General features: G+C 65.3%; 41 protein-coding genes and 1 tRNA gene. 29 read left to right on the top strand and 13 right to left on the bottom strand.

Annotation, left to right across the window (positions count from 1 at the left end; genetic code table 11):
- From NS334_RS18655 to NS334_RS10460, 5 genes are all read left to right on the top strand, one after another.
- Positions 1-369 (top strand): hypothetical protein (locus tag NS334_RS18655; protein ID WP_206542649.1); only part of this gene is annotated, 369 nt, incomplete at its 5' end.
- Between the two features lie 233 nt (positions 370-602).
- The gene (locus NS334_RS10475) at positions 603-1,463 is read left to right on the top strand and encodes an MBL fold metallo-hydrolase (protein WP_058755912.1); all 861 of its coding nucleotides are present in this window, start codon (positions 603-605) and stop codon (positions 1,461-1,463) included.
- Positions 1,448-2,155 carry a DUF4230 domain-containing protein gene (locus NS334_RS10470; RefSeq protein WP_058755911.1) on the top strand — a complete coding sequence of 236 codons (708 nt, stop codon included), beginning with the start codon at positions 1,448-1,450 and terminating at the stop codon, positions 2,153-2,155. Before NS334_RS10475 ends, NS334_RS10470 begins: the two co-directional genes overlap by 16 nt.
- Before the next feature lie 37 nt (positions 2,156-2,192).
- Positions 2,193-3,197 (top strand): quinolinate synthase NadA, encoded by a 1,005-nt coding sequence (gene nadA / locus NS334_RS10465; RefSeq protein ID WP_058755910.1) that lies wholly within the window; start codon positions 2,193-2,195, stop codon positions 3,195-3,197.
- 69 nt (positions 3,198-3,266) lie between these two features.
- Positions 3,267-5,354: a prolyl oligopeptidase family serine peptidase gene (locus NS334_RS10460; RefSeq protein ID WP_058755909.1), complete on the top strand. Its 2,088-nt coding sequence runs from the start codon at positions 3,267-3,269 to the stop codon at positions 5,352-5,354.
- Here the strand turns inward: NS334_RS10460 and NS334_RS10455 are convergent, their stop codons facing one another.
- From NS334_RS10455 to NS334_RS10425, 7 genes are all read right to left on the bottom strand, one after another.
- Positions 5,355-6,335, bottom strand: a complete 981-nt coding sequence (locus NS334_RS10455; RefSeq protein ID WP_058755908.1) for a cation diffusion facilitator family transporter — start codon at positions 6,333-6,335, stop codon at positions 5,355-5,357.
- 98 nt (positions 6,336-6,433) lie between these two features.
- Positions 6,434-7,105: a spermidine synthase gene (locus NS334_RS10450; RefSeq protein WP_058755907.1), complete on the bottom strand. Its 672-nt coding sequence runs from the start codon at positions 7,103-7,105 to the stop codon at positions 6,434-6,436.
- Entirely contained in the window at positions 7,102-7,464 is a 363-nt protein-coding gene (locus NS334_RS10445) for a DUF6481 family protein (RefSeq protein WP_058755906.1), read from the bottom strand. The genes NS334_RS10450 and NS334_RS10445 overlap by 4 nt, the downstream gene beginning before the upstream one ends.
- A gap of 151 nt (positions 7,465-7,615) precedes the next feature.
- The gene (locus NS334_RS10440) at positions 7,616-8,710 is read right to left on the bottom strand and encodes a glycerophosphodiester phosphodiesterase (RefSeq protein ID WP_058755905.1); all 1,095 of its coding nucleotides are present in this window, start codon (positions 8,708-8,710) and stop codon (positions 7,616-7,618) included.
- 5 nt (positions 8,711-8,715) lie between these two features.
- Entirely contained in the window at positions 8,716-11,148 is a 2,433-nt protein-coding gene (locus NS334_RS10435; protein ID WP_058755904.1) for a TonB-dependent receptor, read from the bottom strand.
- A gap of 29 nt (positions 11,149-11,177) precedes the next feature.
- Entirely contained in the window at positions 11,178-13,493 is a 2,316-nt protein-coding gene (locus tag NS334_RS10430) for a TonB-dependent receptor domain-containing protein (protein ID WP_153002698.1), read from the bottom strand.
- A gap of 176 nt (positions 13,494-13,669) precedes the next feature.
- Positions 13,670-15,274, bottom strand: a complete 1,605-nt coding sequence (locus tag NS334_RS10425) for an alkaline phosphatase D family protein (RefSeq protein ID WP_058755903.1) — start codon at positions 15,272-15,274, stop codon at positions 13,670-13,672.
- A 120-nt stretch (positions 15,275-15,394) separates the two neighbouring features.
- Between NS334_RS10425 and NS334_RS10420 the strand changes: the two genes are divergently transcribed.
- Together NS334_RS10420 and NS334_RS10415 are read left to right on the top strand one after the other, a co-directional pair.
- Positions 15,395-16,249, top strand: a complete 855-nt coding sequence (locus tag NS334_RS10420; RefSeq protein WP_153002697.1) for a type 1 glutamine amidotransferase — start codon at positions 15,395-15,397, stop codon at positions 16,247-16,249.
- Between the two features lie 141 nt (positions 16,250-16,390).
- Positions 16,391-17,182, top strand: a complete 792-nt coding sequence (locus NS334_RS10415; RefSeq protein WP_241491904.1) for a PEPxxWA-CTERM sorting domain-containing protein — start codon at positions 16,391-16,393, stop codon at positions 17,180-17,182.
- 17 nt (positions 17,183-17,199) lie between these two features.
- Here NS334_RS10415 and NS334_RS17710 read toward each other — a convergent pair whose 3' ends face one another.
- Positions 17,200-17,346 (bottom strand): DUF2256 domain-containing protein, encoded by a 147-nt coding sequence (locus tag NS334_RS17710; protein ID WP_083500400.1) that lies wholly within the window; start codon positions 17,344-17,346, stop codon positions 17,200-17,202.
- An 86-nt stretch (positions 17,347-17,432) separates the two neighbouring features.
- On the opposite strand from NS334_RS17710, the gene NS334_RS10410 reads away from it, so the two are divergent.
- Together NS334_RS10410 and NS334_RS10405 are read left to right on the top strand one after the other, a co-directional pair.
- Positions 17,433-18,449 (top strand): SMP-30/gluconolactonase/LRE family protein, encoded by a 1,017-nt coding sequence (locus NS334_RS10410; RefSeq protein WP_083500399.1) that lies wholly within the window; start codon positions 17,433-17,435, stop codon positions 18,447-18,449.
- 91 nt (positions 18,450-18,540) lie between these two features.
- Positions 18,541-18,765 carry a hypothetical protein gene (locus NS334_RS10405; protein WP_058755900.1) on the top strand — a complete coding sequence of 75 codons (225 nt, stop codon included), beginning with the start codon at positions 18,541-18,543 and terminating at the stop codon, positions 18,763-18,765.
- 105 nt (positions 18,766-18,870) lie between these two features.
- Here NS334_RS10405 and mnmA read toward each other — a convergent pair whose 3' ends face one another.
- On the bottom strand, positions 18,871-19,968 hold the full coding sequence (gene mnmA, locus NS334_RS10400) for a tRNA 2-thiouridine(34) synthase MnmA (RefSeq protein WP_058755914.1): 1,098 nt from the start codon (positions 19,966-19,968) through the stop codon (positions 18,871-18,873).
- Positions 19,969-20,075: 107 nt separating this feature from the next.
- On the opposite strand from mnmA, the gene NS334_RS18650 reads away from it, so the two are divergent.
- The 3 genes from NS334_RS18650 (at position 20,076) to NS334_RS10390 (ending at position 21,060) form a co-directional block, all read left to right on the top strand.
- A complete protein-coding gene (locus NS334_RS18650) occupies positions 20,076-20,249 on the top strand; it encodes a hypothetical protein (protein ID WP_193753059.1) in 174 nt (57 codons plus the stop codon).
- Between the two features lie 102 nt (positions 20,250-20,351).
- Positions 20,352-20,657: a DUF1153 domain-containing protein gene (locus NS334_RS10395; RefSeq protein WP_058755899.1), complete on the top strand. Its 306-nt coding sequence runs from the start codon at positions 20,352-20,354 to the stop codon at positions 20,655-20,657.
- Between the two features lie 145 nt (positions 20,658-20,802).
- Positions 20,803-21,060 (top strand): GlsB/YeaQ/YmgE family stress response membrane protein, encoded by a 258-nt coding sequence (locus tag NS334_RS10390; protein WP_058755898.1) that lies wholly within the window; start codon positions 20,803-20,805, stop codon positions 21,058-21,060.
- 62 nt (positions 21,061-21,122) lie between these two features.
- Here the strand turns inward: NS334_RS10390 and NS334_RS10385 are convergent, their stop codons facing one another.
- Positions 21,123-21,845, bottom strand: coding sequence for an SIMPL domain-containing protein (locus tag NS334_RS10385; RefSeq protein WP_058755897.1), 723 nt, complete (start codon positions 21,843-21,845; stop codon positions 21,123-21,125).
- 166 nt (positions 21,846-22,011) lie between these two features.
- Here NS334_RS10385 and NS334_RS10380 point away from each other — a divergent pair, with 166 nt between their 5' ends.
- The 7 genes from NS334_RS10380 (at position 22,012) to NS334_RS10350 (ending at position 31,427) form a co-directional block, all read left to right on the top strand.
- Positions 22,012-23,193: an efflux RND transporter periplasmic adaptor subunit gene (locus NS334_RS10380; RefSeq protein WP_058755896.1), complete on the top strand. Its 1,182-nt coding sequence runs from the start codon at positions 22,012-22,014 to the stop codon at positions 23,191-23,193.
- A 17-nt stretch (positions 23,194-23,210) separates the two neighbouring features.
- Positions 23,211-26,420: an efflux RND transporter permease subunit gene (locus NS334_RS10375; RefSeq protein WP_058755895.1), complete on the top strand. Its 3,210-nt coding sequence runs from the start codon at positions 23,211-23,213 to the stop codon at positions 26,418-26,420.
- Between the two features lie 46 nt (positions 26,421-26,466).
- Complete coding sequence (locus tag NS334_RS10370) at positions 26,467-27,717, top strand: DUF445 domain-containing protein (protein WP_241491903.1); 1,251 nt, start codon at positions 26,467-26,469, stop codon at positions 27,715-27,717.
- Between the two features lie 88 nt (positions 27,718-27,805).
- Entirely contained in the window at positions 27,806-28,915 is a 1,110-nt protein-coding gene (locus NS334_RS10365; RefSeq protein WP_058755913.1) for an ABC transporter permease, read from the top strand.
- On the top strand, positions 28,915-29,856 hold the full coding sequence (locus NS334_RS10360; protein ID WP_058755893.1) for an ABC transporter ATP-binding protein: 942 nt from the start codon (positions 28,915-28,917) through the stop codon (positions 29,854-29,856). Before NS334_RS10365 ends, NS334_RS10360 begins: the two co-directional genes overlap by 1 nt.
- A gap of 3 nt (positions 29,857-29,859) precedes the next feature.
- Complete coding sequence (locus tag NS334_RS10355; protein WP_058755892.1) at positions 29,860-30,825, top strand: MlaD family protein; 966 nt, start codon at positions 29,860-29,862, stop codon at positions 30,823-30,825.
- Positions 30,822-31,427 (top strand): ABC-type transport auxiliary lipoprotein family protein, encoded by a 606-nt coding sequence (locus NS334_RS10350; RefSeq protein WP_058755891.1) that lies wholly within the window; start codon positions 30,822-30,824, stop codon positions 31,425-31,427. Before NS334_RS10355 ends, NS334_RS10350 begins: the two co-directional genes overlap by 4 nt.
- Positions 31,428-31,434: 7 nt before the next feature.
- Here NS334_RS10350 and NS334_RS10345 read toward each other — a convergent pair whose 3' ends face one another.
- Positions 31,435-32,283 carry a peptidylprolyl isomerase gene (locus NS334_RS10345; RefSeq protein WP_058755890.1) on the bottom strand — a complete coding sequence of 283 codons (849 nt, stop codon included), beginning with the start codon at positions 32,281-32,283 and terminating at the stop codon, positions 31,435-31,437.
- 92 nt (positions 32,284-32,375) lie between these two features.
- Here NS334_RS10345 and NS334_RS10340 point away from each other — a divergent pair.
- From NS334_RS10340 to NS334_RS10320, 10 genes are all read left to right on the top strand, one after another.
- Positions 32,376-32,466 (top strand) — tRNA-Ser (locus NS334_RS10340).
- A gap of 148 nt (positions 32,467-32,614) precedes the next feature.
- Positions 32,615-33,898, top strand: a complete 1,284-nt coding sequence (locus tag NS334_RS10335) for a tyrosine-type recombinase/integrase (RefSeq protein WP_058755889.1) — start codon at positions 32,615-32,617, stop codon at positions 33,896-33,898.
- Between the two features lie 215 nt (positions 33,899-34,113).
- The gene (locus tag NS334_RS10330) at positions 34,114-34,362 is read left to right on the top strand and encodes a helix-turn-helix transcriptional regulator (RefSeq protein WP_058755888.1); all 249 of its coding nucleotides are present in this window, start codon (positions 34,114-34,116) and stop codon (positions 34,360-34,362) included.
- Positions 34,363-34,365: 3 nt separating this feature from the next.
- Positions 34,366-34,722 carry a hypothetical protein gene (locus tag NS334_RS18270; protein ID WP_153002696.1) on the top strand — a complete coding sequence of 119 codons (357 nt, stop codon included), beginning with the start codon at positions 34,366-34,368 and terminating at the stop codon, positions 34,720-34,722.
- Positions 34,695-35,681, top strand: coding sequence for a hypothetical protein (locus NS334_RS18265; RefSeq protein ID WP_153002695.1), 987 nt, complete (start codon positions 34,695-34,697; stop codon positions 35,679-35,681). The genes NS334_RS18270 and NS334_RS18265 overlap by 28 nt, the downstream gene beginning before the upstream one ends.
- Positions 35,682-36,263: 582 nt before the next feature.
- Positions 36,264-36,995, top strand: coding sequence for a hypothetical protein (locus NS334_RS10325; RefSeq protein ID WP_058755887.1), 732 nt, complete (start codon positions 36,264-36,266; stop codon positions 36,993-36,995).
- A 55-nt stretch (positions 36,996-37,050) separates the two neighbouring features.
- On the top strand, positions 37,051-37,335 hold the full coding sequence (locus NS334_RS18260; RefSeq protein ID WP_193753058.1) for a hypothetical protein: 285 nt from the start codon (positions 37,051-37,053) through the stop codon (positions 37,333-37,335).
- 54 nt (positions 37,336-37,389) lie between these two features.
- Entirely contained in the window at positions 37,390-37,713 is a 324-nt protein-coding gene (locus NS334_RS18255; protein ID WP_153002693.1) for a hypothetical protein, read from the top strand.
- On the top strand, positions 37,710-38,147 hold the full coding sequence (locus NS334_RS18250) for a hypothetical protein (RefSeq protein ID WP_153002692.1): 438 nt from the start codon (positions 37,710-37,712) through the stop codon (positions 38,145-38,147). The genes NS334_RS18255 and NS334_RS18250 overlap by 4 nt, the downstream gene beginning before the upstream one ends.
- 13 nt (positions 38,148-38,160) lie before the next feature.
- The gene (locus NS334_RS10320; RefSeq protein WP_058755886.1) at positions 38,161-38,433 is read left to right on the top strand and encodes a hypothetical protein; all 273 of its coding nucleotides are present in this window, start codon (positions 38,161-38,163) and stop codon (positions 38,431-38,433) included.
- A gap of 106 nt (positions 38,434-38,539) precedes the next feature.
- On the opposite strand, the gene NS334_RS18245 is transcribed toward NS334_RS10320, so the two are convergent.
- A complete protein-coding gene (locus NS334_RS18245) occupies positions 38,540-39,046 on the bottom strand; it encodes a hypothetical protein (RefSeq protein ID WP_153002691.1) in 507 nt (168 codons plus the stop codon).
- A 228-nt stretch (positions 39,047-39,274) separates the two neighbouring features.
- Entirely contained in the window at positions 39,275-41,113 is a 1,839-nt protein-coding gene (locus NS334_RS18240) for a hypothetical protein (protein ID WP_193753057.1), read from the bottom strand.
- Between the last annotated feature and the right edge of the window lie 393 nt (positions 41,114-41,506).

Raw genomic sequence — 41,506 nt, 5'->3', positions numbered from 1 at the left:
GGCGGCGGCGGGGGCGCGGCGTTCGCCGCCAATCAGGCCGAGCTGAACCGCCAGGCCGCCGAACTGGGGCGCGAGGCCGCGCGCATGGCATCGGTCGATGCGGGACGGCTCCAGCGTCAGGCGGCGGCGATGCAGCGCGAGGCGGCCAGGATCGACGCCGCCGCGATGCGCCGCAACGCGATCGCGATGGAGCGCAACGCGCGGGCGATCCAGCGCCAGTCGCAGCACGCCGCGCTGATCGGGCTGAGCCGCGCCCGCTTCGGGATCGAGGCCGACCGCAACCTGACCGATGCGCAACGCCGTCAGGCGCTGGCGCAGGTCGATCGCGAACTGGAGAAGATGCGCGCCCGGATCGACGGGGAGGAGTGATCCGCGCTAGGTGTCGGCTTCGCATCATCCATCCGAAGGGGTGAGATGATCCGGGGCCGACCTTGTCCGTCATTGCGAGCAAAGCGAAGCAATCCAGGGCCGGATCAGGACGCTCTGGATTGCTTCGCTGCGCTCGCAATGACGATGCTCAGGGACCGACGCCCGACCGTTCGCGGGCCCGCGCCGCCCCCGGGACTTGCACCCGCCGGGCGGCGCGGCCATGTGAGGGGGAGATGGCAGCAGATGACCTCCCCATCGGCGTGGCCGTGACGCTGGAACCATTGGTCGCGCGCGTCCTTGCCCCCAACGCCTCCGCCTATACCTGTACCGGCACGCAGACGCATATCGTCGGCATCGCCGACGTGGCGGTCATCGACCCCGGTCCGGCCGACCCAGCGCATCACGCGGCGTTACTGCGCGCGATCGGCGGGCGTCCGGTGCGCGCAATCCTGATCACCCATCACCACCGCGACCATTCGCCCGGTGCACGGCGACTGGCGGAGGATACCGGCGCACCGATCGTCGGCTGCGCGCCGATCGTGGTGCACGAAGCGGGCGAGCAGGCGGACGCCGCCTTCGACGCCGATTACGCGCCCGATCGCGTGCTGACGGAGGGCGACCGCATCACCGGCGAGGGCTGGACGCTGGAGGCGATCGCGACCCCGGGTCACACCACCAATCACCTCGCCTTCGCGCTGGCGGAGACGAAGGCGCTGTTTTCCGGCGATCACGTCATGGGCTGGGCGACCAGCGTCGTGTCGCCGCCCGACGGCGACATGGGCGCCTATATGGCGAGCCTCGACAAGCTGCTGCAGCGTGACGACCGCGTCTATTACCCCGGCCACGGCGAGGCGGTGGAGCGGCCGCAGCGGCTGGTGCGCGGGATGCTCGGTCACCGCAAGCAGCGCGAGGGGCAGATCCTGCGGCTGCTGGCGGGCGGGCCGCGCACCGTCGCGGGGCTGGTCGAGCGAATGTACGTCGGGATCGACCCGCGCCTGCACGGCGCGGCGGGGCGGTCGTCGCTGGCGCATCTGATCGACCTCGAACGGCGTGGGCTGGTGCGGCAGGAGGGGGACGTATGGGCCAGCATCTGACCGGGCTGGGCAAGCTGCTGGTGTCGCTGGCCATCGCGACCGCGATCCTGACCGCGACCTATGTCGGCTATCGTTACTATACCGAACATTATGCCGTGACGACCGACGAGAACGGCGTCGCCATCGCGCGGGTCGTCGCGGGGCGGCTGTACGGCAGCAACGAACTGCGCGTCAGCCATCTGGCGGGCACCGTCCAGTCGACCGCGACCGCGACACGGATGTGGGGATGGCTGAAATACGTCCGCCTCATCAAGGCACCGTATGACGTCGACTATTTCGTCAATCTCGGCGCGCTGCGCCCGCGCGACTTCCGCTATGACGAACGACGGCGGTTGTTGCTGGTCGAGGTGCCCGACGTGATCGTCGGCACACCCAATATCGACGAGAGCCGTGTGACGCTGGACACCACCACCGGCTTCCTGCCGCCGCGCGGCGCGATGGCGGAACTGCAGAAGAAGGTGTCGGCCAAGGCGACGACCGTGGTCGCGGCGGAGGCGCGCAAGCCCGAGAATATCCGCAAGGCGCGCGAGAACGGCCGCGCCGCGCTGGAGCGGCTGTTCGAGGGAACGCTGGAGGCCGCCAATCTGCCGGTCCGCGTCGAGGTGCGCTATGCGGGCGAGGCACAGGGCGACCGGCGCGAGCAATGGGACCTGACCCGCTCGCTCGAAGAAGTGCTCGGCAACGCACGCTGACTTGATCCTGTCGCGCGCACGGGCCATCTGCGCGGACATGGAACAGCCGACGAACCTTGCGGGCCTCGACCTGCGTGCCGAGATCGACCGCCTCCGCAAGGAGCGCAACGCCGTCATCCTCGCGCATTATTACCAGAAGCCCGAGATTCAGGATCTTGCCGACTTCGTCGGCGACAGCCTGGACCTCAGCCGCAAGGCGCAGGCGACCGATGCGGACGTGATCGCCTTCTGCGGGGTCCGCTTCATGGCCGAGACCGCCAAGATCCTGTCGCCGCAAAAGACCGTGATCCTGCCTGACATGGACGCCGGGTGCAGCCTGGAGGATAGCTGCCCGCCCGAACAGTTCGCGGCGTTCCGCGCGCAGCACCCCGACGCGATCGCGCTGACGTACATCAACTGCTCTGCGGCGGTGAAGGCGCTGAGCGACGTCATCGTCACCTCGTCGTCGGCGGAGACGATCCTGGCGGGCATACCGGCGGACCAGAAGATCATCTTCGGCCCCGACCGCAATCTGGGCGGCTATCTGGCGCGCAAGACCGGGCGCGACCTGATCCTGTGGCCGGGTGTGTGCATCGTCCACGAGGCGTTCAGCGAGACCGAGCTGCTCAAGCTGCGCGCGCAGCACCCGGACGCCCCGATCGCGGCGCACCCGGAATGCCCGGCGGTGATCCTCGACCATGCCGATTACGTCGGGTCGACGCGCGGGATCCTCGATTATGCGATCGCCATGCCCGGCGACACGCTGATCGTCGCGACGGAGCCGCACATCATCCACCAGATGGAAAAGGCGCTGCCGGGCAAGACCTTCATCGGCGCGCCGGGGGCGGACGGCAACTGCAACTGCAACATCTGCCCGTACATGGCGCTGAACACGATGGAGAAACTGTACGTCGCGCTGCGTGACCTGACGCCGCGGATCGAGATGGACGAAGACCTGCGAGTCCGGGCCAAGAAGAGCCTCGACGCGATGCTGGCGATGGCGAGCGGGACGGTCGGGTTGGGCGATCTGGGGCCGCGCACGCCGTTCGTGGCGACGGTCTGAGCGCGTCCTGACGGATGGGGGAAGTCCGGCTCTTCCCCCGCTCCGTGGCGTCGGTTACCACTTCCGACCATGAACCGCCTGATCCCGCTCGCGCTCGCCCCCGTCGTTCTCGCCGCCGCCGCGCCCGCCACCGATCCCTATCTCTGGCTGGAGGACATCGAGGGTGCGCGTGCGCTGCAACAGGTGAAGGCTTGGAACGCCGAGACCGAGGCGGCGCTGACGAAGGATCCGCGTTACGAACAGGATCGCGCGCGCGCCAAGGCGATCCTTGATGACGACGCGCAGATCGCCGATCCGGATGCGGTGCTGGGCGACCGGGTGACGAACCTGTGGCGCGATGCGCGGAACCCGCGCGGATTGTGGCGGATCGCGGCGCTCGACGGCTATCGGGCCGGCAAGCCGCAGTGGCGGACCCTGATCGACGTCGACGCGCTGGGCAAGGCGGAGGGCAAGAGCTGGGTCTGGCATGGCGCCAGCTGTCTGGAGCCCGACTTTTCGCGCTGCCTGGTGCGGCTCAGCCCCGGCGGCACCGATGCGCAGGTGGTGCGCGAATTCGATCTGACGACCGGGCGCTTCGTCGATGACGGTTTCGTCCTGCCCGAGGCGAAGAGCGACGTCGCCTGGGTGGATCGTGACACATTGCTGGTGACGACCGATTGGGGGCCGGGATCGCTCACCAGTTCCGGTTATCCGCGCATCGCCAAATTGTGGAAGCGCGGCACGCCGTTGAGCGCGGCGACGCCGGTCCATGAATCGCCGGTGAGCGCCGTTGAGGTCAGCGCGGCGGCGTTCGTCGACGCCGACCGGCGCTGGCCGATGGTGAGCGTCGGCCATACCTTCTTCGAGCGCGAGTTGCTGGTGCAGGACGCGGCGGGCCGCTTCGTGCCGCTCGGACTGCCGAAGGGTGCCGATGTCGTGGCGGTCATCGGCGGGCGCGCGGTGGCGAAGCTGAACCGGGCGGCGGACGGCTTTCCGGCCGGCGCACTGGTGGCGTGGTCGCTGACCGAGATCGTCGCGGGGCGGCATCCGAAAGGCGAGCTGGTGATCGCGCCCGGCGACCGGCAGGCGATCGAGGAAGCCGGTGCCAGCGATCACGTGCTGTGGGTGAAGCTGCTCGACGACGTGTCCGGACGCCTGCTGGCGCTGCGGCGCGGAAGCGACGGGCGCTGGTCCTCTACCCCGGTCGCGCTGCCGGGCAACAGCACCGTGCATCTGGTCAACACCGCCGACGCGCGCGACGAGGCGTTCGTGACGGTCGAGGGGATGCTGACCCCGCCGACGCTCTATGCGATCCGCGAGGGGCAGGAGCCGCGTGCGGTGCAGGCGCTCCCCGCGCGCTTCGATGCGTCGAGATATCAGGTGGCGCAGCGCTTCGCGACCTCGCGCGATGGCACGCGCGTGCCGTATTTCCTTGTCACGAAGAAGGGCGTGACCGGCCGCACGCCGGCGCTGATCCACGCCTATGGCGGGTTCCGCGCGGCGCAGACCCCGACCTATCTGACCGGGCAGCCGTATCGCGCCGGGCCGCTGGCCTTGTTCTGGGTCGAGCAGGGTGGGGCCTATGTCCTCGCCAATCTGCGCGGGGGCGGTGAATATGGCCCGCGCTGGCATCAAGCGGGATTGCGCGAGAAGCGGCAGAACGTGTTCGACGATCTTCACGCGGTCGGCGACGATCTGGTCCGTACCGGGGTGAGCGCCAAAGGGAAAATCGGCATTTCGGGGCGCTCGAACGGCGGGTTGCTGGTCGGCGTCGCGATGCAGCAACGCCCGGATCTGTACGGCGCGGTGATCGCCGGATCGCCGCTGGAGGATATGCGGCGCTATTCGCACCTGTCAGCCGGCGCGTCGTGGATCGACGAATATGGCGACCCCGACAAGCCCGCCGACTGGGCGTTCATCCGCCGCTATTCGCCCTATCAGAACGTGAAGACGGGCGTCCGTTATCCGCCGGTGTTCTTCTATCTGTCCACGAAGGACGACCGCGTCCATCCGGGACATGCGCGCAAGCTGGCCGCGCTGCTGAAGCAGAACGGCAACCGCGTCTATTTTCACGAATATCTGGAAGGCGGACATTCGGTCGGCGCCGACCATGCCGAGGATGCGCGCCGCGCCGCGCTGCTCGACGCGTTCCTGCGGCGCGCGTTGATGGGGAAGTAATCAGACCCGGTGGTGATCGGCCGCGAGGCAGCCGCTGCGGGTCTCGATCTGTAGTGTGACGTGGCCGATTCCGAAGTCGTGGTGCAGCCTTTCCTGCACCGCGATCAGGAAATCGTCGCCCGGATGGCCTGTCGGTATCAACAAGTGCGCGGTCAGGCTGGGTTCGGTGGTGGACATCGGCCAGATGTGCAGGTCATGGACCGCCGCGACGCCGGGCAGAGCGGCCAGCGCGCCCTGCACGCGGTCGTAGTCGATCCCGCGCGGCACGGCCGCCAGCGACATCTCGACCGTCTCGCGCAGCAGCCCCCATGTCTGCCAGAAGATCACGACCGCGATCGCCAGGCTGACCAGCGGATCGATCCACGCCGCCCCGGTCCACCAGATCGCGACCCCGGCCGCGACCACGCCGGCGGAGACGATCGCGTCGGCGAGCATGTGGAGGTATGCGCCGCGCACGTTGACGTCGCCGTGCCGCCCGCGCGCGAACAGCCATGCGGTGACGGCATTGACGACGATCCCCGCGGCGGCGACCGCCGAGACGGTCAGCCCCGGCACGCGCGGCGCGTCGCCGAAGCGCTGCACCGCCTCCGCCGCGATCGCGCCGATCGCGACCAGCAGCAGCAGCGCATTGGCCAGAGCGGCGAGGATCGTCGATCCCTTCAGGCCATAGGTGAAGCGTTTCGACGGCGCGGCACGGGCGAGGGCGGCGCCGCCCCACGCGATCGCCAGCCCGAGCACGTCGGAGAGATTGTGCCCGGCGTCGGCGAGCAGCGCGACCGAATCGTAGAGGAAGCCTGCTGCCGCCTCCGCCACGACATAGGCGAGGTTCAGTGCGATGCCGATCGCGAAGATAGTGTCCCAGCGTTCGGGCGGGGCGGCATGGTGATGGCCGTGCCCGCCGTGATCGTGCCCGCCGTGATCGTGCCCGCCGTGATCGTGCCCGCCGTGATCGTGGTCGTGATGGTGGTGCGCGTGAGCCATAACGGCGCGCATACCATCGTGAAGCCGGTCGCGGCCAGTTCGGATCGCGGGATCGCCCGATGACGACGGAGCGTCGGGTGCGGGCAGGCCTGGAGAGGCTAGCGCCGGGTCGCGAACCAGATGACGTGGGTCGCGCCCTTGCCGTTGTCGCGGGCACGGACCTTGACCTCGTCGACCGCGAAGCCGCTCTGCGACAGTCGTCGCGCAAACGCCGGATCGGGCGCGGCGGACCAGACCGCCAGCACGCCGCCGGGGCGGAGCGCGGCGTGGGCGGCAACCAGTCCGCGCGAACTGTACAGGCCGTCGTTGCCGGGGCGCGTCAGGCCATCCGGGCCGTTATCGACGTCGAGCAGGATGGCGTCATACCGTCCCGTGCCGCTGCGGATCGCCGCGCCGACATCGCCCATCGTCAGCGTGACCCGGGGATCATCGAGGCAGCCGTCGGTCAGCGTCGCCATCGGGCCGCGCGCCCATTCGATGATGCCGGGTACGAGTTCCGCGACCGTCACGTGCGCGTCCGGACCCACTCGTCCGAGCACAGCGCGCAACGTGAAGCCCATGCCGTAACCGCCGATCAGCAGGTGCGGGGCAGAGCGACCGGCGACGCGATCGCAGCTCATCGTGCCGAGCGCGACTTCCGAGCCGCTCATCCGCGTGCTCATCAGCTCGTTGCGCTCGAGCACGATCATGAAATCCGCGCCGCGCCGGAACAGCCGCAGCGGCGGGCCGTCCGGCACCTCCGCGACGCCGAGCAGCTCGGGCCGGATCACTTCTTCTGGCGGGCCTTGCGCGCGGCGTAGCGGGCGTCGCGCGCCGCCTTCAGCTCGGCGGCGGTCGGCAGGACCGGCGGGCGCTTGGCAGCGGCAGCCGCTTCGGCGGCGGCATCCGCCTCGGCCTTCGCCTTGGCGCGGGCCTCTTCCTTGGCGGCCTTCTCGGCCTCGATCGCGGCCTTGCGCTCGGCGCGCTTTGCGGCCTCGGCGGCCTCCTTGGCCTCACGCGCGGCGAGGCGGGCGGCGACTTCCGCAGGATCGGGGGCGGCCTTGTTCTTCAACGCTTCCAGTGCGCGGGCCTTGGCGTCGCGGGCGGCGGCGGCGCGCTGGTTGAAGTCAGGGGCCTTGTAACCTGCCATGCTGAGAAATTCTCCTTGGTCGAACGATAGGATGAGGTCGAATAGCACAACGGCCCCGCATCGCTGCGGAGCCGTCTGAAACGCTGGTGGAGCGCTGGCTGCTACACCGTCAGCGGGCGGCGTTACACTTTCCGTGCCCGTCGCGCAACCGCTATCGCGGGCCGTCGACCGCCAGCCGCCCCAGTGCGGGGTCGTCGGTGAAGAACGAATCGATGCCCAGCGCGATATAGCGGCGCATCTCGGCGACCGACCCGGCATCGTGGCGGGCGTTCTCGCCGCCGGGCCCCCGGAAGTCGGCGGCCAGAAAGCGGTTTTCCGGGCGGAAGGTCCACGGGCAGACCTGCAACCCCGCCGCATGGGCGTCCGTCACCAGCGTGGTCGGCGTGGCGAGCCGGCCGTCCGCGCCGAGCGGGATCAGCAGTCGCGTGTTCGGCGCGACCACATCGGCATAGGAGGCCATGTCGCGCAGCCCGGGCGGGGCGATCATCCGCGCATAGGAAAGCGCGCCGCCCGCCGCGACGACATCGGCGGGACGCTGCACGGGATCGCCGATCAGTTGCACCAGCTTCACATTGCCGGTCCGGGGCAGGTGCCCACGCAGGTAGCGCAGGTTGGCGACCTCGAACGATTGCACCTGTACCGGGGCGCGGCGGGTATAGTCATGCGCCGCCAGCACGGCGAGGAAGCGATCCTCGACGGGAAGGCCGATGCCCGCGAAGTAGGTCGAATGCTTCAGTTCGGGGATCAGCCCGATGGTCCGCCCGCGCGCGGCGGACTCAGCGGCGGCGAAGTCGATGACCTCGTCGAGCGTGACGATCTGGAACTGGCCGTCGTAGCGCTGGCTCTCCGGCCGCAGCGCGCCGAGCCGCTCCTTCGCGCGCAGCGTCTTCAACTCGGCGAGCGTGAAATCCTCGGTGAACCAGCCGGTCTGTTTCTCGCCGTCGATCGTCTTCGTCGTGCGACGCGCGGCGAATTCGGGGTGATCGGCGACGTCGGTCGTCTCGGCGATGTTGTTCTCGTGCCGCGCAACCAGCACGCCGTCCTTGGTCGCGACCAGATCGGGTTCGATGAAGTCCGCGCCGTCCTGAATCGCCTTGGCGTACGACCCGAGCGTATGTTCGGGCCGGAGCGCCGACGCGCCGCGATGCGCAAAGACCAGCGGCCGGTGGCGGGCGCCGGCCGCCCCGACGCCGGAGGAGACCACCCCCAGCGCGATGGCGGAGCCGAGGGCGGCGCGGCGCGTCATCACCGTCAGAAGCCCGCGCTCAGCGTCACGAACGCCTGCCGCGGCGGGAGCGGGAAGAAGTTGTACGTGCCCGACGCCGCACCGATGCTGAGCGTCGAATACGCCTGCTTGTCGGTGAGGTTGGTGACGTTCAGGCTGACGTTCAGCTTCTTGGCGAAGCCGTTGCCCGATACCGGCATGTCGAACGCGATCCGCGCGGCGAGCGTCAGATAGCCCTTCACGCTGAGATCGTTGGTGAACGTGGCATAGCGCCGACCGATATAGTCGCCGATCAGTTGCACCTCCACCCCGTCGCCGTTGAGCGTCGCGACCGTCTTGTTCAGCCAGTCGGGCGATCCCGGCACCTTCTTGCCCGCGGTCGGCACCACCGTCTGCGCCGCGCCGACCGTGTAGTTATCGGCATAGCGCGAATTGTTGTACGACAGCGCGTTATAGAGCGAGAAGGTGTCGCCGAAGCGCAGCGTCGCGGCCATGTCGACGCCATCGGTCTTCACGCTGCCGACGTTGGCGATGATCGGTGCGCCGCTGATGATCGCGGTGATCGTCGTCGTCGGGCTGATCGCCAACAGGCGGTTCGAGAAGTCGACGTGATAATAGCTGATCTGCCCTTCGAACGCGGTCAGCGGCCCGAGATCGAGCGCACGTCGGGTGCGCACGCCGGCCTCATAGGTCCAGCTCGTCTCCGGCTTGGTATTGGCCTTGAAGAACTCGAACAATGTCTGGCTGCCGAGCGCGAACGGCGACAGGCCGGACGCGGCGCTGGTCTGGAACTGGCGGATGTTCTGCTGCGCGTTGACGAACAGCTGTTCGTGATCGGTCGCGTCCCACAGCGCGCCGACCTGCGGCAGGAACCATTTGTCGGTGCTGATCCGGCCGACCGGCAGCTCGCGCGAGCCGGTGAACGATCCGGGGATCGGCTGCACCGGCACCTGCTGCCGCGCGCGCTGGAACGTGCTCTTGAACCCGGCCTGCAGGGTCAGGGCGGGGGTGATCTTCCACGCGTCCTGGAGGTGCGCCTGGATCACCTCGACGCGGATCTCGCTGCCATATTGGGTGATCAGCGGCTTGGCGAGGTCGAGCGGGCGCTGATAGGGCGACGACGGATTGTTGACGTCGAGCGCATACCAGCGGCGATAGGAGGACGAGCTCTGATGCTCGTACCAGCCGCCCAGCTCGACCGTGTGATCGCCGAGCTCGGCGCGCAGCGTCGAGATGCCGCCGACGCGATCGATACGATATTCGGTGGTGCGCGAGGCCAGGCCCGAGCCGCCGAAGATCGTCGACAGCCGCGCCAGATTGACGGCCGAGGTCGGGCTGCTGCCCGCGACGCCGGGATAATAGAAGGAGAACAGACCCGGGAGGCCGGCGACCGTGATCGGCCCGGCGACGATGCCGACGCCGTCGTTATGGTGGAAATACGCCTGGTTGGAGAAGGTCACGTTGCTCGCGACGTTCCAGTCGTACTTCAGGTAGCCGAGATAGTCGGTGCGCAGTGCCGCACTGTAGTAATTGCTGTAGTTCGCGCCCGACGCGGCATAGCTGGGCGCGCCGTTATACGGCAGCTGATTGGCCAGATACGCCTGCATGCGCCGGAAATCGGGGTAGAGGAACGGGCGGATGTAGGGACGAAAGGTCTGCGTCGCGGAGACGCTGGTCGCGTCCTCGTTCGGCTCGGTCTTGTCCGAATAGGCGAAATAGGCGGTCAGCTTGCCGGTCGCATCGTCGTGGACGAGCTTGGTATTGGCCTGCCAGCCCTTCTGATAGCCCTCGAAATCCCAGGCGCGGGCGCGCTGCCGCACGCCGGAGACGTAGAAGCGCGTGTTCTGGCCGATGTCGCCGCTGTCGAGGCGCAGGAAGCTGCGCGTCGCCTGGTAGCTGCCAACGGTCTGTGCGGCGCGGACACCGAAATCGGCGGCCGGATCGCTGGAGAAGGTGTCGATCGTGCCGCCCAGGTTGCTGGTCGAGGCGGTGCCGAGATCGCCCGCCCCGGTCGCCAGCACGACGCGGCCGACATTCTCGGAGATCACCGCGCGCTGCGGGCTCAGGCCGTTGTAATTGCCGTATTGCTGATCCCCTAGCGGCACGCCGTCCATCGTGTAGCCGAGCTGTTGCGCGTTGAAGCCGTGGATGAACAGCGAGATGTTCTGCTCGTTGTTGCCCCACGGATCGGCGGTCAGATAGGTGACGCCGGGCAGCGTCTGAAGCGCCTTGAGCGGGTTGATGCCGGGCAGCAGCTTCTGCATCTCCGCGCCGGTGATCTGCGCAACCGACCGCGTGGCGGTGCCGGTGACGACGATGTCCTCGCCGGGCGCGGGATCAGCCTCCGCTTCGTCGGCGGCCGGCGCGGCGGCCGGGGCCTCCGGCGCGGCAGCGGCAAGGGCCGGGACCGACAGGGTGAGGGCGAGCGGGGCCACGCCCGCGAACAGGATACGACGCATGTTCTGATTCTTTCGAGCGAGAAGGGTTTTTACAGGCCGGTTCGCAGCGTCACGAAGAACTGGCGCGGCGCGCCGGCCAGCAACGTCTGGTTGTCGCCGCTGCCGGTGAAGCCGTTCGAGCCGATCGTCGCGACATATCGCTTGTCGAGCAGGTTGGTGGCGCTGCCCTCGATCCGCACGCCGTGCAGACCGCCGAGCTCGCCGATCGTGTAGCCGATCGTCGCGTCGACCAGCACCCGACCCGGCACCGACTGGTCGTTGGTGTAGGTGAAGTAGCGCCGGCTCATGTAATCCGCGCCGACACGGGCCAGGAAGCGGCCGTCGTCATAGACCACCTCGCCCTTGGCCATATGGCGCGGGCTGTCGACCACCGTCTTGCCGCGCGTGGCGGTCACCAGCGCGCCGTTGGCGGCGAGGACATCGTCCTTATAGGTCGAATGATTGTAGGAATAGGAGGCGAACAGCGAGAGGGGCGGCGTGATCTTGTAGAGGGCGGTCGCCTCCGCGCCGTAATTCTCCACCCCGCCGACGTTCTGGAGCGTCACCGGGTTGCCCTGAATGCCCGAACCGTTGGTATAGGCGAGCAGCCGGTTGGCGAAATCGACGTAATAGCCGGCCAGCGATCCCTGGAACCCGCCCGAGCGATAGCGAAGCCCGGCCTCGACGGTCTTCGACTTTTCCGGGCGCAGGCGATCACGGATCCCGTTGAAGCCGGCCTGGGTGGTCGCGAACGGGGAACCGCCGGTCGCCGAGGAGACGAAGGCGCGCATGTTCTCGGTATAGGTCACGAACGCCTCGGCGGCGCCCATGCCGTACACGGCGCCGACCTGCGGCAGAAACCAGTCGCGCGCGTCGATCGTGCCGCTGGCCAGCGTGCCGGCGAGCGGCGTCGCCTTGTTGGTGACCTGATAGCCCTTCCAGCCGCCGTTGAGCGTCAGTTGCCCCAGCGTCAGCCGATCGCTGACATAATACAGGGTCGTGTCGGTCTGGAAATCGACGTTGAACTGGGTGGCCAGCGGATTGCGCTGGAACGACAGCACCTTGCGCGAAGGCGTCGCCTGATCGCCGAGGCCGTAGAAGCGGCGCGCCTGACGGAAACCGTTCGCCTCGAACCAGCCGCCGAGCTCCAGATGGTTCGCGCCCGTCTCCACCGACACGCGCGCGATCGAGCCGAAGCGGTCGATGCCATATTCGGTCGTGCGGATCGACAGCGGTGCGCCGCCCGGCGTCCGGACATAGGGCGTGACCCACACGCCCTGACCTTCGTTGCCGTGATAATAGCCGGTCAGCGACAGCTTCACCGCATCGTTCACCGGCGCGTCCATCGTGATGCCGGTCAGATAGTCGCGGCGCAGCCCGGCGGCGTCGTAATAGGCGTCGTCGACCGAGGTGTACGGCGCCGGATAGGTGAGCCCGGCGGTCGGATACGGCAACGCGGCGGTCGCGGAGCCGGCGCGCGTCTGCTGATTCCAGTAGACCTGCCCCATGCGAAGCGCGGTCGCGTAATCGGGGTTCAGGTTGTCGGCATCATAGCCCAGCCGCCGGATCATCTCCAGGCTGAGATCCTGATAGTCGTTCTCGCGACGATCGGAAAAGTTGAAGAAGGCGGTGATCGCGCCGCGATCGCCGAAGTCCTGCATCAGCTTCGCATTCACCTGATGCTGGCGCTGGACTCCATTGCCCTTCCACTTGCCGGCCTGGAGATAGCCGTAGCTGAGATACCCCTTCAGCCCGTTGCCGCTCAAGTCGCCGCTGTCGATGCGCGCGAAGCCGCGCCACGTGTCGTTCGAGCCATAGGTGCCCGACGCCGCGATGCCGAAATCGTCGGACGGGCGGCGCGAGGTGAATTGCAGCGTACCGCCGAGGTTGGAGGTCGACGCCTCGCCCAGTGCGCCCGCGCCCTGCGCGACGGTGGAGGTGGCGACGTTCTCGGAGATGATCGCGCGGCTGATGTGCAGGCCGTTGGAATTGCCGTAGCTCATGTCGCCGAGCGGAATGCCGTCGAGCGTGAAGCCGAGCTGGTTCTGGTTGAACCCGCGCAGCGAAATACGCGCGGCCCATTCATAGGCGCCGAAGGCGTCGGCCGCCTGGAAGTTGACGCCGGGCAGCTTCTCCAGCGCCTTGAGCGGGGAGGTGCCGGGCGTCAGACGCTCGATATCGGCGGCGGTGATCGTCTGGACCTGACGGGCCTGGCCGAAACCGAGCACCACCACTTCGTTACCCTCGGTCGGCGCGTCTCCGGCGGCATCCGCGGGGGCGGGGGCCGGCGCATCGGGCGCGGCGAGCGCGGGGGCGGCATGAGCGGCGAGCATGGCGGTGCCGGCAAGCAGCAGCGGACGGAGCATGGCGATTCCCTTTGGTTGCGCGGCGGTTGATCGCCGTCGTTGCCGGGCCTTTGGGCGCGGCTCTTTTCGTGCGCGTGACCGATTGGTTGCAGGTTCGTGACGGGGGCGGGCAAAGCTCTCCGGTCGTTTGCGGCGCCGATGCGGTCGGCAACCGGTCCGGCATGACGGGCGGATTTTTACGCCATCACCCGCCGCCCGCGCAGGACGGAGGCACGGTGACCGATCGTGGCGCCGAGCCCGCGCCGCTTGATCGTGTCGACCATGATCCAGTCGTTGTCGACCCGATCCGCCGCGATCGTCAGCGCCATGTAGCCGCGCCGCGACGTGTCGCACCACTTCAGCTCGGGGTTGGCGCGGACCAGATCGGCGGCGATGCGGCGGGGATCATAGGCCGTCGCGCTTTCGAAGCCCGGCGAGGTGACGCTGTGCCCCGCGAACTCGACGGCGGCGGGCCGGCCGTCCTGCGCCAGGTCATACGCCCAGGCATTGTGGCTGTCGCCCGAGATCAGCACGGTATTGCCGCCGAGCCCCTGCGCCGCGCGCAGGAACCGCGCCCGCGCCGCCGGATAGCCGCCCCAATTGTCGACGTTGAACGGCAGTCCTGCCCTGGTCGCGGTGACGCCGTTCAGCACGTAGCTGCTCGCGCCCGCGGTTGCGCCCTTCATCCAGTCGGCGGCGTCCGCGGGCATGTCGGTCTGGCCCATGATCGTGCCGAAGCCGACGATCTGCCACGGCCGGCCGCTGCGCACCGAAGCCGCCATGGCGTGGTTGAGCCAGCTTTCCTGTTGCCACCCCATCATCGTCTTGCCCGGATCCTGCCAGGCGCCGTCGCGGAACGCGCGCAGCGCGGCGACCGGATCGGCCTCCTTGAACAGCGGCGCGAGATCGGGTTGTTCCGTGCGGCCGAGCAGCCGCGTCTCGGTGCGGAACACGGTCGCGAGCGCACCGATGTCATAGGTCTTCCACGGTTCGTCCGACACCGGCATCCATTCGCGATAGGCCTGTATCGATGCGTCGCGGCGGCTGTTCCAATCGCCCTCGGTCGCGGGATCGTGGTTCTGCGCGCCGCCTTCCCAGCTGTCGTTGGCGCTTTCGTGATCGTCCCATTGCGCGATCATCGGCAATCGCGCGTGGAGCGACTGCAGGTCGGGGTCGGCGCGATAGCTGGCGAACCGCTGGCGATAATCGGCCAGGTGCACCGTTTCCGCCATCGGCAGCGGTATGCGGCCGGGCACCGTGTCGGCGGTGGCCGGATAATGATCCGGCGCATATTCGTAGAAATAGTCGCCGAGGTGGATCGCGCAGTCGAGATCGTCGCGCGCCGCGGCATGGCCGTAGGCGTTGAAGAAGCCGAAGCCGAGATTCGAGCAGGAGAAGATCGCCGCGCGCCACGGGCGGACGCCGTCGGCGGGCAGGGTGCGGGTGCGGCCGATCATGGACCGCGAGCCGTCCGGCGCGACGAAGCGGAAATAATACCAGCGGTCCGGCGTCAGCCCGTCGGCGGTGATCTTCACCGTATAATCGCGCCACGGCCCGGTGATCTGCGCGCCCACCGCCCGCGCGCCAGCCATGTCGGGTCGCTCCGACAGTTCCGCCTGCACTTCGCCTGGCGTGCCGTCGAGCAGCACGCATCGCGTCCAGAGCAGCACCGAGTTCGCCGCCGGCTCCCCGCTGGCCACCCCGTGCGTGAAGCCGCGCGCGACCCCGCCGGTGGCGGCGAACAGCGGAACGGCGGTCAGCGCGCCGGCACCGGCGAGCAACGAGCGGCGATGAATGAGCACTGGTGACCCTCGTGATGTGTGGGGTCCGCATGGGCGCGCTTTGTGGAGGCTTGATGACAGTCGGGACGTATCGCCGGGTCGTGCGTTCACGCTTCTCCCGTCATGCCGAGGCCGTCGATATTGCGTACCTTTCTGATCGCCGAGAGCGAGACACCCGACGAGCGCGCCGCGCGCCGCGCCCATGCCGGCAAGAGTTCCGGCGAGACCTATGCCGCGACGTTGCGGCAGCTCCAGCCCGATGCGCGGATCGAGATCGCGCAGCCGGCGGATGCCGATACGCCGGCGATGACGCCCGAAGCGCTGACCGGATATGATGCGATATTCCTGACCGGCTCGCCGCTGCACGTCTATGACGACACGCCCGAGGTGCGGCGGCAGATCGCGTTCATGCGCGCGGTGTTCGCGTCGGGCACGCCCTCGTTCGGTTCCTGCGCGGGATTGCAGGTGGCGACGGCGGCGGCCGGCGGCACGGTGCGCGCGATGCCGAACCGCATGGAGGCGGGGATCGCGCGGCGGATCGTCGCCACCGACGAGGGGCGCGACCATCCGCTGCTGGCCGGGCGCGCGGCGACATGGGACGCGCCCGCGATTCATGGCGACGAGGTGGAGACCCTGCCCGAAGGCGCGACGCGACTGGCAGGCAATGACGTGACGCGGGTACAGGCGGTCGAGATACGCCATGACAAGGGCATCTTCTGGGGCGTGCAATATCATCCCGAACTGGCGCTGGACGAGATCGCGGTGGCGCTGCGGCGGCAGGCGGCGTCGCTGGTGGAGGCGGGGCTGGCGCGCGACGAACGCGACGTGACGGATCGCGCCGACCTGCTCGACACGTTGCACGATGCGCCGGATTCGCGCGCCGTGCGCTGGCTGCTGGGCGTCGACGGCGAACTGGCCGATGCGGCCGGACGACGGCGCGAGATCATGAACTTCATCGCCGCGCTGCCGATGCTCGATCGTCGCGGCTCGCGATGAAGGCGGCGCGCTCCGCTTCGTTATCATGTATCAGTAAAATAAGGAAAGTCGTCCCGAACCGGGAATGGCGCCACGCGTTGCGCTATTGATCGATTCACGCGGATGCGGGACGTGCTCCCCAACGGAAAAGGGGAAATTATCATGCTGACAATGAGGGCATTTGGTGCCGCCGCCGCGCTGTCGACCGCCGCGATCGCCACGCCGGCCACCGCGACCGACTTCGACTTCGTCTTCAGCGGCAACTCGGGCGTTGCCGGCAGCAGCGGCGCGATGGACTTCGCCGCGACCAGCAGCGGTCAGCGCGTCGATGTGCGCGCGTCGGCGTGGAGCATGAAGTACAGCATGTCCGCCGGCGGCTATGTGATCTCGGCCGCGAACATCGGCAACTACGCCGATGGGCTGGGCGTGACGGCACCGTCCGAGAACGGCGGCAGCGGAACGCACACGATCGACAATGCCGGCACCAACAAATACGACTTCCTGCTGCTGCAGTTCAGCGCCCCGGTGAAGCTGACGCAGATCGTCACCACCGCGTTCCGCATCACGACCGACCTGACCAGCTACTACAATTCCGGCGATTCGGACGCCACGGTGGGGTATGGCACGACCACGAACGCCTGGAACAACACGCTGAATTACGATGGCAAGAACTGGAGCGTGCTGAGCTCGGCGCTGACCCGCATCGCCGTGTATGATTCGGCGTCCGGCGGCACCGTCAGCGGCGGCGCGGCGTCGAACATGTGGATGGTATCGGCGATGCTCAACAATCCCGATGGCCGGATCGACAGCTTCAAGCTCGGCGGCCTTTCCGCCACCACGGTGGGCGGCGCGGTGCCGGAGCCGGCGACATGGCTGACGATGATCTTGGGCTTCGGCGTGGTCGGCGCCGCGTTGCGCCGGCGTCGTGGCGGTCGGACGATCGCCGCCGCCTGACCGATGACGCCGGTCGGTCAGGGTGTCCGCGCCCCCGCCGACCGGCAACGGTCCGAGCAATAGCGAACCTCTTCCCAGTCGCGCGCCCATTTGCGTCGCCACGCAAACGGGCGGTGGCAGGAGGCGCAGATCTTCTCGGGCAGGTTCGGCTTCTTGTGGGCCATCCCGCATCAACCCGTTTCGCGGTCGCACGATCCCCGGTGCCGGTGCTACCCTCGTGAGGAATCGCGATAAAAGAGGGAGCGGGTGGATGACGATCGTCGGACGACGGATGGTGCTGGCGGGCTTGGCGGGCAGTGCGCTGGGAATGGCCATGCCGGCGCACGCGGCGCCGGTAGCGCGGCTGCGGCGGCTGTCGCCCGCGTTCGATCGCATGGTCGCCCCGGACGCCACGATCGAGACGATCGCCACCGGCATCCAATGGGCGGAGGGGCCGGTCTGGGTACCGCGCGGCGGCTATCTGCTGTTCTCCGATCCCCCCGCCAACATCGTCCGTCGCTGGCGCCGCGGGGCGGAAATCGATATATTCCTGTCGCCGTCCGGAGCGACCGATCCCGACCGGGCGGTGTTGCGCGAACCCGGCGCCAACGGGCTGACGCTCGATCGGGCCGGACGGCTGCTGATCGCCAACAGCGGCAGCCGCTCGCTCGATCGCCTCGATCTGCGGACGAAGCGCCGCACGACGCTGGTCGATCGCTACGGGGGCAAGCGTTTCAACAGCCCCAACGACATGCATGTCGCGCGCGACGGGGCGATCTGGTTCACCGACCCGCCTTACGGCCTGAAGGGCGAGGACAGGTCGCCGGCGCGCGAACAGCCGGTCAACGGCGTCTATCGCTGGCGCGAGGGCGGCGAGGCGGTGCTGATCAACGGCAGTCTGACGCGCCCTAATGGCATCGCCTTGTCGCCGGACGAACGGCGGCTGTACGTCTCGGTATCCGACTCGGCCGATCCGCGCATCATGGTCTATGACCTCGGGCGGGACGGGATGCCGACCGCCGCTCGCATGCTGGTGTCGGCCCGCGCCGCGCACGAGGCGGGCGCGCCCGGTCTTCCCGACGGGATGAAGGTGGCGCGCGACGGTACGCTGGTCTGCTCGATGCCGGGCGGGATCATGTTCATGACACCGGAAGGCGAGCCGATCGGGCTGATCGAAACGGGCGCGTCGGCGGCGAACGCGGCCTTCGGAGAAGGCGGTCGCGCGCTGTTCGTCACCGCTTCCGACCGGGTGTTGCGCGTGCCGCTGCGCGCCGGCTGGCAGGGATGATGGTCAGCGGGCTTGATCTCCCATCAAATGGGTGTAGTTTGGCGGGTGAGAGGCGGCTTGCCGCCTCCCCAACCAAAAGGGATGTTCGTTCATGAAGAAGATCGTTGCTGGCCTGTCCGTGGCTGCCCTCGCGCTGGCGCTCGCCGCTTGCGGTTCGAAGACCGACGACGCCGCGGTGAACGCGCAGCTCGGTAACGAGGCGGTGCTGAACGACGAACTGCCGGCCGACGCGAACCTGGCGCTGGGCAACGGCGACGAGGCCGCGCTGCCGGCGAACGTGATCGACGGCAACACCGCGACCGCCAACGCGCTGTAATCACGATACGGGCGCGGCCGCTCACGGTCGCGCCCGACCGATACCGTCAGGAGTTGCTCCCTAGACGAAACTGACCCGGTGCCCTGCGGTGCCGGGTCGCTTGTATCAGGCGGCGACCAGCGCCGCCTCGGTCTCCGCGATCCAGCCGCCGCCCAGCACGCGGTCGCCGTCATAGAGCACCGCCGCCTGTCCCGGCGCGACGCCATATTCGGGCGCGTCGAACACCAGCCGCTCGCCGACCATCCGGGCGGGCACCGGCTTCGCCATCGAGCGGACCTTGGCGGTCAGCGCGCCATCCAGCGGCCCCAGCACGTTCATCCCCTCTAGCCGCGCCGCCGATACCGCCAGTGCGGCGCGCGGGCCGACCACCACCTGCCGGCTATCCGGATCGAGCCGGACGACATAGAGCGGCTCGGCGCTCCCGCCGATCTCCAGCCCGCGCCGCTGCCCGACGGTGTAATGAACCAGCCCGCGATGCTCGCCGAGCTTGCGGCCCGCCAGATCGACGATGTCGCCGCCGACCTCCGCCTCCGGGCGCAGCTTCTTGACCAGCGCGGCATAGTCGCCGTCGGGGACGAAGCAGATGTCCTGGCTGTCAGGCTTGTCGGCGACCAGCAGCGCCAGTTCGGCCGCCAACTCGCGGACACGCGGCTTCGGCATCCCGCCCAGCGGAAAACGCAGGAAATCCAGCTGCGCCCGGGTGGTGCCGAACAGGAAATAGCTCTGGTCGCGCGCCGGATCGGCGGCGCGGTGCAGCTCCGCGCCCTGCGCACCCTCGACGCGACGTACGTAATGGCCGGTGGCGAGGCAATCGGCACCGAGATCGCGGGCGAGCGCCAGCAGGTCGGTGAACTTCGGCCCCATGTTGCACTGGACGCACGGGATCGGGGTGCGACCGGCGAGATATTCGTCGGCGAAGCGATCGACGACGTTCGCGCGGAAGCTGCTTTCGTGGTCGAACACATAATGGGCGATGCCCAGCTTGTCGCAGACCGCGCGCGCGTCGCGGATATCGCGCCCCGCGCAACAGGCGCCCGCACGCTTCGTCGCCTCACCGTGATCATAGAGCTGGAGCGTGACCCCGATCACCTCCGCCCCGCTGCGCGCCGCCAGTGCCGCGACGACCGAACTGTCGACGCCGCCCGACATCGCCACGACGATGCGACGCGCGCCGGGCGCGAGCTGAAAATCACCGCTGTCCATGATCCGGCGCATGATACAGCGCCGGACGGGTGCGCGTAAACCGAAATGAATGAAGCGTTTCCCGTGGCTTTACGGGAACTTCAGACAGCGCCGGTAGAAGCTGGCCCATGTCATCGGAACCGCCCGCGCCCGAAATGCCGTTGCTCGCCAGCCTGCGCGCCCGTCAGGCGGCGTCGCGTACCGCGCAGGTCGCACGCTCGCTGGACGTGCCGGCGCGGCCCGACGACCGCTCGTTCAATGCGGTCGCCGCCGCGGCGCTGAGCGAATGGAAACAGCTGTGAAGAGGTCGTTTACCGCACCGTTTTAGGAGCCGTTCAATCCATCGCCGTTACGCAGCAGTCACGACAGGGAGCAGGGGCCACGGCCCCGAACCGAGGTTTGGAATGATCGAACAACAACAACAACAGAGTCGCCCCGCCAAGGTTATCGGTCCGCTGGGAGAGCCGCTGACGCTCGACTCGCTGCCGCCGCCGAACACGACCCGCTGGGTGGTGCGTCGCAAGGCGGAGGTGGTCGCGGCCGTCAACGGCGGGTTGCTGAGCGTCGACGACGTCTGCGCGCGCTATGGTCTGACGGTCGAGGAGTTCGCCGGCTGGCAGCGCGCGATCGACCGATCGGGGATGCCCGGCCTGCGCGTGACGCGCATCCAGCACTACAAGTCGCTGTACGAGCGGCAGCAGAAGTTCTGACGGCGTTCCGAAAGGGGGCAGGGGCGCCGGACTTCCTTAACCCATGTCGAACCAAACGGAATTACGGGGCCGGAACAATATGCCGGCCTTATGAGTAATTCCCGCCAGAGCTGCCACTCCGGGCGCATCTGAGGGGAGTTATGTCATGGGTATCATTCTCTGGCTTATTATCGGCGGTGTCATTGGCTGGCTCGCGAGCATGATCATGCGGACTGACGCGCAGCAGGGCATCTTCCTGAACATCGTCGTCGGCATCGTCGGCGCGTTCATCGGCGGCCTGATCTTCTCGGGCGGTTCGATCAACAACGCGCCGCTGACGATCTATTCGTTCCTGGTCTCGCTGCTGGGTGCGGTGGTGCTGCTGGCGATCGTCAATCTGGCGCGTCGCGGTCGCGTGCGCTAAGCGGCGCATCGCGTCAACCGCAACAGGCGGCCGCCCGAGCGATCGGGCGGCCGTCGTCGTTTCTACTTCAGCAGGAAGCGGACGTTGACGGTCGCGGTGACGTCGGTCTCGCCCGGCAGGACAGCGGTGTCGGCCTCCGCCTTGCCCATGCTGGCGCGCATCATCATCGGGCGGATCGGCTGGCCGCCGTCGTTGTTGCCCGCCTCGTCGATCGCGACGATCCGTCCGACGCTTAACCCCGCCGCCTTCGCATAGAGTTCCGCCCGGGCACGGGCGCGCCCGATCGCCTGCGTCCGGGCCTCGTCCAGCGCGCCTTCGGGATCGGACAGCGACAGGTTCGGTCCGTCGATCTGGTTCGCGCCCGCCCGGACGAGCGCGTCGAGCACGGCCCCGGCCCGCGCGATGTCGCGGAAGCGGATCGTGACCGAGTTGGTCGCCTGATAGCCCGTGATGGCCGGCGGCTGGTTGTCCTGATAGCGATATTGCGGTGACAGCGCGACGTTGCTGGTCGACAGGTCGCGCGCCGCGATCCCCGCCGCCTTCAGCGCGGCTGTCACCGCCGCCATGCGCCGTGCATTCTCCGACAGGGCATTGGCGGCGACGGGCGCCTGGGTGACGACGCCTGCGGAGATCGTCGCCAGATCGGGCGTGCGCGACACCCGGCCGGTCGCGCTGACGTCGAGTACGGTGCCCTCGGGCACCACGGTCGCCATCGGCAAGGCCACCTGCGCGGCGGCCGGCAGCGCGGCGATCGACAGGACACAGCCTGACAGCAAACGAAACATGCGGAACACTCCCTTGATCCTCGTCAACGCCGCTCTGGCGCTCCGCGCTAGAATGCACGATGAACGGGGCAGGCCGTTTGAGAAAACAGTAAAAAACGACAGGATCCGCGCCGCTTGCCATGGTGCCATATGCGTGTAATACACGCGTCCCGGTGAAAGGGGAATCATGACGTACCACGGTGGGGATTTGCAGGGCGAGCAACTCGTGATCGAGGATCGCTCCCCACGGCGACGCCGCCGCTGGATTCTGCTGGCGGGTATCCTGGCGCTGGTGGTGGCGGCCGCGGCCTGGTTCGCGACCCGCACCAAGACGCCCGAGGCACCGCAGGGCGCCGCCGCCGACCAGGCGCCGGCGGTGACGGTCATCGTGCCAGGCGCGCACAATGTCGCGCGCACCATCAGCGCGACCGGCACCCTGGCGGCGACCCGCGAGATGCCGGTCGGCGTCGCGGGCGAGGGCGGAATGGTGTCCCGCGTGCTGGTGGAGCCCGGTCAGTGGGTGCGCGCCGGGCAGGTGCTGGCGACGATCGACCGCTCGGTGCAGGCGCAGACCGCCGCCTCGCTCGCCGCGCAGATCGCCGTCGCGCGCTCCGACCTGACGCTGGCGCAGGCCGAGCTGGAGCGCGCGCAGAGCCTGGTCGATCGCGGCTTCATCTCCAAGGCGGACGTCCAGCGCCGCATCGCCACCCGCGACGCCGCCGCCGCGCGGCTGAAGGTATCGCAGGCGACGCTGTCGGAGCAGCGCGCGCGCAACGCGCGGCTCGACATCCGCGCCCCCGCCGCCGGCCTGATCCTGACGCGCGGGGTGGAGCCGGGTCAGATCGTCAGCTCCGGATCGGGTGTGATGTTCCGCATGGCCAAGGACGGCGAGATGGAGATGCGCGCGCAGCTTGCCGAGAACGACATGCAGGTGGTGCGCGTCGGCGCACCCGCGAAGGTCACGCCGGTCGGCGATACGCAGTCATTCGCCGGCACAGTGTGGCAGGTCGCCCCGATCATCGATCCGCAGACCCGTCAGGGGATCGCGCGGATCCGCCTGTCCTACAACCCCGCGCTGCGCCCCGGCGGCTTCGCCTCGGCGACGATCATCGCCGGCGGGACCAGCCAGCCCGAACTGCCGCAATCGGCGTTGCTGAGCGACGAGCGCGGCAATTACGTCTATATCATCGACGCGCAGAATCGCGCGCAGCGCCGTGCGGTGACGCTGGGGACGGTGGATGACGATCGCGTCGCGATCGCCAGCGGTCTGAGCGGCGAGGAGCGCGTGGTGCAATCGGCGGGCGCGTTCCTGAACCCGGGCCAGCTGGTGAAGCCGCAACGCGCCGCCGCGACGCCCGCGGCGCGCTGATACACGAAGGACGGCACATGGGCTTCCGCAACATCTCCGCCTGGTCGATCCGCAACCCGGTGCCGTCGATCGTCCTGTTCCTGATGCTGACGGTCGCGGGGATCGTCAGCTTCGCGCGGATGGACATCAACGAACAGCCGGACATCGACTTTCCGATCGTGTCGATCACGATCACCCAGCCCGGCGCCGCGCCCAGCGAGCTGGAGACGCAGGTCACGCAGCGCGTCGAGGCGGCGGTGCGGACGCTGGAGGGGATCGACGAGATCCAGTCGTTCGTGTCGGAGGGCAATTCGACGACGATCGTCCAGCTCGACATCGGCACCCCGATCGATCGCGCGGTGAACGAGGCACGCGACGCGATCACGCAGATCCGCGGCAACCTGCCCGAAGGGATCCTGGAGCCGCAGGTCAGCCGCGTGAAGATCAACGACAACGATCTCGGCAGCTATACCGCCGTCGCCACCGATATGACGCTGGAACAGCTCAGCTGGTACATCGACAATACGGTGACCAAGGAGCTGCTGTCGGTCCCCGGCATGGGATCGGTGACGCGCAACGGCGGGGTGAGCCGCGAGATCCGCGTCATCCTCGACCCGGCGAAACTCAACGCGCAGGGGCTGACCGCCAGCCAGATCAACGCGCAGCTGCGACAGGTGAACCTCAACGCGCCGGGGGGCCGCGCCGAGATCGCGGGCGCCGAACAGTCGGTGCGCGTGCTGGGCGACGCGCATACCGCCGCCGAGCTGGGGCAATTGCAGATCAACGTCGGCAACGGCCGCACGATCCGGCTGTCGGACGTCGCGACGGTGCGCGACCTGTATGCGGAACAGCGCTCGGCCGCGTCGGTCGACGGGCGACAGGCGCTGTCGTTCGACTTCTCGCGCGCGAAGGGCGCGTCCGACGTCACCGTCTTCCGCGAGGCGCAGGCCAAGCTGGAAGCGCTGGAGAAGCGCAATCCCAAGGTGAGATTCCGGCTGCGCTACGACGGGTCGAAATATCCGCTGGAGCAGTTCAAGACCGCGATCCATGCGATGATCGAGGGCGCGATCCTCGCGGTCATCGTCGTCTTCCTGTTCCTGCGCGACTGGCGCGCGACGATCATCTCGGCGCTCGCCATCCCGCTGTCGGCCATTCCAGCCTTCTGGTTCATGGACCTGATGGGCTTCACGCTCAACAACATGACGATGCTGGCGCTCAGCCTGGTCGCGGGCGTGCTGGTCGACGATGCGATCGTGGAGATCGAGAACATCGTCCGCCACATGCGGATGGGCAAGACCGCCTATCAGGCGTCGATCGACGCCGCCGACGAGATCGGCCTCGCGGTGCTGGCGACGACGATGGCGATCGTCGCGGTGTTCCTGCCGGTCGGCCTGATGCCGGGCATCGCGGGGCAGTTCTTCAAGAATTTCGGGCTGACGGTGGTCGCGGCGGTGCTGATGAGCCTTGCGGTCGCGCGCCTCATCACGCCGATGGTCGCGGCCTATTTCCTGAAGGCCGGCGGGCATGTCGAACATGGCGGCGGGCCGCTGCTGCGCGGTTATGAGCGGTTGCTGATCTGGACGCTCGACAGCCGCGCGGCGGTGAAGGCGCGTGCCAAGGGCGGCATTCACCGGCTGCTCGGCCATTGGCGCGATCACCGCTGGTGGATGATCGGCGCCGGCTTCGCGGCGTTCGCGGCGACGATCGCGCTGTTCGCGACCTCCGCGCTGACCTTCCAGCCGGCGCGCGACATGCCGAGTTCGACCGTGACGATCACGCTGCCGCCGGGCAGCACCTTGCAGACCACGCAGAAGGTGGTCGACCGCGTGTACGACCTGCTCAGCCGACAGCCGGAGGTACGCAGCGTCTATACCCGCACGCTGGTGGGATCGGGGCGCGTCACCGCGCAGCTGCGCGAGAAGCGCGAGAAGACCTCGACCGAATTCGAGCGCGCGCTGTCGCCCGAGCTGGCCAAGATCCCCGACGCGCGCGTCAATTTCCAGTCGCAGTTCGGCTGGGGCGACAACAACCGTGACGTCTCGATCACGCTGGGCGGCGACGATCCGGTCGTGCTGCGCCAGGCCGCCGACCGGCTGGTGAAGGAAATGGGGACGATCCCCGGCCTGCTCGCGCCGCGCATCGCCGGCGACCTGAACCGGCCGGAGATCATCATCAGGCCGCGGCTCGAACTCGCCGCCAGCCTGGGGGTGACGACCGCCGCGCTGTCGAACGCGATCCGCGTCGCGACGATCGGCGACATCGATCAGAACAGCGCGCGCTTTTCGCTGAACGACCGGCAGATCCCGATCCGCGTCGCGCTGGAACAAAGCTCGCGCTCGCGGCTGGCGACGATCCAGAACCTGCCGGTCCCGACGCTGACCGGCGGATCGGTGCCGCTGAGCGTGGTCGCCGACATCGGCTTCGGCTCCGGCCCGACGCGTATCCAGCGCATCAACCAGCAGCGGCAGCTGACGATCGGTGCCGATCTCAGCCCCGGCCAGACGATCAGCGTGATGCTGCCCAAGGTGAAGCAGCTGCCGGCGATGAAGAACCTGCCGCTGGGCGTGAGCGAACTGAGCGTCGGCCAGGCCAAGTGGCAGATGGAGATGCTGCAGAATTTCGTCGTCGCGGTGGTGGCGGGCGTGTTCCTGGTCTTCTCTGTGCTGGTGCTGCTTTACCGGCGGCTGTTGCCGCCGCTGGTCAATATGGCGTCGCTGACGCTGGCGCCGCTGGGCGGGCTGATCGCGCTCCGGCTGACGGGCAATCCGCTGTCGATGCCGGTGTTCATCGGGCTGCTGATGCTGCTGGGCATCGTCGCGAAGAACTCGATCCTGCTGATCGACTTTGCGCTGGAGGAGATGCAGGCGGGCGTGCGGCCCTATGATGCGATCGTCGATGCCGGGCACAAGCGCGCGCAGCCGATCGTGATGACCACGGTCGCGATGGTCGCCGGCATGGTGCCGACCGCGCTGTCGCTGTCGGGCGACGGGGCATCGCGCGCGCCGATGGGGATCGTGGTGATCGGCGGGCTGATTGTCTCGACGCTGCTGACGCTGCTGATCGTCCCGGCGGCCTTTTCACTGGCGATCGGGGTGGAGCGGCGGGTCGGGCCGTGGCTAGGCCGGCGGTTGTTGACCTATCGCCCCGGCGACGAGACCGGCGTGATCGACCACGACCCGCAGGATGCGATCGCCGCGCCGCACGGCCGCATCCCGTTCCGTGGCGAGGGCACGAACCCGGCCGAGTGACGCGAGGCGGCTTGAACTTCCCCGCCGATCGGGGATTGTTACGGCGATGATCCCGCGCGCCGCCCCTCCACCCGCCGCCCTCATCCGGATGCGGCGGGTCGCGACCGGCTTGCTGGTGCTGATGGCGGCGGCCTTCTTCGCGTCGCGCACGCTGGAGCCGCGCCATCCGGTCTTCGGTTTCGTGCGGGCTTTCGCGGAGGCCGCGATGGTCGGCGGACTGGCGGACTGGTTCGCGGTGACCGCGCTGTTCCGTCATCCGCTCGGCCTGCCGATCCCGCACACAGCCATCATTCCGCGCAACAAGAACCGGATCGGCGACCAGCTGGCCAGCTTCCTGCGCGACTATTTCCTGATCCCGGCCGTCGTCGCGCGGCGGATGCACCGCATCGATGTCGCGGGGGCGGCGGGCCGGTGGCTTGCCAATCCGCGTGGGGCAGGCGGAAGCCGGCTGACGCGCGGCGTCTCGCGGCTGGCGACCGAGGTGTTGCAGGCGCTCGATCAGGAGCGGCTGGGCGGGATGGTCCGCGCCATGATGGTGACGCGGGTGCGCGAGACCGAGGTGTCGCCGATGCTCGGCCGTGCGCTGGCTGCCGCGATCGCGGAGGAGCGGCATCGCCCGGTGATCGACGCATTGGTCCGGTGGATGCGCGGCGCGTTGTCCGCCAACGAACACCTCGTCCGCGCCATGGTGCACGATCGCGCCGGAGCGGTGCTGCGATGGACCGGGCTGGACGAAACGCTGGCCAACAAGATCATTGACGGGCTCGACAAGCTGGTTGCGGAGATGGCGGAGAACCGCGAGCACCCGGTACGCATCAAGGTCGAGGAGGCGTTGGTCAGCGTGTCGGAGCGGCTTCAGTACGACCACGACCTGCGCGCGCGCGTCGAGGCGCTCAAGATCGAACTGCTCGAAAATGCGGCGATGCAGGACTGGATCAATGGTTTGTGGGAGCAGGCCCGGTCCGCGATGCTGCGCGCCGCGCGCGATCCCGATGCGTTGATGGCCGGCAGACTGGGCGAAGCGCTGCATCAACTGGGCGCGACGCTTCAGAACGATCCGCGGCTGGGCCGGATCATCAACCGTTTCGTGCGCCGCGCGGCAGTGGGGGCGGCGGCCGATTATGGCGATGCAATCGTCCGGCTCGTGTCGGAAACGGTGCGCGGCTGGGACGAGCAGACCGTCACGATGCGGCTGGAACATGCGGTCGGCCGCGATCTCCAGTTCATCCGCATCAACGGCACGCTGGTCGGCGGACTGGTCGGCGTCGCGATTCATATCGTGGATGTGCTTTTGTGAGTGATCGATCACAAAAGTGATACGGCCTCGGAACGATTATGCGGTTCGACGCTTGTGACGACATGAGCTTTGCCGCATGAACCGATCGATGACAGCGGCAGCCGACTTCACCCTTGATCGCGCCGGCGGCGGTTCGGTCATGCGCTTTACCGGCGATTTGTCGCTGCCGAAGCTCGGCGATCTGCCCAAGCGGCTGGAGCGGCAGGGTGATGACGTGGCGGTGATCGATCTGTCCGGGGTGGACCGGATCGACACGATCGGCGCCTGGGTGATCCACCGCTTCGCGCGCGAACGTGATGCGCGGATCGAGGGATTGAGCGGGGACGGGCAGAACCTGCTCGAACAGGTGCAGGCCGCCGATCAGCCGGTGCAGATGCGGCCGCATTCCACGTCCGCCTTCCGTCGCGTGCTGGGCGAAGTGGGGGAGGCGACGGCGCATTCGGCACGCACCGCGCTCGGCCTGCTCGCCTTCATGGGTGAGACGATCATCGCCTTCTGGGGGGTGATGCGCCACCCGCGCCGGTTCCGCTTCAATGCGACGGTGCAGCGGTTCGAGGTCGTCGGCGTCTCCGCACTGGGCATCATCGGGCTGATGAGCTTCCTGATCGGCGTCGTCATCGCACAGCAGGGCGCGGTGCAGCTCCGGCAGTTCGGCGCGGAGGCGTTCACGATCAATCTAGTCGGGCGCATCACCTTGCGCGAGCTGGGCGTGCTGATGACCGCGATCATGGTGGCGGGACGCTCCGGGTCCGCGTTCGCCGCGCAGTTGGGCACGATGAAGCTGACCGAGGAAATCGACGCGATGCGCACGATCGGCGTGTCGCCGATGGAGGCGCTGGTCCTGCCGCGCACGATCGCGGCGGTGGTGCTGATGCCGCTGCTGGGCTTCTATGCGTCGATCCTGTCGATCATCGGCGGCGGGCTGCTGTGCTGGTTCGCGCTCGACATTCCGCCCGTCGCCTTCATCGCGCGCATCCGCGAAGTGGTGCCGATCACCGATCTGTATGTCGGATTGATCAAGGCGCCGGTTTTCGGTGCGATCATCGCGGTCGCGGGATGTTTCCAGGGGATGCAGGTGAAGGGCGACGCCGAGCAGGTCGGGTTGAAGACCACGTCGGCGGTGGTGCAGGCGATCTTCATGGTGATCGTCATCGACGCGTTCTTCGCGGTCTTCTTCGAACAGATCGGCTGGATCTGATGCCGCAGCACAATACGCCTCGTCGCGACAGCGCGCCGATCATCAAGGTGAGCGGGCTGCGCAATACGTTCGGCGATCAGGTGATCCACGACAAGCTGGACCTCGAGGTCCGGCGTGGCGAGATCCTGGGCGTGGTCGGCGGCTCGGGTACCGGCAAGTCGGTGCTGATGCGGTCGATCATCGGGCTGCAATCGCCGAGCGCGGGGCAGGTTGACGTGTTCGGCGAGCCGACACTGAACCGCAGCGAGCTGGAGACGGTCGAGATCCGCAAGCGCTGGGGCGTGCTGTTCCAGGGCGGGGCGTTGTTCTCCACCTTGACGGTGGCGGAGAACGTGCAGGTGCCGCTGCGCGAATTCTATCCCGAACTCGATCTGGCGTTGCTCGACGAGATCGCGTCGTACAAGGTCGTGATGACCGGTTTGCCGGCCGATGCCGGGCCCAAATACCCCGCCGAACTGTCCGGGGGCATGAAGAAGCGGGCCGGGCTGGCGCGCGCGCTGGCGCTCGACCCCGAACTGCTGTTCCTCGACGAGCCGACCGCCGGGCTGGACCCGATCGGCGCGGCGGCGTTCGACGATCTGACCAAGGCATTGCAGAAGACGCTGGGGCTGACCGTCTTCCTCATCACCCACGATCTCGACACCCTCTACGCCATCTGCGACCGCGTCGCGGTGTTGGCCGACAAGCGGGTGATCGCGGTGGGCACGATCGACGAATTGCTGGCGCTGGATCATCCGTGGATACAGGAATATTTCAACGGGCCGCGCGGGCGCGCCGCCGTGGCCTCGAAGGAACGGTTGGACGTCGCCGCGCATCCGACCGAGGTGACGAGCGCGCAGACCGGGCAGCGCTCGCAGGGCGGCACGGCGGACGATTACGCGCGCCGCGCGGATACGATGGACCTGACCACGCCGGGCGGCGGCTCGGGCGATAGGGGCTGAGAGATGGAAACGCGATCGAACCACGTCCTTGTCGGCGCCGTCGTGCTGATCCTGCTCGCGCTGGTCGCGATCTTCACGGTGTGGATCGCGCGGATCGGCGGTGCGGAGGAGCGCGATTACGACATCTTCTTCCGGCAGGCGGTCGACGGGCTGGCGAAGGGGTCGTCGGTCACGTTCTCGGGCGTGCCGTCGGGGCAGGTGAAGAGCATTTCCCTCTGGCAGCCGGATCCGCAATATGTGCGGGTGCGGATCAGCGTGAACGATGATACCCCGATCCTGCGCGGTACGACCGCGACGATCCAGGGCAGCTTCACCGGTACCAGTACCGTCAGTCTGGACGGCGCGATCAAGGGCGCGCAGCCGATCACCTGCCCGGACGGTGCGACCGCGAAGAGCGTCTGCCCGCTGGGCGTGCCGGTGATCCCGACCAAGACCGGCGGGATCGGCGCGATCCTGAACTCCGCCCCGCAGTTGCTGGAGCGGCTGTCGACGCTGACCGAGCGATTGACCGGGATGCTGAGCGACCGCAATCAGGCGTCGATCGCGGGCATCCTCGACAACACCAATCGCCTGACCGATGCGCTGGCCGATCGTGGGCCGGAGATCGCCGCCACGCTGGCGCAGACCCGCGTCGCGATCCAGCAGGCCGGCAACGCCGCCGAGCAGATCGGCGCGCTGGCGCAGACCACCAACGGCGTACTGGCGAACGACGTCCAGCCGGCAATGGCCAATCTGAACAAGGCGATCACCTCCGCGCAGCAGAGCGCCGAGACGCTGAACGCCGCGATCGGGGATGCGCGGCCCGGGCTGACGACCTTCAGCAAGCAGACCATCCCGCAGGTCAATCAGTTGGTGCGCGACCTGCGTGTGACCGCCGCATCGCTGGCCGCGATCAGCGAGCGCGTCGAGCAGAACGGGGCCAGCTCGCTGGTCGGCCAGCCCGCGTTGCCGGATTACAAGGGGAAATGACCGTGCGCTCTTTCGCGAACAAGCTGCTGGTGGTCGCGGCGCTGGTGCCGCTAGCGGGATGTATCCGGTTCGGCGCGGCGCCGCCGCCGTCGCTGCTGACGATCGCTCCGCAGGCGCAGCCGGCGCCCGGGGCGATGCAGAACTCGGCCGGCGCGCGCGCGATCGTGGTGCAGGCACCGGCGGTGCCGCAGTCGATCTCCGGTACGCGCGTGCCCGTGCAGGTCACGCCCACCTCGATCGCCTATGTGAAGAACGCGCAATGGGCGGAGCCGCCCGCGCGTCTGCTGGCGCGGTTGCTTGCCGACACGCTGACCGCGCGTGCCAACATGGTGGTGCTGTCGCCGGCTCAGGCGTTCGAGGATCCCAGCGCGACGCTGAGCGGCGAGCTGCGCAGCTTCGGACTGGATGCGACTCAGCGGCAGGCGGTGGTGATCTACGACGCCTCGCTGGTGCCCGCCGGACGCACCAACGTCGAGAAGCGTCGCTTCGAGGCGCGGGTGCCGGTGACCGCCGTCGACGCCGACCAGGCGGGTGTGGCGATCAGCCAGGCGGCGAACCAGGTCGCGACGCAAGTCGCCGACTGGGTTGCCGCGCAACGCTGACGCCGGCTCACGGGGCGCGACGCACCTCCAGCGGCACCTCGCAGACGTCGGCCCCGCCCGAGCCGATCGTCGGTGCGGGCGGATACTCGCGGCGGTGGATCAGGGCGGCGAAGCGCGGGTTGTCGGCGGCGCGGTACTGGAAATGCGGGCGCTCGCTGACGGGCAAGGCGCTCGCGAGCGTCATCGAACGGATCGGCGTCCGCTCTGCGGGATCGGCGTACACCCCCATCGCGCCGGCGCCACGCGGCAGCGCCGACAGATGGTGCATCCCGTCGATGATCCGGCCGACGACCGCATAGTTGCGATCGAGCCGCCGCGCGGATTGGCCGATCGGCGTGAACAATTCGGCCCCGGTGCCGGAGGTCGGCGCTTCGTCACGCGCGACTCCGACCATCCCGTAGCAATGCGCCAGCCACGCCGCGCCATGTCCGTCGCTGGTGACCGGCCATCCGTCTGCGGTGATCCCGGCGACGGCGGAATGCGTGTCGGCGCGACTCATGCGCTGCGCGGGGGCGAAGCGGGCAATCTCGAACTCCGGCGCGACGGCGGTGGCGACACCGGGCGGCAGGGGCTTCTTCTCCGTCACGTCGCCCCATTGCGCGACCCAGTTTTCCTGCACGCGATACACGCTCTCCCCGTTCCACCACCCGTAAGCTGCGAGGCGCCGGATGTTGTCGACGTGGCGCGGCGTCAGCGTCGCGGCCAGCCGGATTGTGACGGTGCGATTGCCCGTCAGCCGCATGACCAGTAATTCCTCGTCCGGGATCGTGCGCCAATCCTCGGGCAGCGGATCATGCGCTGCGGCCGGCGTGGTGGCAGCCTGCAGGAGCAGGAGGATCGCGTGTAACAGCGGCATGGTGCGCAACGTGACCGATTGCGGCGCATGAGGCAATCGACCCGCTTGCGCCCCGGCCCGGCACCCACTAGTGCGAGCCCTCCAAGGCATGCGGAGCGGTGGCCGAGTGGTCGAAGGCGCTCGCCTGGAAAGTGAGTATACGGCAAAACCGTATCGAGGGTTCGAATCCCTCCCGCTCCGCCACATACAGCCCTGAAATCCAGGGTTTTCAGCCAGAAATCGGCAGAAAACCGCCATTCTCTAACTAGCCCGACTTGTGCTTTTCGTCCGCATTTTGCCGCATGATTCCGCATTGATTTGCCCTGTGGTATAGGACCAGAAGTAAGAACGGATGGCCGGCTATTTCCTGGCGTCCCAACCGGCGAAGGTGGCGGAAATGGCGGGGAAAAAGGTAACGGCGGCACGTCAGGTCGACACGGCGGAACCCGGTTCTTATTCCGCTGCCCCGAACTTGCTCCTGAAGGTGAAGCCCACAGGTGCCCGAAGCTGGGTCTTCCGCTATCAGTCTAACGGCAAAGTGGTCGAAATCAGGCTTGGCAAAGCCGGCACGAAAGAGCGCGGTTTAGCCGAAGCCCGCGAATTGGCTGAACGAATGCGCGCGGCTGTTCGCAACGGCATCGACCCTAAGACCGTGCTGAAGCCTAAGCACGATGCGGCGGCGCTAACCTTCAAGCATTTCGCTGTGGCTTACATTGCGCATCTTCGCGCCACTCCACGGCACGGCAAGCCTCGCAACGAAAAGGCGGTCGACCAATGGCCGTCGACGTTCAGCAAATGGGTATATGAGTTCAAACCCGTTGGCGCATCCGTGGGCTTCGGTGACAAGCGACCCGGCGAAATCACCTATGGCGACGTGAAGGCGGTTTTGACGCAACGCGGCTTGGCGGCGCTGGCCGAAACGCAAAAGCGGGTGAAGCAACGAATTGGCGTCATCCTTGAGGAAGCGGCGAAGGAAGAAGGCGAGCCGCACCGCTACAACCCGGCCCATGCCTTCAAGCTGGAAACCCGCAAGGCCAGTAGCGTGAAGCATCATGCATCCGCGCCGCCCGAGGAAATCCCAGCGATCATGGCCGAACTGCGTAAGAGCGACAGTACGTCCGCCATGCTCCTACGGTGGTCGATCCTAACGGCGTGCCGTTCAGGCGAGGCTAGGGGCGCGCTGTGGGCAGAAATTGACGGCGAGGTGTGGGACATACCGGGGGCGCGCATGAAGGCTGGTGAGCGGCACCGGGTGCCCTTGTGTGCGGAGGCGCTAGAGATACTGGAAACCATGCGGGAGAAGCGCTTGCGCGATCACCCTCGCATATTCCCAGGCGAGCGGGGCGGCCTCCTGTCCGACGTGGCGGTATCGAAGGTTTTAAAGCGCGTGCGGCCTGGCGTGACTGCCCACGGTATGCGGGCGTCCTTTCGGCAATGGGGGGCGAAACAACGCGGCATGTCGCGTGAAGCGCTGGAACTAGCGTTGGCCCACACAAATCCAAACAAGGTCGAAGGTGCTTACCAATATGACGACCTGTTCGATCTTCGGAAGGATATAATGAAGGTTTGGGGCAACTACTGTGGCGCACTTCCTGAAGGTGACAACGTAGTTCCAATGTTTTCAGTATCTGCGTAAGGTTATTTGTACCTGCACTTAAAAAATCAGGGTCAGCACTTTTTCTTCTTTACAGACCATATTGGCCCGTATTAGCACATACGGGCAGCCGAGAAATCTGAAGCTTATCACCGGTTAGGCCGGTTCTTCGTTAGAAGACACAGGGTGGGTAAGTGTCGGGGTTTGTCGAGTAGCCCTAGGGGCGGCGGCGTTAACATGCCAGTCGCCCTTATCCTATGTCGCGGCTGGCGCAATGCCAGGAAATCGCCATGCTTATAGACAATGAGCCGAAGCCGCCGCGCTTTGTTGACTTGCCGGAACTTAGTCGCCGGCTTTGCCTTCAGAAATCTGCAATCTATGAGTTGTTCGCTTCGGGTGAACTTCAGCGCATCAAGCTAACGCCAAAAAAGACGGTGGTGCTTGAAGCGGACCTTAACCGCTTCATTCAGCGCAAGGTTGCCCAAGCCAGCCAGGTCACGGCTTGAGCCATGTTCTTCGGCGAAAAGGGCGGGTCAACGAACCGGGCCGACCCGCCCTCCTACAAGGACACCGCATCCGAAAGGAAAACAGACGCGGCGAGTTCAAATAGCTGCAACGAAACGGACCAGCAAGGAAAAGCGGCTGTTCCGCCAGGTCTGATCGGAGACGTGTGTCGCTTCATCTATGACGCCGCACCGCATCCAAATTGCGATATTGCTCTTACCGGCGCGATCGGCTTTTTAGCTGGCGTATGTGGGAAAGCCTACAACACTTACACCAATGCGGGGTTGAACCAATATCTGTTGCTACTTGCATCAACAGGTATGGAAACGAAGCTATGGCTTCTGGCATCGACAAAATACTAGCTGCGATTATCAAGAACGGCGTACCGGCGGCCAGCGCTTTCAAAGGGCCAGTGCTGGTAAGTTCGGCTGGCTTATTGAAGGCGCTGGATAAGACCCCTTCAATTGTCAGCGTCATTGGTGAGTTCGGCTATAAGCTGAAGGCGATTGCGTCCCCTCGTGCAAACCCGAATGACGAAACGTTGAAGGCTACTCTACTAGACCTATACGGAAAGTCTGGTGCCGGCCGGATCGTTGACCCAATCGCTTACAGCGAGCGCGAGAAGCGCACGGCCGTAATCGTGGCACCGTCGTTGACCCTGATAGGTGAAAGCGTTCCCGGCGTCGTCTTTGAGGCATTGAACGAAAGCATGGTGCTTAGCGGCTTGTTGCCCCGCTTCATGGTTATCGAAGCGAAAGGGCGGCGCTCCGCGCTGCAAGAAGCGCCGGCTGTGTCACCTGACGCCGGCCTGACACAACGCCTGGCTGATTTGTGCGCGCAATGCCTGGCATTAAACCAGAGTAACAACGTTAGCGTAGTGGCGGCGGACGACGAAGCCAAAGCTAAGTTCCGCGAGTTCGGAGCTTGGGTCGACCATCAAATCAATACCCACAGTTCAGAGATCCACCGCGAGTTGTGGAACCGAGCTCATCTGAAGGCACTAAAACTAGCCAGCCTATGCGCAGTCGGGATCAACATGCACGACCCCGTTTTTACCATCAATGAAACAATGTGGGCAACGAACCTTATCGTCGGTCAAACGACGGCATTGCTTTCTAAGTTCGAAGCTGGTGACATTGGTCAAGAAGCCGGAAATGAAACCAAGCAACTTCGCAAGGTTCGTGCCGTCATTCGCGAGTACGTTAAAGCGGAGGTCGGAAAGTATGAAAAATGCGGGTGCACCTTCGAAATGCACCGTGCCCATCATTTTACCCACAAGTACCTTCATAGCCGATTGGCGAACCTTCCAATGTTTAAGTAAGACAAAGCCGGCGCTAACAATGCCGTCAAGCGCGCTGTCGGCCAACTGGTCGAAAATGATGAAATCCGCACGATTTCACCTGGTGATATGCTGAAGCAGTACAACCACGCTGGGAAATCCTACGGCATAACTCACGAAGACACCTTCATGCGGGCCGACGATTAAAAGAACCGGAAGCACCGTCTGAAGAACGCTAACTAGTCGGTTTTGCGAGGGATAAGAATAAGAGAACGGAAGAAGGATGGCGCTCAAAATGGGTACAACCGCCATCCTGAAACATGCTTCTTATTCTTCTTATCTTCTTATTTCGCATATTCACAAGGGGAAACAGCCACTTAGATATTCCGTGCATTCTTCACACCCTCTTTTCCGTTCTTCCAAGGACAAGGACCATGAAAAGGAAAACTGAAAATTTGAGCCAACTTTTTGGTGAATTGCTTGACCGAATGGACGCGTCGGTGCGGCAAAGAAAGAGCCAAAGTAGGGCGGCCGAGGAAAACGCAAGAAAAATCGCAACCTTTCAACAGCTTGGATGACGAACCCGGCGGATCGAAGGTCCGCCGAACCTAAAGGATTGATGAGATGTCGACATATACCGTTCCTACGGGCGTCGCTGACGTTCCCCTGAAGCCCATCGAAGGCGCGATGCCGATGCACTGGCACGAAGGCCAGGTTGAGCATGAAGGCTTCAACAACTCGGCATTGCGCCAGGCAAGCCAAGCGCTGGGGTTCCTCCACACCACCTACAACGCCGACAACGAATTTCGCGGCAACCAAGACCCGGAAGACCGGGCGGCGAAACATGACCGGCTTGTGCGTGAACGCGTCGAAGCTTCCGAACGTGCGGCTGAACAGCGGCTTGGTAGCGCCATGCAGTCCGTGCGTGGGGAGTTGCAACACGTCGAACGGAATCTTGAAGAAGCGGCAGGCTTGAAGGCGAACCCGGCGCACTTCAATGCGATTACGTCAGCCTTCTTCATGATGAAGCCTGGCCAGCGCGCCGAAACGCTCGCTGGCCTGATACAGCAAGGTGAAAACGCGGCGCTGGCGACGTTGATCGAAGCGCCGTTGTTTCTCACCGGCTTGGTTGCCGAACAACGCGATAACATTCGAAATCGCGTGATGGAGAAGGCCGACCCGGCGGCATTCCGTCTTCGCAACGCCTTGCTGTTGGCCATGACGAAGATCGATGCGGCTGGTGACGCTATGGCACCGACGTTCGCCAAGCTTCGTGCCGGGACCGAGCCAGGGGCGGCCAAGACAAGGGCCGAATTGGCGGCGGCTCGCAACATCGCTGCCCACAACGGGCGATAATGAACTGACGGCAGCCAAGGTAGCGGGCGATGCCTTGGCCCACACAATGTGGGATATGAAGATGACACCTGAACACGAGTGGGGCCGGATGTGCGAACCATATCTAACCGGCGACAGCGGCGTTTTCTTGAAAGTAGAGCCGGCAGCGACCCCCTATCCGTTGCGAAGCCGGCAAGAGGAAATCGAACGTTATCGTAAAATGTTCGCGTTGTACCTAAGCTTCACTAAGGATGAGGATGTAAGCGACCGGGCGAAGCTATCAGCATATGAGGGGGTCATAACGGCTCTTGAAGAACTTTTCATTCTTGGTGGCAGTCCGTATCCTTTGAGTAAGTTGTGATGGTGGGTCGTTCGCGTTAGAGAATGATCGACCGGGCACGATGGATTACAACAAATGGCTGGCTGGGCATCCTATCCGACAATTGAAAAGGCAGTAAATGGTAGCGCCGGCTGGGGCGAAGCTGGCGCAAAACCTGCCATTGCGATCGATCCCTCCCCCTCCCGGACTAAAGCTGGCGAAGGGAAAAGACTTCGGATTGAGAGTGCGAGCGCGGCGCGTCGGCAGATGACAAAAATCTATAGGGAAATGCGGTCTGGCGTTCTCGACGTGAATAAAGGCACGAAGTTAATCTATGCCTTGGATCAAATTAGCCGCGCGATCGAACGTGAAACTGTCGAGAAGCTGACTCAACGGCTTGACGAGGTTGAAGGCAAATGAGCCGGCACCTTGGTCTTCGAACGCGGGTTCGTCGCCTTGAGCGTGGGAAGGTCAAGCGTCCGCGTCGATCAATCATCTTTGCGCTCTATGACACCAGCGACGATCGCGTGACCGGCCTGGACACGATCGCGGGCCAGGTTGTCGAACGCCGATGGGGCGAAGGGCTGGATGATCTCGTTTCGCGGGCCAGGACGGGCGTGGGGCCGCGCCAGGTGCTGTTGATGCGCTATCCGCCGTCCTCGCCCGCCCAAGCGCCGTGCGAGGCTCCTAGCGCCATTGCCGATCCCGAACCGGTGCCCGTCGCATTCGACCGGGCGACAGATGATTGGCGGGGCTTTCGCGATAAGATGGCAGCCCATGCGCCTGAACCATTCACCGAACCGATGCGGGTGAGCGCCGCCGTAGGCCACCCCACTTCAACACCGCTGCGATAGAAAGGGATTGAAGATGAAAGACCTTGCGAGCCGGCAGGCCGACCGCGTGATACGGAAGGCGGAGAATGCCTTGGCGTGCGGCGTGCTGTTCGACGCCTCGCGCGGCGGTATCGGCGTGGCCAAGAAGCCTGGTCGCGCCAGCAACCTTGATGCCGATGGGATCAATGCGGCCACTGCCGTCATCATAGCGCGCGTCGTGGAAGCGCTCGGTGCAGCCCCTTTGCCGGTCGATCAAGAGGGCTTCCGATTGCCGCTAGCGCCCAAAGTGAAGCTGTCTGGCATCTAGGAAGAAAGAACAAGGGGTGGCATGGGACCGGCTTGCCTACAATGTGGGCAGCAAAGTCAGGCGCTTAGCCGGCTCATATGGCTTCCTGTGCCTCCGCCGAACCTCTTCAATAATAGGAGGCACTGTTCGCACGGCTCATAGACGCGTTCCACTCGGCAGTCTCTTTGTCTTGCTTCGTTACATAGCCGGTTCCTTGAGGGAGATAGCATATTACCGGCGAGTAGATATCGCTGCATGCTGGGCAGCGGGCTTTACCGCTATGCTCGTGCTCCTTGGTTTGCATGATCCGGCCATAAACTTGCTCGCATTTCGGGCACACCGGGTAGCCAATGGCATTGCCGTTCGCGTCAGCCAGGTAGTTGTAGCCACCTTCGCCAGCCACCAGCGAAGACTTTGTTGAAAATGCGAGTGTCAGACGTTCAATCTCCTTATCCTTACTGGCGAGATTCTCTTTTGCCTCAGCCATTGCCAGCTTTGCATCTGCCAAAGCTACAATGAGCTCGGCAAGTTGAGCTTTGTAGGTCGCATCCCCATATGACTTATCAATTCCTCTAAGAGTTTGGGCAATTGACAAGGCCGAGCTGACAGCTCCAATACCGGCTACAATGTCCATGATTAAGAATTATCCTCCATAAAGCTAATCGCTTGACCTTGGGTCTTTAAAACAGACTTCTGTCTGTTTTAAATGGAACCGCGCGCTAGATCGGTCAACGCTCACTCGAATTGTCATTTACTCTCAACAGGATGTTAAATGGGCTCAGCGGCAAAACATAGGCTATGATCGTCACGGATCCGCAATCAAACACGGCCTGTCTTCTCTCAGCCAAGTCGGCCGCTCACCTCAATCATCAACAGGAGGTAGGTTCAGCTCGTTCTCTGAAGCATCGCTGAAGTACGCCGATTTAGCTTGAGATGTAAGATCATAGCGGTAAACTTGACCGATATAGGTTCGGTCTACAAGCTTACGTTCAGCAAGGTTTCTACCTCTTCGCCCAACCAACTGACCAGAGCAATCTAGGTCTCCGGCTATCTCAGAGGCAACCATAGGCTTGGCTTCATTAAAAAGGGTTTGCATAATACCAAGCTCGGTTTCAGGGAGCAGTAGATCTGGCTTAATCATCTCAATGACGTCGCCATATTTCTTTGATAAGTTAACAACCTTGCATTCGCCAACGGAGCAGGTCGGACAACGCATGTGTAGCATTTGCAAAGCGGGTAGCATGGCAATGCCATACTCTTTGCTGCAGTTGGTGCACTTTATCTCTTGATTTTCCTGAATGTAGCCTCTTACTATTGCATTATAGTCAAACTTTCGATCGACAAAATACAGCCTGTCCTCGCGCCGATCAGTGGGACGGCCAAATCCAATTTGGTATTTGACACAAAGACCGTAATTCAAAGCATAAATGGAGACTCTTACGCCCTCCCGATCGGATTGTTCAAAATATTTCGTAACGAAGAACGACGTCTCCAAAGATTGAAGAAGTTCATCAAATTCGTGAGACACATAGAAATGGCTTGCGTACGATCTAGATTTTGAAACGGAGCTGTCTCGTGACCCTTCTTGGCGTATGGCGCGAGCGCGAGTTACAATTGTTTCAAGAAGCTCCTTGAGGGAGTAAATTGATGATCGTTCGTCAAGTGCCATCCGGTACTTGCCGGTGGCAAAAAACGGGGAAATCTTCTCTTCGTAGAACCTCTGAGAGGCTTCTTGTATTGACTGATTGCCAATCAAGCTGCCGTAAATGAGCTGCGTATCGTAGGCATAGAGCATAAGGTGGCCAAGGATGCGCGGATTAGCCATAGAAGCGTAGAAAAGGGTTCGCCAGACATCTGGCACCCGATGATTGAAGAAGCTACTTGCTTCGACTTTACAAAAATGTTGAATGCGTTTTTCGACAATTCGGCGGACAAAATCGGTCGCTTTTTCTTCCATTTTTGCGACGCCAGAGCTGCCATACAGCCCATACAGATCAAGCTGGATTTCCTCGATTTTGGTCTTGTCGAGTGATCCTAGGTAAACACGTCCCGGATACGCAGCAATCTTGAATTTGATGAAGTCTGACCAGCGCGCGAGTGGCGAGATAAGCGCATCCACTAGAAGCTGCATCGCCTCGCGAGGTAGCTCAGAGAAATCATCAAGGAATATGTAAAGACTTCTTATGCCAAGAGAGTCTAGAATGCGTTTGATTTCGGCAATAACATCATTAACACCGATAACACGCATTAGCAGCTTAGTGTAGATTTCCTCGTCCGCATTTTCATGACTTTGATTTAGCTCCGCTCCCACACTCACTTCTGCGCCTACGCTAGCCGGGGAGGCTGTTAGCTTGGATCCGGCGGTTAGCTTCTCGCTCTCCTGGTCTTTATTGTTTATCTTGACCTGCTTGGTCAAAATACCAACTATATCCTCATAGTTGGGGTTGTCCAGATTCTTGATAACCTTATCAAGGCCGTGGAAAATTTCTGCTGAGGTTCCCGACACTCGATCCCGGAGGCGCGTGAGAAAGCTCTGGTCTACCTGTGCTTTGAGCTCGTTCCGAATATCGAGGATAAGAAGCTTAAAGAATCGTTTGTATAACAACAGCTTTTGGATTTGCTGGGGGGACAGAGCGGCGTTCGCGCAAGCGCCTGAAAGGAAGGCCTTCCCACCGCCGCCTTGCGCGTCTTGTTTCGGCATGACGTTCACACGCCACCAGATTGCACAAAGACACGCCACTCACAGGGCTGTTTTCCATCATCTGGATTCAGAGAATGGTGGAAAATCAGTGCGTTGATTGATGAGTACGCGAATTTGCCAAAAACCTTAGCAGGTCAGCCAACAGGCGAAATTGGCTCAAATGCACGACAGTTACAGGTACGAAAAGGGCGCCTGCAGGCCTGCAGACGACCTTTTCACTTTGAGGCTTTTTAAGTGGCGAAACCCGCAGAAAACCGCCGAAAGTGGCGAGTTTTCATGCTGTGAGCCTACCAGGCAGATTGGCGGCGTGCGACCTTATGACGTGACCCCCGGGTTTCATCCAGCCGGGACCAGAGACCGGCGGTTGTTGTGGCGCGCGAGCGCATCCGAATC

The sequence above is a fragment of the Sphingomonas endophytica genome (assembly GCF_001476895.1).
Lineage (GTDB): Bacteria > Pseudomonadota > Alphaproteobacteria > Sphingomonadales > Sphingomonadaceae > Sphingomonas > Sphingomonas endophytica_A.
Note: the sequence above shows the minus strand (reverse complement) of the source record. Positions and strands in the feature narration are given on the sequence as shown.

Bases quoted from the DNA above. Each gene is read 5' to 3' on its own strand.
- NS334_RS10475 (WP_058755912.1), top strand. From the start codon at position 603: ATGGCAGCAGATGACCTCCCCATCGGCGTGGCCGTGACGCTGGAACCA.
- NS334_RS10470 (WP_058755911.1), top strand. From the start codon at position 1,448: ATGGGCCAGCATCTGACCGGGCTGGGCAAGCTGCTGGTGTCGCTGGCC.
- nadA (WP_058755910.1), top strand. From the start codon at position 2,193: ATGGAACAGCCGACGAACCTTGCGGGCCTCGACCTGCGTGCCGAGATC.
- NS334_RS10460 (WP_058755909.1), top strand. From the start codon at position 3,267: ATGAACCGCCTGATCCCGCTCGCGCTCGCCCCCGTCGTTCTCGCCGCC.
- NS334_RS10455 (WP_058755908.1), bottom strand. From the start codon at position 6,335: ATGGCTCACGCGCACCACCATCACGACCACGATCACGGCGGGCACGAT.
- NS334_RS10445 (WP_058755906.1), bottom strand. From the start codon at position 7,464: ATGGCAGGTTACAAGGCCCCTGACTTCAACCAGCGCGCCGCCGCCGCC.
- NS334_RS10440 (WP_058755905.1), bottom strand. From the start codon at position 8,710: ATGACGCGCCGCGCCGCCCTCGGCTCCGCCATCGCGCTGGGGGTGGTC.
- NS334_RS10435 (WP_058755904.1), bottom strand. From the start codon at position 11,148: ATGCGTCGTATCCTGTTCGCGGGCGTGGCCCCGCTCGCCCTCACCCTG.
- NS334_RS10430 (WP_153002698.1), bottom strand. From the start codon at position 13,493: ATGCTCCGTCCGCTGCTGCTTGCCGGCACCGCCATGCTCGCCGCTCAT.
- NS334_RS10415 (WP_241491904.1), top strand. From the start codon at position 16,391: ATGCTGACAATGAGGGCATTTGGTGCCGCCGCCGCGCTGTCGACCGCC.
- NS334_RS17710 (WP_083500400.1), bottom strand. From the start codon at position 17,346: ATGGCCCACAAGAAGCCGAACCTGCCCGAGAAGATCTGCGCCTCCTGC.
- NS334_RS10410 (WP_083500399.1), top strand. From the start codon at position 17,433: ATGACGATCGTCGGACGACGGATGGTGCTGGCGGGCTTGGCGGGCAGT.
- NS334_RS10405 (WP_058755900.1), top strand. From the start codon at position 18,541: ATGAAGAAGATCGTTGCTGGCCTGTCCGTGGCTGCCCTCGCGCTGGCG.
- mnmA (WP_058755914.1), bottom strand. From the start codon at position 19,968: ATGGACAGCGGTGATTTTCAGCTCGCGCCCGGCGCGCGTCGCATCGTC.
- NS334_RS18650 (WP_193753059.1), top strand. From the start codon at position 20,076: ATGTCATCGGAACCGCCCGCGCCCGAAATGCCGTTGCTCGCCAGCCTG.
- NS334_RS10395 (WP_058755899.1), top strand. From the start codon at position 20,352: ATGATCGAACAACAACAACAACAGAGTCGCCCCGCCAAGGTTATCGGT.
- NS334_RS10390 (WP_058755898.1), top strand. From the start codon at position 20,803: ATGGGTATCATTCTCTGGCTTATTATCGGCGGTGTCATTGGCTGGCTC.
- NS334_RS10385 (WP_058755897.1), bottom strand. From the start codon at position 21,845: ATGTTTCGTTTGCTGTCAGGCTGTGTCCTGTCGATCGCCGCGCTGCCG.
- NS334_RS10380 (WP_058755896.1), top strand. From the start codon at position 22,012: ATGACGTACCACGGTGGGGATTTGCAGGGCGAGCAACTCGTGATCGAG.
- NS334_RS10375 (WP_058755895.1), top strand. From the start codon at position 23,211: ATGGGCTTCCGCAACATCTCCGCCTGGTCGATCCGCAACCCGGTGCCG.
- NS334_RS10370 (WP_241491903.1), top strand. From the start codon at position 26,467: ATGATCCCGCGCGCCGCCCCTCCACCCGCCGCCCTCATCCGGATGCGG.
- NS334_RS10365 (WP_058755913.1), top strand. From the start codon at position 27,806: ATGACAGCGGCAGCCGACTTCACCCTTGATCGCGCCGGCGGCGGTTCG.
- NS334_RS10360 (WP_058755893.1), top strand. From the start codon at position 28,915: ATGCCGCAGCACAATACGCCTCGTCGCGACAGCGCGCCGATCATCAAG.
- NS334_RS10355 (WP_058755892.1), top strand. From the start codon at position 29,860: ATGGAAACGCGATCGAACCACGTCCTTGTCGGCGCCGTCGTGCTGATC.
- NS334_RS10350 (WP_058755891.1), top strand. From the start codon at position 30,822: ATGACCGTGCGCTCTTTCGCGAACAAGCTGCTGGTGGTCGCGGCGCTG.
- NS334_RS10345 (WP_058755890.1), bottom strand. From the start codon at position 32,283: ATGCCGCTGTTACACGCGATCCTCCTGCTCCTGCAGGCTGCCACCACG.
- NS334_RS10335 (WP_058755889.1), top strand. From the start codon at position 32,615: ATGGCCGGCTATTTCCTGGCGTCCCAACCGGCGAAGGTGGCGGAAATG.
- NS334_RS10330 (WP_058755888.1), top strand. From the start codon at position 34,114: ATGTCGCGGCTGGCGCAATGCCAGGAAATCGCCATGCTTATAGACAAT.
- NS334_RS18270 (WP_153002696.1), top strand. From the start codon at position 34,366: ATGTTCTTCGGCGAAAAGGGCGGGTCAACGAACCGGGCCGACCCGCCC.
- NS334_RS18265 (WP_153002695.1), top strand. From the start codon at position 34,695: ATGGCTTCTGGCATCGACAAAATACTAGCTGCGATTATCAAGAACGGC.
- NS334_RS10325 (WP_058755887.1), top strand. From the start codon at position 36,264: ATGTCGACATATACCGTTCCTACGGGCGTCGCTGACGTTCCCCTGAAG.
- NS334_RS18260 (WP_193753058.1), top strand. From the start codon at position 37,051: ATGAAGATGACACCTGAACACGAGTGGGGCCGGATGTGCGAACCATAT.
- NS334_RS18255 (WP_153002693.1), top strand. From the start codon at position 37,390: ATGGCTGGCTGGGCATCCTATCCGACAATTGAAAAGGCAGTAAATGGT.
- NS334_RS18250 (WP_153002692.1), top strand. From the start codon at position 37,710: ATGAGCCGGCACCTTGGTCTTCGAACGCGGGTTCGTCGCCTTGAGCGT.
- NS334_RS10320 (WP_058755886.1), top strand. From the start codon at position 38,161: ATGAAAGACCTTGCGAGCCGGCAGGCCGACCGCGTGATACGGAAGGCG.
- NS334_RS18245 (WP_153002691.1), bottom strand. From the start codon at position 39,046: ATGGACATTGTAGCCGGTATTGGAGCTGTCAGCTCGGCCTTGTCAATT.
- NS334_RS18240 (WP_193753057.1), bottom strand. From the start codon at position 41,113: ATGCCGAAACAAGACGCGCAAGGCGGCGGTGGGAAGGCCTTCCTTTCA.